59 protein-coding genes (2 of these 59 running past the window's edge) are annotated in these 55,789 nt (G+C 74.5%); 47 read left to right on the plus strand and 12 right to left on the minus strand.

The window, feature by feature from the left end:
- The 20 genes from ACZ6S5_RS14450 to ACZ6S5_RS14545 form a co-directional block, all read left to right on the plus strand.
- Positions 1–1,231 carry the 3' portion of a UDP-N-acetylmuramoyl-tripeptide--D-alanyl-D-alanine ligase gene (locus ACZ6S5_RS14450; protein WP_466000590.1) on the plus strand. It extends 167 nt beyond the left edge of the window, so 1,231 of the gene's 1,398 nt are visible here — the last part of the coding sequence; its start codon lies beyond the left edge, outside the window; it ends in the stop codon at positions 1,229–1,231.
- Positions 1,228–2,352: a phospho-N-acetylmuramoyl-pentapeptide-transferase gene (mraY, locus tag ACZ6S5_RS14455; protein WP_466000591.1), complete on the plus strand. Its 1,125-nt coding sequence runs from the start codon at positions 1,228–1,230 to the stop codon at positions 2,350–2,352. The genes ACZ6S5_RS14450 and mraY overlap by 4 nt, the downstream gene beginning before the upstream one ends.
- 240 nt (positions 2,353–2,592) lie before the next feature.
- On the plus strand, positions 2,593–4,008 hold the full coding sequence (locus ACZ6S5_RS14460; protein ID WP_466000675.1) for an FtsW/RodA/SpoVE family cell cycle protein: 1,416 nt from the start codon (positions 2,593–2,595) through the stop codon (positions 4,006–4,008).
- Entirely contained in the window at positions 4,008–5,114 is a 1,107-nt protein-coding gene (murG, locus tag ACZ6S5_RS14465) for an undecaprenyldiphospho-muramoylpentapeptide beta-N-acetylglucosaminyltransferase (RefSeq protein ID WP_466000592.1), read from the plus strand. Before ACZ6S5_RS14460 ends, murG begins: the two co-directional genes overlap by 1 nt.
- Before the next feature lie 31 nt (positions 5,115–5,145).
- Positions 5,146–6,636 carry a UDP-N-acetylmuramate--L-alanine ligase gene (gene murC, locus ACZ6S5_RS14470; protein ID WP_466000593.1) on the plus strand — a complete coding sequence of 497 codons (1,491 nt, stop codon included), beginning with the start codon at positions 5,146–5,148 and terminating at the stop codon, positions 6,634–6,636.
- Positions 6,633–7,451, plus strand: a complete 819-nt coding sequence (locus ACZ6S5_RS14475) for a cell division protein FtsQ/DivIB (protein WP_466000594.1) — start codon at positions 6,633–6,635, stop codon at positions 7,449–7,451. The genes murC and ACZ6S5_RS14475 overlap by 4 nt, the downstream gene beginning before the upstream one ends.
- A 240-nt stretch (positions 7,452–7,691) precedes the next feature.
- Positions 7,692–8,807: a cell division protein FtsZ gene (gene ftsZ, locus ACZ6S5_RS14480; protein ID WP_466000595.1), complete on the plus strand. Its 1,116-nt coding sequence runs from the start codon at positions 7,692–7,694 to the stop codon at positions 8,805–8,807.
- 9 nt (positions 8,808–8,816) lie between these two features.
- Entirely contained in the window at positions 8,817–9,563 is a 747-nt protein-coding gene (locus tag ACZ6S5_RS14485; RefSeq protein WP_466000596.1) for a YggS family pyridoxal phosphate-dependent enzyme, read from the plus strand.
- Between the two features lie 194 nt (positions 9,564–9,757).
- Positions 9,758–10,453 (plus strand): cell division protein SepF, encoded by a 696-nt coding sequence (locus tag ACZ6S5_RS14490; RefSeq protein WP_466000597.1) that lies wholly within the window; start codon positions 9,758–9,760, stop codon positions 10,451–10,453.
- 28 nt (positions 10,454–10,481) lie between these two features.
- Positions 10,482–10,787 (plus strand): YggT family protein, encoded by a 306-nt coding sequence (locus ACZ6S5_RS14495; RefSeq protein WP_393179016.1) that lies wholly within the window; start codon positions 10,482–10,484, stop codon positions 10,785–10,787.
- Between the two features lie 41 nt (positions 10,788–10,828).
- Positions 10,829–11,632 (plus strand): DivIVA domain-containing protein, encoded by an 804-nt coding sequence (locus ACZ6S5_RS14500; protein ID WP_466000598.1) that lies wholly within the window; start codon positions 10,829–10,831, stop codon positions 11,630–11,632.
- 71 nt (positions 11,633–11,703) lie between these two features.
- Positions 11,704–12,369 (plus strand): hypothetical protein, encoded by a 666-nt coding sequence (locus ACZ6S5_RS14505; protein ID WP_466000599.1) that lies wholly within the window; start codon positions 11,704–11,706, stop codon positions 12,367–12,369.
- On the plus strand, positions 12,363–12,671 hold the full coding sequence (locus tag ACZ6S5_RS14510) for a DUF167 domain-containing protein (protein ID WP_466000600.1): 309 nt from the start codon (positions 12,363–12,365) through the stop codon (positions 12,669–12,671). Before ACZ6S5_RS14505 ends, ACZ6S5_RS14510 begins: the two co-directional genes overlap by 7 nt.
- A 22-nt stretch (positions 12,672–12,693) precedes the next feature.
- Entirely contained in the window at positions 12,694–14,196 is a 1,503-nt protein-coding gene (locus ACZ6S5_RS14515; protein ID WP_466000601.1) for a potassium/proton antiporter, read from the plus strand.
- 223 nt (positions 14,197–14,419) lie between these two features.
- The gene (locus ACZ6S5_RS14520; RefSeq protein ID WP_018785248.1) at positions 14,420–14,839 is read left to right on the plus strand and encodes a TraR/DksA family transcriptional regulator; all 420 of its coding nucleotides are present in this window, start codon (positions 14,420–14,422) and stop codon (positions 14,837–14,839) included.
- A 66-nt stretch (positions 14,840–14,905) separates the two neighbouring features.
- A complete protein-coding gene (gene lspA / locus ACZ6S5_RS14525) occupies positions 14,906–15,508 on the plus strand; it encodes a signal peptidase II (protein ID WP_466000602.1) in 603 nt (200 codons plus the stop codon).
- Positions 15,505–16,449: an RluA family pseudouridine synthase gene (locus tag ACZ6S5_RS14530; protein ID WP_466000603.1), complete on the plus strand. Its 945-nt coding sequence runs from the start codon at positions 15,505–15,507 to the stop codon at positions 16,447–16,449. The genes lspA and ACZ6S5_RS14530 overlap by 4 nt, the downstream gene beginning before the upstream one ends.
- A 35-nt stretch (positions 16,450–16,484) precedes the next feature.
- Positions 16,485–17,345, plus strand: a complete 861-nt coding sequence (locus ACZ6S5_RS14535; protein ID WP_466000604.1) for a hypothetical protein — start codon at positions 16,485–16,487, stop codon at positions 17,343–17,345.
- Between the two features lie 140 nt (positions 17,346–17,485).
- The gene (locus ACZ6S5_RS14540) at positions 17,486–18,961 is read left to right on the plus strand and encodes a MinD/ParA family ATP-binding protein (RefSeq protein ID WP_466000605.1); all 1,476 of its coding nucleotides are present in this window, start codon (positions 17,486–17,488) and stop codon (positions 18,959–18,961) included.
- Between the two features lie 239 nt (positions 18,962–19,200).
- Positions 19,201–19,956, plus strand: coding sequence for a DUF2567 domain-containing protein (locus ACZ6S5_RS14545; protein ID WP_466000676.1), 756 nt, complete (start codon positions 19,201–19,203; stop codon positions 19,954–19,956).
- Here ACZ6S5_RS14545 and ACZ6S5_RS14550 read toward each other — a convergent pair.
- Positions 19,922–20,626, minus strand: coding sequence for an LON peptidase substrate-binding domain-containing protein (locus tag ACZ6S5_RS14550; RefSeq protein ID WP_466000606.1), 705 nt, complete (start codon positions 20,624–20,626; stop codon positions 19,922–19,924). The two genes, ACZ6S5_RS14545 and ACZ6S5_RS14550, sit on opposite strands and share 35 nt — an antisense overlap.
- 106 nt (positions 20,627–20,732) lie before the next feature.
- Between ACZ6S5_RS14550 and hisD the strand changes: the two genes are divergently transcribed.
- The 12 genes from hisD to hisF all read left to right on the plus strand — a co-directional run bounded on the left by hisD (position 20,733) and on the right by hisF (position 28,823).
- Complete coding sequence (gene hisD, locus ACZ6S5_RS14555; RefSeq protein ID WP_466000607.1) at positions 20,733–22,055, plus strand: histidinol dehydrogenase; 1,323 nt, start codon at positions 20,733–20,735, stop codon at positions 22,053–22,055.
- The gene (locus tag ACZ6S5_RS14560) at positions 22,052–23,125 is read left to right on the plus strand and encodes a histidinol-phosphate transaminase (RefSeq protein ID WP_466000608.1); all 1,074 of its coding nucleotides are present in this window, start codon (positions 22,052–22,054) and stop codon (positions 23,123–23,125) included. Before hisD ends, ACZ6S5_RS14560 begins: the two co-directional genes overlap by 4 nt.
- A complete protein-coding gene (gene hisB / locus ACZ6S5_RS14565) occupies positions 23,122–23,733 on the plus strand; it encodes an imidazoleglycerol-phosphate dehydratase HisB (protein ID WP_466000609.1) in 612 nt (203 codons plus the stop codon). The genes ACZ6S5_RS14560 and hisB overlap by 4 nt, the downstream gene beginning before the upstream one ends.
- Complete coding sequence (locus ACZ6S5_RS14570) at positions 23,733–23,903, plus strand: hypothetical protein (protein ID WP_466000610.1); 171 nt, start codon at positions 23,733–23,735, stop codon at positions 23,901–23,903. Before hisB ends, ACZ6S5_RS14570 begins: the two co-directional genes overlap by 1 nt.
- Entirely contained in the window at positions 23,903–24,529 is a 627-nt protein-coding gene (gene hisH / locus ACZ6S5_RS14575) for an imidazole glycerol phosphate synthase subunit HisH (protein WP_466000611.1), read from the plus strand. Before ACZ6S5_RS14570 ends, hisH begins: the two co-directional genes overlap by 1 nt.
- Positions 24,522–24,845, plus strand: a complete 324-nt coding sequence (locus ACZ6S5_RS14580; RefSeq protein WP_466000612.1) for a hypothetical protein — start codon at positions 24,522–24,524, stop codon at positions 24,843–24,845. Before hisH ends, ACZ6S5_RS14580 begins: the two co-directional genes overlap by 8 nt.
- Before the next feature lie 16 nt (positions 24,846–24,861).
- Positions 24,862–25,590, plus strand: a complete 729-nt coding sequence (gene priA, locus ACZ6S5_RS14585; protein WP_466000613.1) for a bifunctional 1-(5-phosphoribosyl)-5-((5-phosphoribosylamino)methylideneamino)imidazole-4-carboxamide isomerase/phosphoribosylanthranilate isomerase PriA — start codon at positions 24,862–24,864, stop codon at positions 25,588–25,590.
- The gene (locus ACZ6S5_RS14590; RefSeq protein ID WP_466000614.1) at positions 25,587–26,000 is read left to right on the plus strand and encodes a RidA family protein; all 414 of its coding nucleotides are present in this window, start codon (positions 25,587–25,589) and stop codon (positions 25,998–26,000) included. The genes priA and ACZ6S5_RS14590 overlap by 4 nt, the downstream gene beginning before the upstream one ends.
- Before the next feature lie 109 nt (positions 26,001–26,109).
- Complete coding sequence (locus ACZ6S5_RS14595; RefSeq protein WP_466000615.1) at positions 26,110–26,556, plus strand: MarR family winged helix-turn-helix transcriptional regulator; 447 nt, start codon at positions 26,110–26,112, stop codon at positions 26,554–26,556.
- 5 nt (positions 26,557–26,561) lie between these two features.
- On the plus strand, positions 26,562–26,987 hold the full coding sequence (locus tag ACZ6S5_RS14600; protein ID WP_466000677.1) for an organic hydroperoxide resistance protein: 426 nt from the start codon (positions 26,562–26,564) through the stop codon (positions 26,985–26,987).
- Entirely contained in the window at positions 26,984–27,982 is a 999-nt protein-coding gene (locus ACZ6S5_RS14605) for an NADP-dependent oxidoreductase (protein WP_466000616.1), read from the plus strand. The genes ACZ6S5_RS14600 and ACZ6S5_RS14605 overlap by 4 nt, the downstream gene beginning before the upstream one ends.
- A gap of 73 nt (positions 27,983–28,055) precedes the next feature.
- Positions 28,056–28,823: an imidazole glycerol phosphate synthase subunit HisF gene (gene hisF, locus ACZ6S5_RS14610; RefSeq protein ID WP_466000617.1), complete on the plus strand. Its 768-nt coding sequence runs from the start codon at positions 28,056–28,058 to the stop codon at positions 28,821–28,823.
- A gap of 12 nt (positions 28,824–28,835) precedes the next feature.
- On the opposite strand, the gene ACZ6S5_RS14615 is transcribed toward hisF, so the two are convergent.
- On the minus strand, positions 28,836–29,297 hold the full coding sequence (locus ACZ6S5_RS14615; protein ID WP_466000618.1) for a hypothetical protein: 462 nt from the start codon (positions 29,295–29,297) through the stop codon (positions 28,836–28,838).
- Positions 29,298–29,437: 140 nt separating this feature from the next.
- A complete protein-coding gene (gene yczE, locus ACZ6S5_RS14620; RefSeq protein ID WP_466000619.1) occupies positions 29,438–30,115 on the minus strand; it encodes a membrane protein YczE in 678 nt (225 codons plus the stop codon).
- A 58-nt stretch (positions 30,116–30,173) separates the two neighbouring features.
- On the opposite strand from yczE, the gene yczR reads away from it, so the two are divergent.
- Together yczR and ACZ6S5_RS14630 are read left to right on the plus strand one after the other, a co-directional pair.
- A complete protein-coding gene (yczR, locus tag ACZ6S5_RS14625) occupies positions 30,174–31,631 on the plus strand; it encodes a MocR-like transcription factor YczR (protein ID WP_466000620.1) in 1,458 nt (485 codons plus the stop codon).
- 86 nt (positions 31,632–31,717) lie between these two features.
- A complete protein-coding gene (locus ACZ6S5_RS14630; RefSeq protein WP_466000621.1) occupies positions 31,718–33,031 on the plus strand; it encodes a low temperature requirement protein A in 1,314 nt (437 codons plus the stop codon).
- A gap of 52 nt (positions 33,032–33,083) precedes the next feature.
- On the opposite strand, the gene ACZ6S5_RS14635 is transcribed toward ACZ6S5_RS14630, so the two are convergent.
- From ACZ6S5_RS14635 to ACZ6S5_RS14645, 3 genes are all read right to left on the minus strand, one after another.
- The gene (locus tag ACZ6S5_RS14635) at positions 33,084–34,910 is read right to left on the minus strand and encodes an AMP-dependent synthetase/ligase (protein WP_466000622.1); all 1,827 of its coding nucleotides are present in this window, start codon (positions 34,908–34,910) and stop codon (positions 33,084–33,086) included.
- Between the two features lie 121 nt (positions 34,911–35,031).
- A complete protein-coding gene (locus tag ACZ6S5_RS14640; RefSeq protein WP_466000623.1) occupies positions 35,032–35,982 on the minus strand; it encodes a terpene synthase family protein in 951 nt (316 codons plus the stop codon).
- A gap of 125 nt (positions 35,983–36,107) precedes the next feature.
- Positions 36,108–36,737, minus strand: coding sequence for a TIGR03085 family metal-binding protein (locus ACZ6S5_RS14645; RefSeq protein ID WP_466000624.1), 630 nt, complete (start codon positions 36,735–36,737; stop codon positions 36,108–36,110).
- A gap of 214 nt (positions 36,738–36,951) precedes the next feature.
- Between ACZ6S5_RS14645 and ACZ6S5_RS14650 the strand changes: the two genes are divergently transcribed.
- The gene (locus ACZ6S5_RS14650; RefSeq protein ID WP_466000625.1) at positions 36,952–38,826 is read left to right on the plus strand and encodes an ABC transporter ATP-binding protein; all 1,875 of its coding nucleotides are present in this window, start codon (positions 36,952–36,954) and stop codon (positions 38,824–38,826) included.
- On the plus strand, positions 38,823–40,610 hold the full coding sequence (locus ACZ6S5_RS14655; protein WP_466000626.1) for an ABC transporter ATP-binding protein: 1,788 nt from the start codon (positions 38,823–38,825) through the stop codon (positions 40,608–40,610). The genes ACZ6S5_RS14650 and ACZ6S5_RS14655 overlap by 4 nt, the downstream gene beginning before the upstream one ends.
- A gap of 32 nt (positions 40,611–40,642) precedes the next feature.
- On the opposite strand, the gene ACZ6S5_RS14660 is transcribed toward ACZ6S5_RS14655, so the two are convergent.
- Genes ACZ6S5_RS14660 through ACZ6S5_RS14670 form a run of 3 tightly spaced genes read right to left on the minus strand, consistent with a single transcriptional unit; the run spans position 40,643 to position 42,719 of the window.
- A complete protein-coding gene (locus ACZ6S5_RS14660) occupies positions 40,643–41,242 on the minus strand; it encodes a TetR/AcrR family transcriptional regulator (protein ID WP_466000627.1) in 600 nt (199 codons plus the stop codon).
- On the minus strand, positions 41,242–41,997 hold the full coding sequence (locus ACZ6S5_RS14665; RefSeq protein ID WP_466000628.1) for an ABC transporter permease: 756 nt from the start codon (positions 41,995–41,997) through the stop codon (positions 41,242–41,244). The genes ACZ6S5_RS14660 and ACZ6S5_RS14665 overlap by 1 nt, the downstream gene beginning before the upstream one ends.
- A complete protein-coding gene (locus ACZ6S5_RS14670; protein ID WP_466000629.1) occupies positions 41,994–42,719 on the minus strand; it encodes an ABC transporter ATP-binding protein in 726 nt (241 codons plus the stop codon). The genes ACZ6S5_RS14665 and ACZ6S5_RS14670 overlap by 4 nt, the downstream gene beginning before the upstream one ends.
- A 108-nt stretch (positions 42,720–42,827) precedes the next feature.
- Between ACZ6S5_RS14670 and ACZ6S5_RS14675 the strand changes: the two genes are divergently transcribed.
- From ACZ6S5_RS14675 to ACZ6S5_RS14695, 5 genes are all read left to right on the plus strand, one after another.
- Entirely contained in the window at positions 42,828–43,217 is a 390-nt protein-coding gene (locus ACZ6S5_RS14675) for a MerR family transcriptional regulator (protein ID WP_466000630.1), read from the plus strand.
- Complete coding sequence (locus tag ACZ6S5_RS14680) at positions 43,214–44,218, plus strand: aldo/keto reductase (RefSeq protein ID WP_466000631.1); 1,005 nt, start codon at positions 43,214–43,216, stop codon at positions 44,216–44,218. Before ACZ6S5_RS14675 ends, ACZ6S5_RS14680 begins: the two co-directional genes overlap by 4 nt.
- Positions 44,219–44,363: 145 nt before the next feature.
- On the plus strand, positions 44,364–44,798 hold the full coding sequence (hisI, locus tag ACZ6S5_RS14685) for a phosphoribosyl-AMP cyclohydrolase (protein ID WP_466000632.1): 435 nt from the start codon (positions 44,364–44,366) through the stop codon (positions 44,796–44,798).
- Positions 44,795–46,348: an anthranilate synthase component I gene (locus tag ACZ6S5_RS14690; RefSeq protein ID WP_466000633.1), complete on the plus strand. Its 1,554-nt coding sequence runs from the start codon at positions 44,795–44,797 to the stop codon at positions 46,346–46,348. Before hisI ends, ACZ6S5_RS14690 begins: the two co-directional genes overlap by 4 nt.
- The gene (locus ACZ6S5_RS14695) at positions 46,345–46,956 is read left to right on the plus strand and encodes a Trp biosynthesis-associated membrane protein (RefSeq protein WP_466000634.1); all 612 of its coding nucleotides are present in this window, start codon (positions 46,345–46,347) and stop codon (positions 46,954–46,956) included. The genes ACZ6S5_RS14690 and ACZ6S5_RS14695 overlap by 4 nt, the downstream gene beginning before the upstream one ends.
- On the opposite strand, the gene ACZ6S5_RS14700 is transcribed toward ACZ6S5_RS14695, so the two are convergent.
- The gene (locus tag ACZ6S5_RS14700) at positions 46,949–47,236 is read right to left on the minus strand and encodes a hypothetical protein (RefSeq protein ID WP_466000635.1); all 288 of its coding nucleotides are present in this window, start codon (positions 47,234–47,236) and stop codon (positions 46,949–46,951) included. The genes ACZ6S5_RS14695 and ACZ6S5_RS14700 overlap by 8 nt on opposite strands.
- Positions 47,237–47,679: 443 nt before the next feature.
- On the opposite strand from ACZ6S5_RS14700, the gene trpC reads away from it, so the two are divergent.
- The 3 genes from trpC to trpA are packed head-to-tail and all read left to right on the plus strand — an operon-like array spanning position 47,680 to position 50,567.
- Complete coding sequence (gene trpC, locus ACZ6S5_RS14705) at positions 47,680–48,483, plus strand: indole-3-glycerol phosphate synthase TrpC (RefSeq protein ID WP_466000678.1); 804 nt, start codon at positions 47,680–47,682, stop codon at positions 48,481–48,483.
- A 40-nt stretch (positions 48,484–48,523) separates the two neighbouring features.
- A complete protein-coding gene (gene trpB / locus ACZ6S5_RS14710; RefSeq protein WP_466000636.1) occupies positions 48,524–49,759 on the plus strand; it encodes a tryptophan synthase subunit beta in 1,236 nt (411 codons plus the stop codon).
- Positions 49,760–49,763: 4 nt separating this feature from the next.
- Positions 49,764–50,567, plus strand: a complete 804-nt coding sequence (gene trpA / locus ACZ6S5_RS14715) for a tryptophan synthase subunit alpha (RefSeq protein WP_466000637.1) — start codon at positions 49,764–49,766, stop codon at positions 50,565–50,567.
- A 133-nt stretch (positions 50,568–50,700) separates the two neighbouring features.
- On the opposite strand, the gene ACZ6S5_RS14720 is transcribed toward trpA, so the two are convergent.
- Positions 50,701–51,225, minus strand: a complete 525-nt coding sequence (locus ACZ6S5_RS14720; RefSeq protein WP_466000638.1) for an NUDIX hydrolase — start codon at positions 51,223–51,225, stop codon at positions 50,701–50,703.
- Between the two features lie 103 nt (positions 51,226–51,328).
- On the opposite strand from ACZ6S5_RS14720, the gene lgt reads away from it, so the two are divergent.
- Both lgt and ACZ6S5_RS14730 read left to right on the plus strand, forming a co-directional pair.
- The gene (gene lgt / locus ACZ6S5_RS14725) at positions 51,329–52,570 is read left to right on the plus strand and encodes a prolipoprotein diacylglyceryl transferase (protein ID WP_466000639.1); all 1,242 of its coding nucleotides are present in this window, start codon (positions 51,329–51,331) and stop codon (positions 52,568–52,570) included.
- Positions 52,571–52,581: 11 nt separating this feature from the next.
- Positions 52,582–53,769, plus strand: coding sequence for an FAD-dependent oxidoreductase (locus ACZ6S5_RS14730; RefSeq protein WP_466000640.1), 1,188 nt, complete (start codon positions 52,582–52,584; stop codon positions 53,767–53,769).
- 15 nt (positions 53,770–53,784) lie between these two features.
- Here ACZ6S5_RS14730 and ACZ6S5_RS14735 read toward each other — a convergent pair whose 3' ends face one another.
- Positions 53,785–54,627, minus strand: coding sequence for a GNAT family N-acetyltransferase (locus ACZ6S5_RS14735; protein ID WP_466000641.1), 843 nt, complete (start codon positions 54,625–54,627; stop codon positions 53,785–53,787).
- Positions 54,628–54,773: 146 nt separating this feature from the next.
- Between ACZ6S5_RS14735 and gltB the strand changes: the two genes are divergently transcribed.
- On the plus strand, positions 54,774–55,789 hold the 5' portion of the coding sequence (gltB, locus tag ACZ6S5_RS14740; protein WP_466000642.1) for a glutamate synthase large subunit. 3,652 nt of this gene lie beyond the right edge of the window; the window shows 1,016 of its 4,668 coding nt (coding positions 1–1,016); its start codon is at positions 54,774–54,776; its stop codon lies off the right edge, out of view.

The following is a 55,789-nucleotide window of genomic DNA, read 5'->3' on the forward strand; positions in this document are numbered from 1 at the left end:
CGCCGCCAGCACGGTCGAGTCGGGCGCGGTGGCCGTGCTCGGCACCCGCGAGGTGCCCGGCGTGCCGATGGTGCTGGTCGGCGACGCGCTCGACGCGATGGGCCGGCTGGCCCGCGCGGTGGTCGACCGGCTGCCCGGGCTGACCGTGATCGGGCTGACCGGGTCCTCGGGCAAGACCACCACCAAGGACCTGATCGCCCAGCTCGCCGTCCGGCTCGGCCCGACCGTGGCCCCGCCCGGTTCGTTCAACAACGAGCTGGGCCACCCGTACACCGCGCTGCAGGCCGGTCCGGAGACCCGCTACCTGGTGATGGAGAAGGGCGCCCGCGGGGTGGGCCACGTCCGCTACCTGTGCGACGTGGTGCCGCCGCGGATCTCCGTGGTGCTCAACGTCGGGGTGGCGCACATCGGCGAGTTCGGCTCGGTGGAGACCATCGCCCTGGCCAAGGGGGAGCTGGTCGAGGCGCTGCCCGCCGACGGGCTGGCCGTGTTGAACGCCGACGATCCGCTGGTCGACGCGATGGCGGCGCGGACGCAGGCCCGGGTGGTCCGGTACGGCGAGTCGACGCGGGCCGACGTGCGGGCGGTGGACGTGACGGTCGACGGGCGGGGGCGCCCGTCGTACACCCTGGTGACCCCGGAGGGGACCGCGCCGGTGCGGCTCGGGCTGACCGGGCGGCACCAGGTCTCCAACTCGCTCGCCGCCGCGGCGGTCGCCCGCGAGCTGGGGATGCCGCTGGCCGAGCTGGCCGTCGCGCTGGGCGAGCTGGGCCTGGTCTCCACCCGCCGGATGGACGTCTTCGAACGCGCCGACGGGGTCACCGTGATCGACGACTCGTACAACGCCAACCCGGCCTCGACGGCGGTCGCGCTGCGGGCGCTGGCGAGCATGCGCGGGACGGGGCGTACCGTCGCGGTGCTCGGCTACATGGCCGAGTTGGGCGACTTCGAGACGGAGGGACACCAGCAGGTCGGCCGGCTCGCGGCCGAGCTGGCGGTCGACCGGCTGCTCGTGGTGGGCGAGCCGGCGGCGCCGATCCACGAAGGCGCGACAGCGGTAGGTAACTGGGGAGGAGAGTCGGTGCTGCTCACCGATCAGGCGGCGGCCGTCGAGGTGCTGCGGAGCGAGCTACGTCCGGGTGACGTGGTGCTGGTGAAGGGCTCCCGGTACCGCACCTGGGAGGTGGCCGACGCGCTGCGCGAGGCCACCGGGGAGAAGGTCAATCCATGAGGGCGGTCATCGTCGCCATCGGGGTCGCCTTCCTGATCTCACTGTTCTGCACCCCGATCGCGATCAAGGTGTTCACCCGGCTCAAGGCCGGCCAGCCGATCCGGGCCGAGGGCCCGGCCATGCACCAGGGCAAGAAGGGCACGCCGACGATGGGCGGCGTGGTCTTCATCCTGGCCACGGTGATCGCGTACGTCGCCGGTCACCTGGCGCTGACCACCCTGCCGGAGGCGCAGATCGCCCAGGTCGAGCCGACCATCACGGCGCTGGTGCTGCTGGGGCTGATGGTGTTCTCCGGCGCGGTCGGCTTCATCGACGACTTCCTCAAGGTCCGCAAGCGGCACAGCGGCGGCCTGAACAAGCGGGGCAAGCTCGCCGGCCAGATCCTGGTCGGCGCGATCTTCGGGGTCATCGCGCTGTACTTCCCGAGCAGCATGACCGACGTCAGTGGCAACAAGACCAACATCGAGACGGTGGGCAGCACCACGCTGAGCTTCATCCGGGACATCCCGGCGCTGGAGATCGGCAAGGTCGGCGCGATCATCGTGATCATCATGGTGGTGATGGCGGCGACCAACGGGGTGAACCTCACCGACGGCCTGGACGGCCTGGCCACCGGCGCCTCGGTGATGGTGCTCAGCGCGTACGGGCTGATCGCCTTCTGGCAGTACCGGCACTGGTGCGCCGACCCGAACTACACCGAGGCGTACTGCTACGCGGTCCGGGACCCGCTGGAGATCGCGCTGATCGCCGGGGCCGCGGCCGGGGCCTGCGTGGGCTTCCTCTGGTGGAACACCTCGCCGGCCCGGATCTTCATGGGCGACACCGGCGCGCTGGGCCTGGGCGGCCTGATCGCCGGCATGGCGATGTCCACCCGGACCATCCTGCTGCTGCCGATCCTGGGCGGGCTCTTCGTGATCATCACGATGTCGGTGGTGATCCAGATCATCTCGTTCCGGACCACCGGCAAACGGGTGTTCCGGATGTCGCCGTTGCAGCACCACTTCGAGCTGGCCGGCTGGAGCGAGGTCAACATCGTGGTCCGGTTCTGGATCATCGCCGGCATCGGCGTGGCCATCGGGCTCGGCCTGTTCTACAGCGAGTTCCTCGCCGCGGTCACCTGAGCGGACCCCGGTTCGTGATGGAGGGGTTCCCCGGTGTCACCGGGGGGCCCCTCTTCGCGTTCCGACACGCCGACCCGGGCGGTTGCGCCACGGGCGGGCGGGCGCAGCCAGCATGATGGGCACGTGGGGGAGGGACGAGACACCGAGGGCACGACCGACACGCCGGCCCGGCGGCCGCCCGCCGCGACCCGGCCGGCCGACCCGCCGGCGCCGCTGCTCGGGCTGGACGCGGCGGGCGGGCTGGCCGCGCTGCGCGGGCTGCTGGCCCGGCCGTTGGCCTCCTACTACCTGCTGCTCTCCAGCGCGGGCCTGCTGCTGCTGATCGGCCTGACCATGGTCTTCTCGGCGACCAGCGTCCGGGACTTCGCGCAGGACGGCGACGCCTCCGCGTCGCTGACCAAGCAGACCGTCTTCGCGGTGATCGGCATCGGGGCGTTCTGGGCCTGCCAGCGGCTGCCCGCCCGCACCTTCCGCGCGGTGAGCCGGCCCTTCCTGGGCGTGGCCGTGGTGCTGCTGCTGGTCCTCAACCTGCTGGTCGCGCTGGAGGCGCTGTTCCGGGTCGAGTCGATCGGCCCGCTCAAGGCCCAGCTGCTCTGGCTCTACCTCGGGCCGATCTCGGTGCAGCCGGTCGAGGTGGCCAAGTTCGCGCTGGTGCTGTGGGGCGCGCACGTGCTGGCCCGCAAGGGCGCCGCGCTGGGCTGGTGGAAGGAGCTGGCCACCCCGCTCTTCCCGGTGGTCGGCCTGCTCTTCGTCCTGGTCGGCTACAACGACCTGGGCAGCATGCTCTGCCTGCTGGCACTGGTGGTCGGGATGCTCTGGGCGGCCGGGGTCCGGTTGCAGGTGTTCGCCGCGCTCTCCGCGGTCGGCCTGGCCGGCGTCGGCCTGCTGGTGGCCGCCGCCTCCCTGGGCGCGGGCTCCGGCTCCCGGGACGCCAGCAACTACCGGCTGACCCGGCTCACCTCGTTCCTCGACCCGCCCGACCCGAAGACCTGCTTCCAGGAGCAGTTGGAGGGCTGCTACCAGCTCGTCCAGGCCCGGTACGCGGTGCAGCACGGCGGGTGGTTCGGCGTCGGGCTGGGCAAGAGCACCCTGAAGTGGAACTGGCTGCCCGAGGCGCACAACGACTTCATCTTCGCGATCATCGCCGAGGAGCTGGGCGTGGTCGGCTGCACCGTGGTGCTCGTCCTCTTCGCCGTGCTGGCGTACAGCGGGCTGCGGATCGCCCGGCGGGTGGAGGACCCGTTCCGCCGGCTCGCCGCCGCCGGGGTCACCGCCTGGCTGGTCGGCCAGGCCGTGATCAACATCGGCGGGGTGACCGGGCTGCTGCCGCTGACCGGCGTGCCGCTGCCGTTCATCTCCGACGGCGGCAGCGCCCTGGTGGTGACCCTGGCCGCGGTCGGGATGCTCGCCTCCTTCGCCCGCGCCGAGCCGGACGCGGCCCGAGCCCTGCATGCCCGTCCGCCGGCCCGATGGGTCCGACTAGTCTGGGCCCCGTTGCCGCCGCTTCCCGGCCGGCGCCGCCGACCGGCGTCGTCCGGGGCGGACCGTGGGTCCGTACCCCGGTCCCGGACGCGGCGGGAGGACGACCAGGCCGCGACCCGCGGCGCCCGGCCCGGCCGGACGCGCGTCGGCGCGGCGAGCGAGAGGAGGCGCTGATGGGTCCGCTGCGTTCGGTGGTGCTCTGCGGAGGAGGTACGGGTGGGCACATCTACCCGTTGCTCGCTTTCGCCGACTGCCTGCGCCGACACGACCCCAGCGTCCGGATCACCTGCCTGGGCACACCCAAGGGCCTGGAGAACGAGCTGATCCCGCCGGCCGGCTACGACCTGCGCCAGATCCCCGCCTACCAGCTGCCCCGCTCGGTCAACATGAGCCTGGTCCGCACCCCGGACCGGATGTGGAAGGCGGCCCGCGCGGCGGGCAAGGTGATCGACGAGGTGCGGGCCGACGTGGTGGTCGGCTTCGGCGGGTACGTCTCCGTCCCCGGTTACCTGGCCGCCTGGCGGCGGGAGCTGCCGATCGTCATCCACGAGGTGAACGTGCCGCCGGGCGTGGCCAACCGGCTCGGGATGAAGTTCACCAAGCACGTCGCGGTGGGCTTCCCGCATCAGCCGGCGCAGGCCGAGTCGCTGCGCGACGCCCGGGTGGTCGGCGTGCCGCTGCGCCGGGGCATCGCCGGCCTGGACCGGCCCGCCGTGCGCAACGCCGCCCGGGCCCACTTCGGACTCCGCCCCGACCTGCCGGTGCTCTTCGTCGCCGGCGGCTCGCAGGGCGCCCGCTCGATCAACCTGGCCGTCTCCGGGGCGGCCAAGGAGTTGGCCCGCAACGGCGTGCAGGTGCTGCACGTGATCGGCGCCCGCAACGAGCCGGTCTCCGTCCCCACCGACCTGCCGGTGCCGTACGTGACCCTGCCCTACCTGTCCGAGATGGAGCTGGGGTACGCGGCCGCCGACCTGATGCTGGGCCGGGGCGGGGCGATGACCTGCGCCGAGGTGGCCGCCATCGGCCTGCCCACCATCTACGTGCCGTATCCGCACAGCAACCAGGAGCAGAAGCGCAACGCGCTGCCCGTGGTCGAGGCCGGTGGCGGGCTGCTCGTCGACGACGCCGAGGTCACCCCGGACTGGCTGGAGCGCACGGTGATCCCGCTGATCCGGGATCCGCAGCGGCTCGCCGCGATGGGTGCCGCCGCGGCTGCCTACGGCCGGCGGGACGGTGACGTCGCCCTGCTGAACTTCGTCTACGAGGCGGTGAGCCGGTGATGCCGGCCGCCGCGACGGGAAGGTACCGCTCATGAACACCGCGCAGTTCACCCCCGCCGGCACGATGACCGCGGAGGACCTGGGCCGGATCCACCTGATCGGGGTGGGCGGCGTCGGCATGAGCGGCCTGGCCCGGCTCTTCCTCACCCGGGGCCTGCCCGTCTCCGGCAGCGAGCTGCGGGAGTGGCCGTCGCTGGCCGGCCTGCGGGCGCTGGGCGGCACCATCCACATGAGCCACGAGGCGTCGAACCTCGACGGGGTCGACACGGTCGTCTACTCCTCGGCCATCCCGCAGGACCACCTGGAGATGGTCGAGGCGCGCCGGCGCGGCCTGCGGCTGCTGCACCGCTCCGAGGCCCTGGCCGCCGCGATGACCGGCCGGCGGACGGTGGCGGTGGCCGGCACCCACGGCAAGACCACCACCACCTCGATGGTCACCATGGTGCTCCAGCAGGCCGGCACCGACCCGTCCTTCGTGATCGGCGGGGAGATCTCCGAGGTCGGCTCCGGCGCGCACCACGGCACCGGCGAGCACTTCGTGGTCGAGGCGGACGAGAGTGACCGCTCGTTCCTCATCTACCGCCCGTTCGTGTCGGTCATCACGAACATCGAGGCGGACCACCTCAACACCTACGGCGACCTGGCCAACCTGGAGGCCACCTTCGCCGACTTCGCCCGGCTCACCGACCCCGAGGGGTTCGTCATCACCTGCGCCGACGACGCGGGCGGGCGGCGGCTGGCCGAGACGCTGCGCGCCGAGGGGCGCCGGGTCTGGACGTACGGCGAGTCGCCGGACGCCGACCTGAGGCTGAGCGAGATGGCCTCCTCGGCCCAGGGGGTGCGCTACCTGGCCGCGATCGAGGGCCGGTCGCTGGGCGAGATCCGGATGCCCGTTCCGGGGCGGCACATGGCGCTCAACAGCGCCGCCGCGGTGCTCACCGCGTACCTGCTGGGGCTGCCGGTCACGGCGGCCGAGGCGGCGCTCGGCGCGTTCCCCGGGGTGCGGCGGCGCTTCGAGCGCAAGGGCGTGGCCGACGGCGTGCTGGTCTACGACGAGTACGCGTACCACCCGACCTCGATGACCCTGGCCCTGCAGACGCTGCGCGAGGTGGCCGGCGAGGGCCGGCTGATCGTGGTCTTCCAGCCCTACCGGCTTTACCGCACCCGTGACCTCCAGGCGGAGATCGCCGCCGCCCTGGCCATCGCCGACGAGCTGGTGCTGCTGGAGGTCTTCGGGCCGGGCGAGCTGCGCCAGCCCGGTGAGGGCGCGGCGGCGCTGATCGAGGCGGTGCCGCTGCCCGCCGAGCGGAAGGTCTTCGTCGAGGCGTGGGACGACGTGCCGGCCGAGGTGGCCCGCCGGGCCCGGCCGGGCGACGTGGTGGTGACGATGGGTGCGCCGCCGATCTCGCTGATGGGCGACCAGCTGCTCGACGCCCTGCTGGCCCGGACCGGCGAGGCGGGCGGCGCGGCGGCCATCGGCACCGGTGTCGGCCCGGACGGCGCGGCGACCCCGGCCGGATGAGTCCCGGCCCGGCCCGTGGCCGGACCCGTGGCCAGGACGGCGGGGCCGGCCGGCGCAACCCGGTACGGCAGTGGCAGCTGGTCCGGGCGGGCGCGGACGCCGTTCCCCCGTCCACCCGGCGGTTCATGGCCCGGGCCCGGCAGCGCCGGATGCGCGCGGCGCTGCCCTGGGCGGTGGCCGCCGGCGTGCTGGCGCTCGCCGGGCTGGTCGCCTGGACCGTGCTCGGCACCGGCCTGTTCGGCGTCCGGGAGGTGCGGGTGGTCGGCGCGAAGCTGGTCACCCCGGTCGAGGTCCGCGAGGCCGCGGCGGTGCCGGACGACGCGCCGCTCGCCCGGGTGGACCTCACCGCCACCGCCCGCCGGGTCGGCACGCTCGCCCCGGTGGAGCGGGCCACCGTGGCGCGGGACTGGCCGGGGACGCTGGTGATCCGGGTGGTGGAGCGGACCCCGGTGGCCGTCGTGCCGCAGGGGGACCGGTTCGCCGTGATCGACCGCGCCGGCGTGGTCTTCCAGAACCTGCCCAGCGCTCCCGGCGGGTTGCCGGTGATCCGGGTGGGCCGGCCCGCGCCGGACGACCCGGGCACCCGGGCGGGCCTGGCGGTGCTCGCCGCGCTCAGCCCCCGGTTGCGGGCCGAGCTGGTCGCCGTGGACGTGGCCGGGCTGGCCCGGATCACCCTGCGGCTGCGCGGCGACCGGACGGTGTTCTGGGGCGATGCGACCCAGGGGCCGAAGAAGTCCGAAGTGGCCACCGCACTGCTCGGTCGGAAGGCCGACACGATCGACGTGAGCGCCCCGGACGTGGTCACGTACCAGTGATCCGCCGGGTCAGCGAACGTGACCCGGCCCGCTCCGCCCGGCGACACGCCGGAAGGGTCCTTGGCTCATCGCGCGGCGGCGCATACGTTGCCCCGAAGAGATCAGTGGTTGACATAGCTCTAAGCCTCTAGTAGAGGGTGAGGGTTTCAGCCGTAGGACCCGTTGGGAAATGCTCCGCCGCTGGTCTGGCCAAGCCGTGTGGGGTCGGCCCATGCCAATCTCGAAGGGAAAGGACCGGAGATGACACCTCCGCACAACTACCTGGCGGTCATCAAGGTCGTCGGCATCGGGGGCGGCGGCGTCAACGCCGTCAACCGGATGATCGAGGTTGGGCTCAAGGGCGTCGAGTTCATCGCGATCAACACCGACGCGCAGGCGCTGCTGATGAGCGACGCCGACGTCAAGCTCGACGTCGGCCGGGAGCTGACCCGGGGGCTGGGTGCGGGGGCCAACCCGGACGTCGGCAAGAACGCGGCCGAGGACCACCGCGACGAGATCGAGGAGGTGCTCAAGGGCGCCGACATGGTCTTCGTGACCTGCGGCGAGGGCGGCGGCACCGGCACCGGCGGCGCGCCGGTGGTGGCGAACATCGCCCGCAAGCTCGGCGCGCTCACCATCGGTGTGGTCACCCGGCCGTTCTCGTTCGAGGGCAAGCGCCGCCAGGTGCAGGCCGAGGCCGGCATCGAGGAGCTGCGCAACCAGTGCGACACGCTCATCGTGATCCCCAACGACCGGCTGCTCGCGCTCGGCGACCGCAACATCTCCATGATGGACGCCTTCCGGACCGCCGACCAGGTGCTCCTCTCCGGTGTCCAGGGCATCACCGACCTGATCACCACGCCGGGTCTGATCAACCTGGACTTCGCCGACGTCAAGAGCGTGATGAGCGGTGCCGGCAGCGCGCTGATGGGCATCGGTAGCGCCCGGGGCGAGAACCGGGCGGTCGAGGCGGCCGAGGCGGCCATCTCCAGCCCACTGCTGGAGCAGAGCATGGACGGCGCGCGCGGCGTGCTGCTCTCCATCGCCGGCGGCTCCGACCTGGGCCTGTTCGAGATCAACGACGCCGCGCAGCTGGTCACCGACGCGGCCCACCCGGACGCCAACATCATCTTCGGCGCGGTCATCGACGACGCGCTCGGGGACGAGGTGCGGGTGACCGTGATCGCCGCCGGGTTCGACGGGGGCATGCCGGCGTACAAGGCGGCCGATGCGCCCCGCAAGAGCAACCAGAACCAGCCGGCGCAGCCGAATCCGCCGGTCGCGCCGCCGGCCACCATGCCGCCGCCGCAGCAGGCGCCGCGTCGGGTGCTCTTCGACGACGTCGACGTGCCCGACTTCCTCAAGAACGGGTCCTGAGCCGCGCCGATGACCGACATTTCCGCCACGGTGCGACCTGATCGACGCGCCGAGCTCGCGGCCGGGCTCGCCCGGGTACGCGCCCGGATCGCCGACGCCTGCGCCGCGGCCGGACGGGACCGCGGTGAGGTCACCCTGGTCGCGGTGACCAAGACGTACCCGGCCGGCGACGTGGTCGCGCTCGCCGGTCTCGGAGTGACCGACGTGGGGGAGAACCGCGACCAGGAGGCGGCGCCGAAGGCCGCCGAGGTGGCGGCGGCCGGGGCCACGCCGCGCTGGCACTTCATCGGCCAGCTGCAGCGCAACAAGGCCCGCTCGGTGGTCCGGTACGCCGACGTGGTCCAGTCGGTCGACAGCGTCCGGCTGGTCGGGGCGCTGGACACCGCGGCGGCCGCCGCCCGGGACCGGCCGCTGGAGGTGCTGGTGCAGGTCAGCATCGACGGCGACCCGGCGCGCGGTGGCGCGCTGCCGGACTCGGCGGACCCGGACCGCGGCCTGGACCCGGTGGCCGAGGCGGTGGCCGGGGCCGGGGCGCTGCGGCTGGGCGGCCTGATGGCGGTGGCGCCGCTGGGCTGGGAGCCGGAACGGGCGTTCGCCCGGCTGGCCGAGGTGGCGCAGCAGTTCCGCGACCGGTTCCCGGACGCGACCGTGCTCTCCGCCGGAATGAGCGGGGATCTGGAAATTGCGATCGGGTACGGCGCGACACATGTCCGCGTCGGCAGCGCGTTGCTCGGAATGCGCCCCACGCTGCGGTAGCCTGACCGCGAAAGAAGCAAATTACATCAGTGTTGTTAGGAACGGCGTTCCCGTAGCCGGGGGCCGTGGCGGGCGGACCGCGAATCGCTCGCCAGGGGATTGCCGATCCGGTCCGATGGGCATTCGTTGTCCACTCGTGATCAAGCGACACGGCACGGGGGCGCGTGCCGCACGGCGGACGGAAGGGCGCGGGGATGGGTGCACTGCGCAAGGCGGGGGTCTGGCTCGGACTCGTCGAGGAGGATGACGAGCGGGCGTACGAGGACGGTGGCTACGACAAGGGTGGCTACCGGGACTCGCGCTACCGGTCGAGCCGGTACGCGGAGGAGTTCGCCGACGAGGAGGACGAGGAGTCCGAGGAGCCGCCGGCGAGCCGTACCCGGGTCGGTGACCGGGGTCGGCTGACCGAGCGCGCGTCGAGCCGGCTCGCCGAGAGCGAGCGGGCCGAGGTGGAGCGCCCGGAGCGGGCCGAGCGGTCCAGCGTCCGGTCGATCACCCGGTCCGGGGGCGGTGAGAACTCCGGTGCGCTGACCTATCACACCCGGGACAACCTCGCCCTCGCTCCACAGGCGCAGCCGCGGGAGCGGGCGGTGGCCGCCGAGGACGAGCAGCGCTACCAGATCACCACCCTGCACCCGACGACCTACCGCGAGGCGCGCACCATCGGTGAGCACTTCCGCGACGGGGTGCCGGTGATCATCAACCTCACCGAGATGGACGAGGCGGACGCCCGCCGGCTGGTCGACTTCGCCGCCGGGCTCGCGTTCGGTCTGCGCGGTACGATCGAGCGCGTGACCAACCGGGTGTTCCTGCTCTCACCGGCCAACGTCCAGGTCACCGCGGAGGACAAGGCCAAGATCGCTGAGGGCGGCTTTTTCAGCCTGAGCTAGCCCGCCCGACCGAGGGACGTCGCCTGCCGTGTTGTCGATCCTGTTCCAGGTGCTCTACCTGCTCTGCTACCTGTTTCTTCTGGTGCTGCTTGCCCGATTTGTCCTTGGTGCGGTTCTGGCCTATGGTCGCCGCTGGCAACCGGGACGGGGAGCATCGGCCGGATTGGAAGTGGTGTGGAGCGTCACTGATCCGCCCCTGCGCGCGTTGAGGCGTGTGATCCCACCACTGCGAATTGGTAGCGTGAGCGTCGACCTGGCCTCTCTTGTGCTCCTGGTTATCCTGTTCGTGCTGATGGAGTTCGTGTTAGGGCAGCTGATCACGGCATTCGCCTGATCAGCCTGCTTTCGCGGCCGCAACTGACCCGAGGAGTTTCGATGCCGCTGACCCCGGCCGACGTCCACAACGTCGCCTTCAAAAAGCCGCCGATCGGTAAGCGGGGGTATGACGAGGAGGAGGTCGACGCCTTCCTGGACGAGGTCGAGCGCGAGCTTGCCCGTCTGATCGAGGAGAACAACGAGCTGCGCGCCCAGGTGGAGCGGGGTGGCCGTGGGGGCGCCCCCGCCGGCCCCGGCGGCGACGCCCGTCTCGCGGCGGAGCTCAACGACGTCAAGGCCCAGCTCGACCGGGTGCAGCGCGACAAGGCGGCCGCCGAGCAGGCGGCCCGGGCGATGCAGGGCGAGCTGGAGCAGGTCCGCGCCCAGGGCGGCCCGGTCGCCGGCCCCGACGGCGAGCAGCAGGCGCTGCGGGTGCTGATGATGGCCCAGCGCACGGCCGACGACCACGTGTCGGACGCCCGCCGCGAGGCCGACCAGCTGCTCTCCGAGGCCCGGTCCAAGGCCGAGGAGGTCACCCGCGAGGCCCGCGCCAAGGCCGACGCCCTCGAGCGGGACGCCCGCCAGCGGCACCAGGAGGCCATGGGCGGCCTGGACGCCAAGCGCACCGCGCTGCAGAAGCACATCGAGGAGCTCAAGCAGTTCGAGCGCGAGTACCGCACCCGCCTCAAGGCCTACCTGGAGAGCCAGCTGCGCGACCTCGACGGCCGGGGCCAGGGCCTGGAGGCCGAGATGACCCGCGTCGAGGGCAACCGCTCCGGCGGGGGTAGCAACGGTCTCGCCGCCGCCGGCCTCGCCGGCTCGTACGGCGGTGGCCGCTCGAACTCGCTCGAGTCCGGTCGCTGATCCCGCCGCCGGCGGTCGTCCCCGGACGGCCGCCGGCGACGCAGGCCCACACGACGCGGCGGGGGTGAGCCGTGATAGTCGCCAGCATCCTGCTCATCCTCGTCGCGGTCGTGCTCCTGGTGGCCGGGCTGGCCGGTGGGTCCAGCCCGCTGCTGATCACCTCCATCGCGGCCAGTCTGCTGGCCGCCGTGGCCCTCGTCGCGGGCGCCCGCCAGGCGGCCTCGACCCGGGCCACCGCGGGCCAGGGCGACCGGCCGCGGAACCGCACCGCACCGGGTGGCCCGCCGTACGGGCCGCCGCCCGGTGAGCCGGAGATCCCGGTCCAGCACATCCCGACGACGGACGACGGCACCGGCGTACCCGGGTGGCGGCAACCGCCCGGTCCGCCGGTGACCGACCCGTCGTTTCTGCCCTTCGAGTCGTTTCCCGACGAGGCCGACCCGCGGGCGGACGCCCCGGCGCCCACCTCGCCGGCCGCCGACGGTCCGTTCGACGGCGACCTGCCCGCCCAGCCGCTGTCGGCGGCGGAGCTGGCCCGGCTGACCGGGCTGGACGACGAGGTGCGGGTGGTCGACGGTCAGCCGCGCTTCCACCTGTCCGACTGCCCCCACCTGGTGGGCCGGGCCGACGAGCCGCTGCCCGTGGCCGAGGCGGTCGACCTTGGCTTCACCCCGTGCGCCCGCTGCGCGCCGGCCACCGCCCTGCTCGCCGACCCGCCCCTGGGGCGATCATGGTGACCATGGACGACACGCTCACCGTCGCCGTGCGGGTGAAGCCCGGCGTCTCGCGGGCCCGGGTCGGTGGCCGCTTCGACGGCCCGCACGGCCCCGCCCTGGTGATCGCCGTGACCGCGCCCGCGGTGGACGGGCGGGCCACCGAGGCGGCCCGGCGCGCGCTGGCCGACGCCCTCGGCGTCCGGCAAGCGGCGGTCTCGTTGCGCACCGGCGCGGCCAGCCGGGACAAGCTCTTCCTGGTCGAGCGCCCGGTCGCCGGGCTGGCCGACGTGCTGCGTCGGCTGCGTGACGGATCGGCCGAGTGAGGACCGCCCAGGCCGGTAGCGGATGACGCCTGGGCTGGATCTCGCGCTGCTGCTCGGCGCGGCCGTCCTGCTCGTGGCGGTGGGCGCGGTGCGCTTCTCCACCCGGCTGGGCGTGCCGAGTCTCCTGGTCTACCTCGCGCTCGGGGTGGCGATCGGCGAGGCGGGGCTGGGCATCCGCTTCGACGACGTCGAGCTGACCCGGATGCTCGGGTTCTGCGCGCTCATCGTGATCATCGCCGAGGGCGGGTTGAGCGCGCGGTGGAGCACGCTGCGCCCGGTGCTCGGGATGGCCACCGCGCTCTCCACGGTCGGCGTGGTGGTCAGCATCGCGGTGGTCGGGCTGGTGGTGCACCTGGTGCTCGGCCTCGACTGGCGGCTGGCCCTGCTCTACGGCGCGGTGCTCTCCTCCACCGACGCGGCGGCCGTCTTCGCCACCCTCCGCCGGCTGCGCCTGCCCCCGCGCCTGGTGGCCACCCTGGAGGCGGAGTCCGGCATCAACGACGCCCCGGTGGTGATCGTGGTGGTGCTGCTCTCCCGGGACGCCGCGACCGCCCATCCCTGGTGGTTCGAGGTCCTGCTGGCCGGCTACGAGCTGGGGGTCGGGGCGGCCGTCGGGGTGGCCGCCGGCATCACCGGCCGGTACGCCCTGCGCCGGGCCGCGCTGCCCTCCGCCGGCCTCTACCCGATTGCGGTGGTCGGTTTCACGGTGCTGGCGTACGCGGCCGGCTCGGTGCTGCACGCCTCCGGCTTCCTCGCCGTCTACGTCGCCGGGGTGCTGCTGGGCAATGCCCGGCTGCCGCACCGGCAGGCGATCCTCGGGTTCGCCGACGGCCTGGCCTGGCTGGCCCAGATCGGCCTGTTCGTCCTGCTGGGCCTGCTGGTGTCGCCGGGCCGGCTGCCCGGCGCGGTGCTCCCGGCCGTGGTCACCGGGCTGGCCCTGCTCCTGCTCGCCCGGCCGCTGTCGGTGGCGGTCTCCGCGCTGCCGTTCCGTTTCCCCCGCCGGGAGCAGCTCTTCCTCTCCTGGGCGGGGCTGCGCGGGGCGGTGCCGATCGTGCTGGCCACGATCCCGCTCTCGCTCCGGGTGCCCGGCGCGGACCGGCTCTTCGACGCGGTCTTCGTGCTGGTGGTGATCTTCACCCTGCTCCAGGCCGGGACCCTCGCCCCGGCGGCTCGGCGGCTCCGGGTGACCGCCCCGGCCGAGGCGGCCGAGGTGCGGGTCGAGACGGCCCCGCTGGAACGGATGCGGGCCGACCTCCTCCAGTTGGAGGTGCCGCCCGGGTCCCGGCTCGGCGGCGTGCACGTGGACGAGCTGCGGTTGCCGGTGGGGGCCTCGGTGACCCTCGTGCTGCGCGACGGCGCGGGCTTCGTGCCCGGCCCGGACACCCGGCTCAAGGTCGGCGACAGCCTGCTCATCGTCGCCACCGCCGAGGCGCGGGACGAGGCGGAGCGGCGGCTGCGCGCGGTCAGCCGCCGGGGTCGCCTGGCCCGGTGGTTTGGCGAGTACGGCGAGGACCCGGACGCATGATCTGCTAGCGTTCCTTTTGCCCCGATTGGTGGCTGTTCGGGGTTGAATCACGGCGCGACGGTGCGGCACGTTGTCGGACGCCTGTACGTTCCGTATTCTTGCCACCCTCCGGAGTGCGCGGTCCCTGCTGGCCGCGCGCCCGTTTCGTACCTGGGGTACCGATACCGGTGGCCCCTGCCCAGGCACCGCCGACCGCCGCGGTACGCGGCTGAGGGAGCTGACGATGGCGAAGCCAGCCGACACCAGGACCGCCGGCCGCAAGCCGGTGGCGAAGGCCACCCGCAGCGCGGCGGAGACCGAGAAGATCCGGGCCGCCCTGGCGGCGCGGCGGGACGAGCTGAATGCCGAGTACGATCAGACGCTGAGCGAGATCACCGAGCTGCAGCGCGACCGGCTGACCGACTCGGCCGGGGACGACCAGGCCGACACCGGCACCAAGACGTTCGAGCGCGAGCAGGAGATCTCCCTCGCCAACAGCATCAAAGAGCGGATCACGCAGGTCGAGCGCGCGCTGGAGCGGCTCGACGAGGGCGGCTACGGCTGGTGCGAGCGGTGCGGCAACCCGATCCCGGTGGAGCGGCTCGCCGCGTTCCCGTCGGCCACCCTCTGCGTGACCTGCAAGCAGCTGGAGGAGCGGCGCTGAGGCCGCTCCCCGGCGGCCTTGGGTGGACGGCGCGCCAGCGCCGTCGAGAGCGTCGATGGGGAGCAGATGACCGCAGCACCGCCCGCCGGGTCCGGCACCGCTGAGTCGGCCGGCGGCACGCGCCGCCGCCGGGCGGTCGGGGTCCTCCTCGGCGTCGCCGTGGCCGCCCTCGTCGCCGATCTGGTGACCAAGCAGCTGGCCCTCTCGTCGCTCACCGGTCGGGGACCGGTGTCGCTGTTCGGCGGCGCCGTCTACCTCACCCTGACCCGCAACAGCGGCGCGGCCTGGAGCATCGGCTCCGACCACACCTGGGTCTTCCCGCTGATCACCATCGGCGTGATCGCCTGGATCGCCTGGATGGCGCTGCGACTGCGGTCGCTGCCGTGGGCCGTCTCGCTCGGCCTGGTGCTCGGCGGCGCCCTGGGCAACCTGACCGACCGGATCTTCCGGGCGCCCGGGCACTTCGTCGGCCATGTGGTCGACATGGTCAGCCTCTTCGACCCGTACGGGCAGGTCTGGCCGGTGTTCAACCTGGCCGACAGCTCGCTGGTCTGCGGCGTGGTGCTGGCGGTCTTCCTGGAGCTCACCGGTCGGCAGCGGGACGGCTCCCGGGCCACCGTCGAGCGGTCCGGCGACGCGGCCCCCGCCGACCAGCGGGAGCGGGCGTGACCTCCGTCTTCGCCGCCGGCGGCGACCACCGGTCCCTGCCCGTCCCGGACGGGCTCGACGGCATGCGCCTCGACCAGGCCGTGTCCCGGCTCTTCGGGCTCTCCCGGACCACCGCCGCGGCGCTGGTCGACGCCGGGGACGCGCTGGTCGACGGCGCGGTCCGACCCAACTCGCACAAGGTCAAGGCGGGCTCCTGGCTGGAGGTCACGCTGCCCGCGCCGGCCGCCCCGCCGACCGTGGTGCCGCAGGCGGTACCGGGCCTGACCGTGGTCTACGCCGACGACGACATCGTGGTGGTGGACAAACCGGTCGGCGTGGCCGCCCACCCCAGCCCCGGCTGGACCGGCCCGACCGTGATCGGCGGGCTGGCCGGGATCGGCCACCGGATCTCCACCAGCGGCGCCGCCGAGCGCCAGGGCGTGGTGCACCGGCTCGACGTGGGCACCACCGGCATCATGGCGGTGGCCAAGAGCGAGCAGGCGTACACCGCGTTGAAGCGGGCGTTCAAGTACCGCGAGGTGGAGAAGCGCTACCACGCCGTGGTGCAGGGCCACCCGGACCCGCTGCGCGGCACCATCGACGCGCCGATCGACCGGCACCCGCACCACGACTACCGCTGGGCGGTGGTCTCCGGCGGCAAGCCGAGCGTCACCCACTACGACACCCTCGAGGCGTTCCCGGCTGCCAGCCTGCTCGACGTGCGGCTGGAGACCGGGCGTACCCACCAGATCCGGGTGCACTTCTCCACGCTGCGCCACCCCTGCGTGGGTGACCTGACCTATGGCGCCGACCCGACCCTCTCGGCCCGGCTGGGGCTGGCCCGGCAGTGGCTGCACGCCCGGTCGTTGAGCTTCCTGCACCCGCGCACGGGCGAGGAGGTCACCTTCGTCAGCGACTACCCGGACGACCTGGCCCGGGCGCTGGACATCCTCCGCGACTGAACCGCCCCACCGACCGTCCGACGAGGGATCACAACGTGCCCGCCGACGTACCGCCGCGCCCGTCGCGGTCCGGCAAGCTCACCTGGCTCGCGCTCGCCTGCGCGCTGGTGGTGCTGGTCGTCGCCGCTGCGCAGCGGCGGGACGAGCCGGTGGGGGACCGGACGGTGGGGGAGGTCACCCGGGTCGGCGTGGCCGACGGCGACGCCATTCCGGCCTACCTGCGTACCGCCGCCGACGAGCTGACCCGGCTCGCCGCCCCCGGCAGCTATGCGCTGGTCTCCTTCGCCGACTACCTGACCCCCGCGCAGGCGGCCACCGCGCTCGGCGGCACGCCGGTCTCGGCGGTGGTCGCCCGGGTGCCACTGCCCGGGCGGCAGACCGAGATCGTCCGGCTCGCCGCGCTGCGGCTGCCCGACGACGTGGTCGCCGGGATGGCCGAGGTGGCCGCCCGCAAGGACCGGGAGGCCGCCGACTACCGGGCGCGCGCCGCCGCCCCGGCGGCCACCGCCGATCCCGAGCTGCGTCGGGTGTACGACACCGGCGCGTCGATCTCGGCCCGGGAGGCGGCCGCCTACCGGGCGGCCTGCGCCTGCGTGTACGCCGCGGTGGTGCGGGACACCCCGGACGCCCTGCGGGCGCTGGCCACCCGCCCCGGCGTACGCGGGGTGGACCCCGCGCCAGAGGTGCGGCGGCTGGACCGGACGGTGTTCACCCCACCGCTGCCCGAGCAGCGGGACGTGGCCCGGCCGCCGGCCGACAGCGGGTTGGCCGGCCGGGCGCCGGGCCCCGGAATGGGCGATTCGTCGGAAGCCGCACCGACGGTGAGCGGATCATCACCGGCCGGCGGCGGGCCCCCGGCGGCCGCCCGATCGCCCAATCCCGCTCCCACCTCCTGAGACGTGCCCGGCCGCGGCCCCCGGTCCGACCCGCCGGTGAGGAGAGCCACCGGGGGATGTGCGAACCCGGGTGTGGTCCGAATAGGGTTTCGTTCGTAGCCTGTCAGGCGGAGATCGATGGGCTGGGGGAGGGCGAAGCCTTGGACGGCAGCGAGACCGGCTGGGGTCGGCAGGCTGAGCCGGCACCGCGGTGGCGGGCGCTGCTCGACCGGGCCCGGCTCAGCGGACGCGGCGCGGAGCAGGCCGAGACGGACCACCGGGCGGAGGAACACCCTCCGCCGTCCGCCGAGCCGTTGCCCCGGCGCGCCGCCGGCACCGGCTGGACCGGTCGGGCGCAGCTCCCGGGGCAGCCGGCCGAGCCGGCGTACGGCGACGAGCAGTCCTACCGGGTCGAGGCGACCTACCGGGTGGAGCCGGCCTACCGGCTCGAACCCGGATACGGCGAACCCGCCTACCGGGCGGAGCCGGCGTACCGCACCGAGCCGGACCCGCGCGCCGAGCCGTCGTGGCGGGCCGAGCCGGCCTACCGGCAGGACCACCCGGAGCCCGAGGTGCGTGGCCGGGGCACCGCCTCCGTCGACTCCCGCTACGCGCTGCTCGACAACGGCTACCAGCCCGAGCCGCCCCCGGTGGAGTCCCGGTACGCGCTGCTGGAGCGGGGCCGCTACCGGCCGGAGACCCTCCCGGCGCCCGAGCCGACCTACCCGGAGCCGGTCGCGCCCGGCCCGGCGTATCCGGCGGCGGCCGAGGGCTATCCGGCCCGGGTGGAGGCGGCCCGGGTCGAGTGGCGCGCCCCGCAGCCGGAGAGCGAGCCGGAACGGGCCGCCGGGGTGCTCCGGCGCGAGCTGGGCAGCCCCCGGGTGCTCGCCTTCGCCAACCCGAAGGGCGGGGTGCACAAGACCACCGCCACCGTGCTCGCCGCGGCCACCGTCGGCAGCGTCCGCGGCCGCGGCGTGCTCGCCTGGGACGACAACGAGCTGCGCGGCACCCTCGGCCTGCGCGCCGGCAGCGCCCGGCACGCCCGCACCATCCGGCATCTGGTGCACGACCTCGCGCAGATCGAGATCCTGGAGGGCGACACCCTGCTGGCGCACCTCGACGACTACCTGCGGCACGCCTCGGACGGCTCGTACGACGTGCTCGCCGGCGAGGAGAGCCCGCGGTTCGCCCAGCGGCTGGACCAGTTCACCGTCAAGCGGGTGCTGGAGCTGCTGCGGCGGACCCACGACGTGGTCTGCGTGGACACCGGCAACAACGTGGAGAGCCCGAACTGGCGGACCGTGATGCAGGCCGCCGACCAGCTCGTGGTGACCACCGTGCCGCGCGAGGACGCCGCGTTCAGCGCGGACTGGATGCTCGACCTGCTGCACGAGGTCGGGATGGGCGAGCTGGCCGACAACGCGGTCACCCTGATCTCCTGCCCGACGCCGGGGCGCAGCTCGCTCCAGGACGACCTGGAGCGGCACTTCGCCACCCGCACCCGGGCGGTGGCCGTGGTGCCCTACGACCCGGCCCTGGAGACCGGCTCCTCGATCGAGTACCACCAGCTCCAGGCGGAGACCCGGCAGGCGTGGCTCAAGGCCGCCGCGGTGATGCTGGAACCGTTCGCCCGCTGACCGCCACCGCCGCCCCGGGGCGGCCCGTCGCCTGAGAGGATCACCGGGTGAGTCCGGACACCCCTGATCCCGAGCGGGCCGCCGACCGTTTCGGCGTGCCTGACGCCGACCGCCCGTCCGGCGGGCCCGAGACCTCCGCGCGCCCCCCGTCCGGTCCCGACCGGCCGGCCGGCGACGGCGCGGCCGAGGGCTTCGCGCCGCCCGACCCCGGGCCTCCCGTCGGCGCGGCCGGGCCCGAGGTGCCCGGCTGGCCGTCCGGCCTGCCGGTGCCCGCCGGCACCCCGGTCACCGCCCCCGGCGCGGACCCGCTCGCCGGCTACCCGGGCCTGGTCGCCGGGGTTCCCGCCGCCGACCGGCCCACCGGCCGGCTCCGCACGGCCGGGATCACGCTGGGTGTGGCGTTGCTGGTGAGCGTGCTGGGCGCGCCGTTGGGCCTGCTCTGGGCGGCCGTGGCGCCGGGCATCCCGGTGCGGAAGACCGCCGAGGGTGCGATCTACGCCACGCCGCAGCCGGAGCAGCCGATCGCCGCCGACGGGTGGTTCAGCCTGCTCGGGCTCGGCTTCGGGGTGCTCGTCGCGATCGCGCTCTGGGTGCTGCTGCGCCGCCGGCGCGGGCCGGCCGGCCTGGCCGCCGGGGTCCTCGGCGGGATCGGCGCGGCGGTGGTGGCCTGGCAGCTGGGCCGCCGGATCGGGCTCGGCACGTACCACCGGCTGCTGGCCACCGCGCCGGACGGGGCGGCCTTCAGCAAACCGGCCGACCTGCGGGCCGGCGGGATCGACTGGTACGCGCTGCTGCCCGTGCCGCACGGCAACCTGCTGCTGCCCGCGTTCGGCGTGGCGGTGACGTACACCCTGCTGGCCGGCTGGTCGCGGTGGCCGTCGCTGCGCCCCGAGCCGGACCTCGACGCCGGCTGGCCCGGCCCGGGCCTCGACGACGGCTGGCCGCCGGCCGGGCCGGGGATCAGTTCGGGGCCGGAGGACCGGCCAGCTCGTTGAGCGGCACCGGGACGGCCCGGACCTGGCGCAGCAGCGCCGCTTCCCGGTTGAGCAGCCGCAGCTCGGCGCGGAGCCGGGCGGCGGTGTCGTCGATGGCGAGCAGCCGCTGCCGGTCGGCGACGGTCAGCGCGGCGGTGGCGGCGACCAGGTGCGACAGCACGGTCGGGTCCTCCGGCAGCTGCTCGGAGATCTCCTGCGGGTCGGGCCGGATCAGGCCCAGGTACTGCCGGAACACCGAGATCACCCGGGCCGCCAGCAGGTCGGCGACCTCGTCCGTGCCGGTTGGCTCGGGCAGCCACTCCACGTCGGCGGTCAGATACGGCGCGGCGCCGGAGTCCACCTCGGCGATGCGGAAGCGGCGCCGACCGACGGTGACGATGTCGAACCCGCCGTCGGCCAGCTCGGTGACCTGCCGCAGCTCGGCGGTGCAGCCCACCTCGTGCAGCGTGACCTCCCCGCCGCCCGGCGTCGGCCGGCTCGGCGGCCTGGCCGGGGCGACCTCCCAGCCCGCCTGGATCGCCACCACCCCGAACTCGCGGGGCGCCCCCTCGGGCAGCCCGACCAGGTGGCGCACCAGCGCCCGGTAGCGCTCCTCGAAGATGTGCAGCGGGAGGACCAGCCCGGGGAAGAGGACCGTCCCCAGCGGGAACACCGGCAGCCGTGCGGTCACGGGTCCGAGCGTATCCCGATCTCGCACGGCCGGCGTGTCCCGGCTCACCGTCCCGGCGTACGGGCGGCGCGGGCCGGCCCCCGGACCGCCGCCTAGACTCGCAAGGGTGCTGAATCGGATCGACCTGCGCGGCGGGGTACCCGACCCGCGCCGCCTGCTGCCCCGTGCCCAGCTCGACGTCTCCGTGGCCGTCGAGCGGATCCGCCCCCTGGTGGAGGCGGTCCGGGCGCATGGGTACCCGGCGATCCGGGAGGCGAGCGAACGGTTCGACGGCGTCTCGCCGGAGTACCTGCGGGTGCCGGTGGAGGTCATCCGGGCGGCCGAGGGGACGCTCGATCCGCAGGTCCGGGCCGCGCTGCTGGAGTCGATCACCCGGGCCCGCAAGGTCCACGCCGACCAGCGCCGCACCGACCACACCACGCAGGTGGTGCCCGGCGGCACGGTCACCGAGCGCTGGGTGCCGGTCGACCGGGTGGGCCTGTACGTCCCCGGCGGCCTGGCCATGTACCCGTCGACCGTGGTGATGAACGTGGTCCCCGCCCAGGCGGCCGGGGTGCGCTCGCTGGTGGTGGTCAGCCCGCCGCAGCAGGAGAACGGCGGCCTGCCCGACCAGCGGGTCCTCGCGGCCTGCGCGCTGCTCGGCGTCGACGAGGTCTACGCGGTCGGCGGCGCCCAGGCGGTCGCCATGCTGGCGTACGGGTCGACCGTCGACCCGGCCGGCGCCGAGCGCTGCGAGCCGGTCGACATGATCACCGGCCCGGGCAACATCTGGGTCACCGCCGCCAAGCGGCTGCTGCGCGGCGTGGTCGGCATCGACGCCGAGGCCGGACCCACCGAGATCGCCATCCTCGCCGACGACACCGCCGACCCGGCGCACGTCGCCGCCGACCTGATCAGCCAGGCCGAGCACGACCCGCTCGCCGCCAGCGTGCTGGTCACCCCGTCGCTGGTGCTCGCCGACGCGGTCGACGCGGAGCTGGCCCGGCAGGTGCCGGCCGCCAAGCACACCGAGCGGATCGCTGCCGCGCTGCGGGGCGAGCAGAGCGGCGTGGTGCTGGTCGACGACCTCGAGGCGGGGCTGCGGGTGGTCGACGCGTACGCGGCTGAGCACCTGGAGATCCAGACCGAGGACGCCCGTGCGTGGGCGCTGCGGGTGCGCAACGCCGGGGCGATCTTCGTGGGCGCCTGGTCGCCGGTGTCGCTCGGCGACTACTGCGCCGGCTCCAACCACGTGCTGCCCACCGGCGGCTGTGCCCGGCACTCCTCGGGGCTGTCCGTGCAGTCCTTCCTGCGCGGCATCCACCTGGTCGAATACAGCCAGGGCGCGCTGCGCGAGGTGGCCCCGCACGTGGTCACCCTGGCCGGCGTGGAGGACCTGCCGGCGCACGGCCAGGCGGTCAGCGTGCGCTTCCCCGGAGGGACGGCGTGACCACCCTCGACGACCTGCCCATCCGGGACGACCTGCGGGGCCTGACGCCCTACGGGGCGCCGCAGCTGGACGTGCCGGTCCGGCTGAACACCAACGAGAACTCCTACCCGGTGCCCGACGCGGTGGTGGACGCCATCGGCAAGGCCCTCGCGGCCGAGCTGCGCGACCTCAACCGCTACCCGGACCGGGACGCGGTGGCGCTCCGCGCCGACCTGGCGGCCTACCTCGGCCACGGGCTCACCGTCGACCAGGTCTGGGCCGCCAACGGCTCCAACGAGATCCAGCAGCAGCTGCTCCAGGCGTTCGGCGGTCCGGGACGCACCGCGCTCGGCTTCACCCCGGCCTACTCGATGCACCCGCTGCTGGCGCTCGGCACCGGCACCGGGTGGATCCCGGCCGCCCGGGGGGCCGACTTCGGGCTGACCGCCGACGAGGCGGTCGCCCAGGTCCGAGCGCACCGGCCCGACGTGGTCTTCCTCTGCTCGCCGAACAATCCGACCGGCACCGCGCTCGACCCGACCGTGGTCGCCGCGGTGCTCGACGAGGCGCCCGGCATGGTGATCGTGGACGAGGCGTACGCCGAGTTCGCCCGGCCCGGCACGGTCAGCGCGCTCGCCGTGCTGCCCGACCACCCCCGGCTGGTGGTCACCAGGACGATGAGCAAGGCGTTCGGCTTCGCCGGCGGGCGGCTCGGCTACCTGGCCGCCGACCCGGCGGTGGTGCAGGCGGTGCAACTCGTCCGGCTGCCGTACCACCTCTCGGCGCTCACCCAGGCCGCCGCCCGCGCGGCGCTCGCCCACCGCGACGCCCTGCTCGGCACGGTCGCCGCGATCATGGTCCAGCGCGACCGGATCGTGGCCGAGCTGCGCGCCCGGGGCCACCGGGTCGCCGACAGCGACGCCAACTTCGTGCTCTTCGAGGTCGGGGGCGACCAGACCGCGGCCTGGCGCACCCTGCTCGAGGCCGGCGTGCTGGTCCGTGACGTCGGCCTGGCCGGCTGGCTGCGGGTCACCGCCGGCACCCCCGCCGAGACCGACGCCTTCCTCACCGCCATGGAGAAGCTCTCATGAGTCGCACCGCCCGGGTCGAGCGGATCACCAAGGAGACCAAGGTTCTCGTGGAGATCGACCTCGACGGCACCGGCAAGGCCGACATCGAGACCGGGGTCGGCTTCTACGACCACATGCTCAACCAGATCGCCCGGCACGGCGGCTTCGACCTGACCGTGCACACCGTCGGCGACCTGGAGATCGACGCCCACCACACGATGGAGGACACCGCGCTCGCCCTGGGCGCCGCGTTCGACCAGGCGCTGGGGGACAAGGCCGGCATCCGCCGGTACGGCTCGGCCACCGTCCCGATGGACGAGGTTCTGGTCCGGGCCGCCGTCGACCTCTCCGGCCGGCCGTACGTGGTGCACGACGAGCCGCCGCTCGCGCCGTACATCGGGCCGGTCTATCCGACCAGCATGACCCGGCACATCTGGGAGTCCTTCGGCCAGGCGGCCCGCATCACGCTGCACGTCGACGTGCTGCGCGCGGCCCGCCCGGGCGGCCACCCGGACGCCCACCACGTGGTCGAGGCGCAGTTCAAGGCGGTCTCCCGCGCGCTGCGCGAGGCCGTCGGCATCGACCCGCGCAGCGCCGGCGTGGTCCCGAGCACCAAGGGCGCGCTCTGATGGGGCGGCCGCTGCCGACCCTGCTGCTGATCCTGGCCGGCCTGCTGGTCGGCGGGACGTGGTCGCTGTACAAGCAGGGCGCGTCGCGTTGGGCGGTGCTGACCACCGGGTTGCTCGCCGCGTTGGCCACCGCCGGCGGGCTGCTCTGGCTGCTACCCGGGGAGGGATGATGGGCAAGCGGGTGGTGGTGCTCGACTACGGTTCGGGCAACCTGCGGTCGGCCGAGCGTGCCCTGGAGCGGGCCGGCGCCGAGGTCACGGTGACCGACGACCTGGCCGCCGCCGCCGAGGCTGACGGCCTGGTGGTGCCGGGGGTCGGCGCGTTCGCCGCCTGCATGGCCGGGATCGAGGCGCTCGGCGCCGGCCCGGTCATCGCCGAGCGGGTCGCCGCGGGCCGCCCGGTGCTCGGCATCTGCGTCGGCATGCAGGTGCTCTTCGAGCACGGCGACGAGCACGGCGTGGTGACCAAGGGGCTGGGGCTGCTGCCCGGCGGGGTGACGAAGCTGCCCGCGCGGCGGCTGCCGCACATGGGGTGGAACACCGTGCACGCCCCGGCGGGCTCGGTGCTCTTCGCCGGCCTGCCGGCGGACGCCCGGTTCTACTTCGTCCACTCCTACGGGGTGACCGACCTGGCCGGGCTGGCCGCCGCGGGTGCGGCGGTGACGACCGCCGAGCACGGGACGGACTTCGTCGCCGCGGTGGAGCGGGGCCCGCTCGCCGCGGCCCAGTTCCACCCGGAGAAGTCGGCCGACACCGGCGCCGCCCTGCTGCGCAACTGGCTGGGCACGCTTGAGTAAGGAACGGGCCCGTCGCCGGGAGGCCCGTGAGGCCCGGCTGGCGGCCGAGCGCGCCGTCCGGCTGCGGCGGGCGGCCCGCCGGGAGCGGCGCCGCGCCTTGGTACGCCGGCTGACCCCGACGCTGCGCCGGGGCCGGACCGGCCGGCTGAACCGGCACACCCGGGGCGAGCGGGCGGCGATCGTACTGCTCACCGGGGCGGCGCTGGCCGGCATCTGGAATTTCGTCGACGACCTGGCGCTGCGGCTGGCGCTGGTCGTGCTGTTGCTGCTGGTCCTCCCGGCGATCGTGGTGATCGCCCTGGACCGTCGGACCTGAACCGAGGAGAAGAGCCTTGAGCCTCACCCTGTTGCCCGCCGTGGACGTCGCCGACGGCCGGGCCGTCCGGCTCGTGCAGGGCGCCGCCGGCAGCGAGACCGCGTACGGCGACCCGCTGGAGGCGGCCCTCGCCTGGCAGTCCGACGGCGCGGAGTGGATCCACCTGGTCGACCTGGACGCCGCCTTCGGTCGGGGCTCCAACGCGCACCTGCTCGCCGAGGTGGTCCGGCAGCTCGACGTGAAGGTCGAGCTCTCCGGCGGGATCCGCGACGACGAGTCGTTGCAGGCCGCGCTGGGCACCGGCGCGGCCCGGGTCAACATCGGCACCGCCGCGCTGGAGGACCCGGAGTGGTGCGACCGGATCTGCGGCGAGTTCGGCGACCGGGTGGCGATCGGGCTGGACGTGCGGGGCCGTACCCTCGCCGCACGCGGCTGGACCCGCGACGGCGGCGACCTGTACGAGGTGCTGGAGCGGCTGGACAAGGCCGGCGCCTCCCGGTACGTCGTCACCGACATCACCAAGGACGGCACCATGCGCGGGCCGAACCTGGACCTGCTCCGCGAGGTCTGTGCCCGCACCGACGCGCCGGTGATCGCCTCGGGTGGCGTCTCGACCCTGGACGACCTGCGCGCCCTGGCCACCCTGGAGCCGCTCGGCGTGGAGGGCGTGATCGCCGGCAAGGCGCTGTACGCCGGCGCGTTCACCGTCGCCGAGGCGCTCGCCACCCTGCGGGCCGCGGCGTGACCACGGTCGCGGGCGACGGCCGCGCCGTCACCCGCCTCGGCTCGGGCGGCCCCTGGGAGGCCCTGTACGGCTACTCGCGGGTGGTCCGGGTGGGGAACCTGGCGATCACCGCCGGGTGCACCTCGACGGTCGACGGTCGGGTGGCGCACGTCGGGGACGCCGCCGCGCAGACCGCCCAGGCGCTGCGGATCGGCCTCGACGCGCTCGCCGAGGTGGGGGCGGAGCCGGCCGACGTGATCCGGACCCGGATGTACGTGACCGACCGGATGTACGCCGACGAGGTGGGCCGGGCGCACAACGCGGTGTTCGGCGCGGTCCGCCCGGTGGCGACCATGGTGGTGGTGGCCGGCCTGATCGACCCGGACCACCTGGTCGAGGTCGAGCTGGAGGCGTGGCTCCCCGAAGGCTGAACCCCGTGGTTCCGGCCGGGGGCCGGTCTTCGCCGCGGCCGTGGTGGCCGTGCTCACCGTGCGGCCGAATGAGTTGTGCGCAATTTGATTGCGCGCTACGGTTCGGGATGTGACCGATGACCTGGTGCTGCGCCGGCAGGTGTGCTTCGCCCTCTACGCGGCCTCGCGCGCCCTCACCGACGTCTACCGGCCCATCCTCGACGAGCACGGGCTGACCTACCCGCAGTACCTGGTGCTGCTGGTGCTCTGGGAGCGCGGCGACGACCCGCCCACGGTCTCCGAGCTCGGCGCCCAGCTCCGGCTCGACTCCGGCACGCTCTCTCCGCTGCTCAAGCGGCTGGAAGCGGCCGGCCTGGTGCGGCGTACCCGCGCCGCGCGGGATGAGCGTCGGGTCGAGGTGGGCCTCACCGCGCAGGGTCGGGCCCTGCGGGAGCGGATGGACGAGGTGCCGCTGCGGGTGGCCCGCGCCACCGGCCTCACCGAGGCCGAGCTGATCGCCCTCCGCGACACCCTCACCCGGGTCACCGAGACGATCCATCGACAGAAGGAGCAGTGACCCCCATGCAGGTGCTCTACACCGCGTCCGCGCGGGCCACCGGGGACGGCCGGGACGGCCACGTCCGTACCTCGGACGGCACCCTCGACCTGGACCTGGCCATCCCGAAGGAGATGGGCGGCGCCGGCGGCGCGGCCAACCCGGAGCAGCTCTTCGCCGCCGGATACGCGGCCTGCTTCCACTCCGCGCTGCGGCTCGTCGCCCGCCGGGCGAAGGTGGACGTCTCCGGCTCGGTGGTCGAGGCCGAGGTGGGCATCGGCCCGAACGGCAGCGGCGGCTTCGGCCTGACCGTCACCCTGGTCGTGGACCTGCCCGCCGTCGAGCGGGCCGCCGCCGAGCAGCTCGTCGAGGCCGCCCACCAGGTCTGCCCCTACTCCAACGCGACCCGGGGAAACATCGAGGTCGCCCGTACCGTCCGGGAGGCGCTGTGAGCACCAACCGTGAGATCCACCTGGCCTCGCGCCCGCAGGGCTGGCCGACCGCGGACAACTTCCGCCTGGTCACCACCGAGGTGCCCACCCCGGGGCCGGGCCAGCTCGTGGTCCGCAACCGGTTCATCTCGGTCGACCCGTACATGCGGGGCCGGATGAACGACGTGAAGTCGTACGTGCCGCCGTTCCAGCTCGACGCCCCGCTCGACGGCGGCGCGATCGGCGAGGTGGTGGCGAGCGAGGCCGACGGAGTCAAGCCCGGCGACACGGTCCTGCACGGTCTCGGCTGGCGCGAGTACGCGCTGGTCGACGCCAGGGCCGCCCGGACGGTCGACCCGAGCCTGGCGCCGGTGAGCGCGTACCTGGGCGTGCTCGGCATGACCGGGCTCACGGCGTACGCCGGCCTGCTCGACGTGGCCGCCATGAAGCCCGGCGAGACGGTCTTCGTCTCCGGCGCGGCCGGCGCGGTGGGCAGCATGGTCGGCCAGATCGCCAAGCTGCGGGGCGCGGCCCGGGTGGTGGGCAGCGCCGGCTCCCCGGCCAAGGTCGAGCGGCTCCGGGCGCTCGGCTTCGACGCCGCCTTCGACTACCACGACGGCCCGGTCAGGGACGCGCTGAAGGCCGCCGCCCCGGACGGCATCGACGTGTACTTCGACAACGTCGGCGGCGAGCACCTGGAGGCCGCCATCGGCGCCATGAAGCTGCACGGCCGGGCCGCCGTCTGCGGCATGATCGCGCAGTACAACGCCACCGAGCCGCCCGCCGCGCCGCGCAACCTGGCGCTGCTGATCGGCAAGCGGCTCACCCTGCGCGGCTTCCTGGTGGGTGACCACGGCCACCTGCGCGAGCAGTTCGTCCAGGAGATGGCCGGCTGGCTGCGCGACGGGAAGATCTCGTACGACGAGACGGTGGTCGACGGCATCGAGAACGCCCCGGAGGCGTTCCTCGGCATGCTGCGCGGCGAGAACCTGGGCAAGATGCTCGTCCGGGTGTGACCCCGGACTCGTTCCCGGCGGCCGGCCCCCTCGGGCCGGCCGCCGTGCCCTACCCGTTGGATAGGCTCGCGGCATGACGGTGGCGGTACGGGTGATCCCGTGTCTGGACGTGGACGCCGGGCGGGTGGTCAAGGGGGTCAACTTCCTCGACCTGCGCGATGCCGGTGACCCGGTCGAGCTGGCCGCGGCGTACGACCGGGCCGGCGCGGACGAGCTGACCTTCCTCGACGTCACCGCCTCCGCCAGCGACCGGGGGACGATGCTCGACGTGGTCCGCCGCACCGCCGAGTCGGTCTTCATCCCGCTGACCGTCGGTGGCGGCGTCCGCCAGGTGGCCGACGTCGACACGCTGCTGCGGGCCGGCGCGGACAAGGTCGGGGTGAACACGGCCGCCATCGCCCGCCCCGAGCTGATCGCCGAGATCGCCGACCGGTTCGGCCGGCAGGTGCTGGTGCTCTCCCTGGACGTGCGGCGGGCCCCCGGCGACACCACGCCCAGCGGCTTCGAGGTGACCACCCACGGCGGGCGCCGGGGCACCGGCCTCGACGCGGTGGAGTGGGCGGCGCGTGGCGCCGAGCTGGGCGCGGGGGAGATCCTGCTCAACTCCATGGACGCCGACGGCACCAAGACCGGCTTCGACCTGCCGCTGATCCAGGCCGTCCGGCAGGTCGTCGACGTGCCGGTGATCGCCAGCGGCGGCGCCGGCGAGGTGGCGCACTTCCCGCCGGCCATCGGCGCGGGCGCCGACGCGGTGCTCGCGGCCAGCGTCTTCCACTTCGGCGAGCTGACCGTCGGCGAGGTCAAGGACGCCCTGCGCGGCGCCGGCCACCCGGTCCGCTGATCCGTCGGGCGGTCAGGCGCGGCCGGAGTGGCCCTCGGGGGAGCGGCGCGGCATCGGGATCGAGCGGACCGCATACTCCTGCACCGCGGCGGCGTGATCGTCCTCGGCCAGGCTCCAGTCGGACTCACCCGGGGTGTGCTGCCGGCTGAGCGCGCCCTGCACGGTGTCCACCATGGTCCCGACCCCGGCGCTGGGCCGGCTACGCCAGAGCCGCTCGCCGTCGGGGGTGAGCCGGAACCAGCCGTCGGAGACGCTGACCAGGCCGGCGCCGACCAGCCGACGGACCGCGGTCTCCAGCTCGTGCCGCTCGGGGATGGACCGGTTGAGGTGGTCGGCGGTGGAGAGGACGTCGGCCAGGCGTACGCCCTCGGGCCGGCGCGTGGAGGCCGACCGGCGGTGCCGGCCGGCACCGCTGGCGATCACCAGCGAGACGAAGATCCAGGCGTCGGTCCAGCGCCATCCGTTCTCCCCCATGCAGGAATGATGCCCGGCGTCGACCGCGGAGAAAACACCCGGTTTCGCCCCCGGCCGTCGTCGCAGCTCAGCGCGGTGCCGTCCGTCCCAGCCCGTGGCGGTCGGCTGCAACCGCGGTGACGCTGCGTGCCCGGCGGGTGTCAGGCCACCTCGCCGGCCGGGCGAGGAGCGCCCGCCACGGTCGGCTCGACGGCTGCCGGCGCGGTCGGCTGCGGCGGCACCGCGAAGAGCGGAATGAACAGCTGCGCGAGAGGTCCGATGGCCAGCGCGTACGCGACGGTGCCGACGCCGACCGTGCCGCCGAGCAGCCAGCCGAGGGCCAGCACCGTGACCTCGATGGCGGTCCGGACCAGGCGGATCGAGCGGCCGGGGCGGCGGGCGACGTACCCGGTCATCAGGCCGTCGCGCGGGCCGGGGCCGAGCGCCGCGCCCAGGTAGAGGCCGGTGGCGGCGCCGTTGGCGACGATCCCGACGACCAGCAGGCCGACCCGGACCGGCAGCCCGCCGCCGTCCGGCAGCAGGGCCAGGGTGGCGTCCACCACCAGGCCGATCACCACGACGTTGCTCACCGTGCCGAGGCCGGGCCGCTGGCGCAGCGGGATCCAGAGCAGCAGGACCAGGGCGCCCACGGCGATGGTGACGGTGCCGATGGTGAGCCCGGTCTGCCGGGCCACGCCCTGGTGGAAGACGTCCCACGGGTCGAGGCCGAGCCCGGACCGGACCATCAGCGCCATGCTGACGCCGTAGAGGGTGAGCCCGACGTAGAGCTGGATCAGCCGCCGGGCGGGCCGGTACCGGAGATTGCCAATCTGTGCCATGCATGCCACCCTAGGGGCCAATCTCGACGACGACAGAGCCAATTTGGGAGGGGTGGCCATGACGAGTCAGGTCCGTGGCGTCCAATTGGCCCGGCTGCTCGGTCAGTGGCACGCCCTCCCCGGCCGGCGGCGCAGCCCCGACTACGCCGCGCTCGCCGCCGCCGTCCGCGGCCTGCTCGCCGACGGGCGGCTCCCGCTCGGGGTGCGCCTGCCCGCCGAGCGGGAGCTGGCCGAGGCGCTGCGGATCAGCCGGACCACGGTCACCGCCGCCTACCGGGAGCTGCGCGAGACCGGTCACCTGGCCAGCCGGCGGGGCGCTGGCAGCTGGACCATGCTCCCGGGCACCCACCGGATGGCCAGCACCGGCCTCTGGACCCCGCTCGACGACCGGGACATGATCGACCTCGGGGTGGCCGCGCTCGCCGCGCCGCCGCAGCTGGTGCCGGCGGCCCGGGCGGCCGCCGAGGACCTGCCGCGCTACCTGGGCGGGGCCGGGTACCACCCGACCGGCATCATCGAGCTGCGCGAGGCGGTGGCCCGGTCGTACACCGCGCGCGGGCTCCCGACCAGCCCGGAACAGATCATGGTCACCAGCGGCACCCAGCACGCGCTGGACCTGGTGCTGCGGCTGGCCCTGTCGCCGGGCGGCGGAGTGCTGGTCGAGTCGCCCACGTACCCCAACGCGCTCGCCGCGCTGTCCGCCCGCCGGGCCCGGATCACCACCCACGGCCTCGCCGCCGACGGTGTGGGCTGGGACGCCGACCTGCTGCTGGGCAGCATCCGGCAGGGCCGGCCCAAGCTGGCGTACCTGATCCCGGAGTTCCAGAACCCCACCGGCCACCTGATGGCGGCCGAGCTGCGCGAGCGGCTGGTCGGCGCCGCCCACGCGGCCGGGACCGATCTGGTCATCGACGAGTCCTTCGTGGACCTGCCGCTGGACGGCACCGAGCTGCCCCCGCCGGTCGCGACCTTCGACCGGCACTCCCGGGTGATCAGCATCGGCGGGATGAGCAAGCCGTACTGGGGCGGCCTGCGGATCGGCTGGGTCCGCGCGTCCGCGCCGCAGGTGCAGCGGCTGGCTGCCGCTCGGGTGGGCGTCGACATGGCCAGCCCGGTGCTGGACCAGCTCGTCGCCGTGCACCTCCTCGCCGACGCGCCGGCCATCGTGGCCGCCCGCCGCGCGCAGCTCGCCACCCAGCGGGACGCCCTGGTCGGCGCGCTGGCCGAGCGGCTGCCGGACTGGCGGGTCACCGCGCCGCGTGGCGGCGTCACGCTCTGGGCGGAGCTGGACGGCCCGGTCTCCAGCGCGCTGGCCCGGGCCGCCGAGGAGGTCGGCGTACGCCTGGCGCCCGGTCCCCGGTTCGGCCTGGACGGCACCCTGGAGCGGTTCCTGCGGTTGCCCTTCACCCTGCCGGCCGCGGACCTGGTGGAGGCGGTCGGGCGGCTCGCCGCGGTCCGCTACGACCTGGACCGGGCCGGTCGCCAGCAGTGGCGGGAGCCGTCGGTCATCGCCTGACCGGCAGCGCTCGCCGCCCCGCCGCCCGGCACGTGGGCTGCGCCGATCCCGCTCGGGACCGGCCCTACGGCTGACAGACTGCCCGGGTGGGGAACGGTGCCGAGAGCCGCTGGGCGAACGTCGTCCGGCGCGGCGCGCCGGGCTCGCGGACCACCCGGCTGGAGCTCTTCTTCGACCTGGTGTTCGTGCTGGCGTTCCTCAGCGACACTAGCCTGACCGCCACCCACCCCAGTCCGCTCAACCTGTACCGCTGCCTGCTGGTGCTGGTGCTGCTGTGGTGGTGCTGGACCGGCTTCGCCGCGCTGGGCAACGTGGTCCGGGCCGACCAGGGGGTGCTGCCGCTGGTCGGCTTCGTCACGGTCGCCGCGACCTTCCTGCTGGTCCTGAGCATGCCCGGCGCGTTCGTCGACATCCCGGGCGGACTCCACGGGCCGGTCGTCTTCGCCACCTGCTACCTCGTGATCCGCGCCGCCCAGCTCGCAGTCCTCGGCTGGGTCGCCCGCGCCGACCCCGAGCGCCGCAGGAGACTGTTGCTGCTCGCGCCCCTGCCGGTGGTGGCCGCCGCGCTCCTGATCGCCGCCGGCACCGTGCCGCAGCGGCTGGCCGGCGGGTCGTCGGCGCTCGCGGTGCAACTCGCGCTCTGGACCCTGGCGCTGCTGATCGAATACGTGGGCGGGGTGCTCCTGGGCCGGCCGTGGTGGCTGGTGCTCTCCGCCGGGCACTGGTCGGAGCGGCACGCCCTCATGGTGCTGATCGCGCTCGGCGAGTCGATCATCGCGTTGGGGCTGGGGCCGAAGTTCATCAGCGGCCTGCCGCTGACCGGGCCGGTCGTGCTGGGCGCTGTGCTGGGCATCGCGATCGCGGCGGTGCTCTGGTGGGCGTACTTCGACACCCTGGCGTTCGCGCTCGAGCAGGCGCTGCACCAGGCGCGGGACCCGGACGCCCGGGTTCGGCTGGCCCGGGACGCGTACACCTTCCTCCACCTGCCGATGATCGCCGGGATCATCTTCTTCGCCCTCGCGCTCAAGGATCTGCTTGCCGAGGCGGCCCAGCCGGGCACCCCGTCGTGGGGCCCACCGCTGGGCGGTTTCTGGATCAGCGTGCTCTACGGCGGGGTCGCGCTCTACCTGCTCAGCCTCGCCGGCTGCGCGCTGTTGGCGCTGCGTACCGTGCGCTGGCCGGTGCTGGTGGGGGTGGTGGCGATCGTCGGGGTGGCGCCGCTGGCCGCCGTGCTTCCTGAGCTGGTCGCCCTCGCCCTGCTGGCGGTTCTCACCGTCGTCGCCATCGGGGTGGAGACGCTGAGCGAGGACGGTCGGCGGCGGCAGGTGCGGCAGCTCGCGCTGGAGGAGCAGCTCGCCGCCGAGGAGGAGCAGAGCCGCTGGCGCCAGCGTCACCTGTGAGGCACCGACGGCCGTGCCCCGGGACGGTGGGGCACGGCCGTCGGGCGGACCGCTACAGCTCGGCGAGGGTGCCCGCGTACATCTTCTCGATCTCGGTGGCGAAGTTGCTCTCCACACCCCGCCGCTTGATCTTCAGTGAGGGGGTGATCTCCCCGTCCTCGATGGTGAGGTCGCGGGGGAGGATGGCCACCTTCTTGATCGTCTCCCAGCGGTTGAGCTTGGCGTTGAGCTCCGCCACGTAGCCCTCCACCATCTCCCGCGCCTCCGCCGAGGTGACGATGTCGGCGTAGTCCCGGCCGTCCAGCGGGCCGCCGGCGACCCAACCCTTGATCGCGTCCGGGTCGAGGGTGACCAGCATGGTGCAGTAGTTGCGGGCCTGCCCGATCACCACCGCCTGCGAGGTGTACGGGCAGATGGCCTTGAACATGCCCTCGATGTGCGACGGCGCGATGTACTTGCCGCCCGAGGTCTTGACCAGGTCCTTCTTCCGGTCGGTGATGCGCAGGTAGCCGTCGTCGTCGAGGCTGCCGATGTCCCCGGTCCGGAAGAAGCCGTCCTCGGTGAACGCGGCGGCGGTCTCCTCGGGCAGGTTGTGGTAGCCGCGCATGACCGGGCGGCCGCGGACCAGGATCTCGCCGTCGCTGTCGATCCGGCACTCCAGGTCGCCCATCGCCCTGCCCACCGTGCCGATGCGCAGTCCGTCGGGCGGGTTGACGAAGTTGCCCGCGCTGGTCTCGGTGAGGCCGTACCCCTCGGAGATGGGCAGGTTCGCGGCGGCGAAGAAGGTGGCGATCTCCTTGCTCAGCGGGGCCGCACCGGAGACCAGCACCCGGATCCGGCCGCCGAGCCGGGCCTGGAGCTTGCTGAAGACCAGCTTCTCGGCCAGCGCGTACTTCAGCCGCAGCCCGGTCGGCACCGGCTTGCCGGCCTGTTCCAGGGCGACCTTCTCCTTGCCCACCGCGACCCCCCAGGCGAAGATCTTCGCCTTCGCGCCGCCGGCGCCCTGGGCCGTGGTGACCGCCTTGTTGTAGACCTTCTCGAAGACCCGGGGCGCGCCGCACATCAGCGTCGGCCGGACCACCCCGAGCAGGTCGACCAGCTTGTCCACCCGGCCGTCGACGTACGTGGGCAGCCCGACGTGGGTGGCGCCGCAGAGCAGCGTCTTGCCGAACGAGTGGGACAGCGGCAGCCAGAGGTACTGCAGGTCGTCGGCGTGCAGCAGGCCCAGCTCGGCCTGCGCCACCCCCTCCCAGCACCAGCCGCCGTGCAGCAGCTCGACGCCCTTGGGCCGCCCGGTGGTGCCCGAGGTGTAGATCAGGGTGGCCAGGTGGTCCGGGCCGATGCCGGCGACCAGCATGTCGATCAGGTCGGGCTCGTTCGCCAGCGCCCGGGTGCCACGCTCTTCCAGCTCGGCCAGGGTGAGCTGCGGGACGGCGGCGGCCGGGTCGGGCTCGCCGTCGAAGAGCACCACATGGGTCAGCGCCGGTAGCGTGGCACCGACGATCTTCGCCGCCTGGGTCGGGTTCTCGGCGAAGAGCACCTTCGACCCGGAGTCGGCGATGATGTACGTCGCGTCCTCCGGCTCGGTGGTCGGGTAGACGGTGGTGGTGGCCCCGCCGGCGCACATGATGGCGAAGTCCGCGATCACCCAGTCCAGCCGGGTGTTCGCCAGGATCGCGACGGGGTCCTCCAGGCCGACGCCGAGGCCGTGCAGCCCGGCCGCGACCGCCTTGGCGCGCTGTCCGACCTGCTCCCAGCTCAGCCAGACCGGTCCCGAGTCGTCCGGGGCGGGGTGGGCGAACGCGGGCCGGTCGGGGGTGTCCGCCACGCGCTTGAGGAACATGTCGGGGATGGAACGGTATGGTACATCGATAGCCATCGTTGCAGCCGCCTTCAACGGTGGGGGAACGTGACGGGGGTCACGGCATTTTGCGGTTACCGAAGAGTATTGCCTGTACCCGGGGAGCGGCTAGCCCTTCCCAGTGCCGGTCTCGCGCAGGTCAGGCGTATCTGGTTGCCTCGAGCGACCAGTCGTAGGTGGCCCGGATCCAGTTGCGCCGGGTGGTCAGGAAGGCCCGGACCCCCTCGTCGCCCGTCGCGGCGAACTCCGCCTCCCGCTCCGCGTACGCGGCCAGGCCGTCGTTGAACCGGGCGGCGGCCGCCCGCAGCGCGGCCTCCTCGTCCGGGCCGCCCTCGCCCATGATCGTGGCGACCAGGTTGTGCGCGTCCGGCGCGCCGTCCCGCTCCTTGCCGTAGGAGAAGAGGTCGTTGCACCAGCAGACCAGGTCGGCTGCGAGGGCGTCCAGCGCGGCCAGCGCCGGTTCCGCCCGCCGGCCCGCCCCCGGCAACCCGTCGTGCGCCAGGTCGGTCAGGGTGAAGCTGGGCCGGACCCCGCCGGTGTGCCGGCGCATCTGCACGTACTCGGCCACCCCGGGCACCCGGCCGTGCTCGCGGTTGGCCGCCTCCCAGAGCAGCGCCATCAGGTACTCCCGCAACTGGCTGACCAGGCGCAGCAGCAGGCTCGGCCGCTGCCGGGCGCGGACCCGCCGGCACAGGTCGTCCAGGGCGACGCCGAGCGGTCCGGCGTCGGCCGGCGCCGGGACGTCCGGGTCGCCGTGCCGGTCGAGCACGTCCAGCAGGCCCGCCACGGTGGGCGCGAGCCGGGTCGGGCTGGCGCCCAGCCCGTCCTCGTCGCAGGCGTCGTCCATCACGAACAGCCAGGAGATCAGGTCGGTGAGCAGGCGCAGCCGCTCCACCGGCGCGTCGGGGCAGGCCCGGGCGGCGAGTTCGGCCGGGTTGGCGCCGGTCAGCCGGCGCACTCCGGCCGAACTCTCGAGCAGGCCCAGCGCGCGTACCCATCCGGCGCTCTCGGTGGCGACCATGTCGACGGCGGTGTGCCGGCGTGCCGGGAAGGGGGGTTCGCGCAGTGCCGAGACGGCGAAGCTCCGCATCGTGCTCCCTTGTCCCGCCGCCCGGGGTGTGGCGGCGGGCAGGAGCGTACGGCACCAGCGATCGGCTGCCGTCGTTGGGTGAACGAGGTTTCACATCGACGGCGTGACCGATTCCGCACACCCGGTCAGAAGCCCAGGTCGGCCGCGCGGAGCCGCTCGGCCGGCGCGGCCGCCCCGTCCACCTGCACCCGGGCCACCCGCTGCCGGCCGGAGAGGAAGAGGATCAGCTCACCGGGCGGGCCGACCAGGCGCAGCCGCTCGCCGCCCCGCCCCACGGCGAGTTCACCGAACCCGGGGGCCTGCACCAGCAGGGCGGCCGGGAAGCGGCGCAGCGCCAGCCGGGCCAGCAGCGCGGTCCGCTTCCACAGCGCCGCCTGCAGTCCCGCCGGCAGGTCGCGCGGCAGCCACCCGGGCCGGGCGCGGCGTACGTCCTCGTGGTGGACGAAGAACTCCACCGTGTTGACCAGTTCGTCGGTGAGCGGGTTGCTCAGCGGGCTCCACACCGGCGGGCGGCGGACCCGGGCCACCAGCTCCGCGTACGGCCCGGCGGCCACCCGGCGGCGGACCGTCTCGGCGTAGCGGCGCAGCGGCGGCAGCAGGATGCCGCCCGCCGCGTCCGGCCGGCGCTCCCGGACCAGCAGGTGCGCCGCCAGGTCGCGGGTGGTCCACCCCTCGTTGACCGTCGGCGCGTCCGGTCCCAGTTCCAGCAGCAGATCGGCGAGCGCCTCGCGCTCCGATCGGGCGTACCGCGGCATCCCCCGATCGTAGGCGTGTCGCGGCTGTTCGGGGGGTTCGGCGCGGCGTGGTCGCGCGGCCCCGGCGCGGGTCCGGTTCGCCGCGCGGCGAACCGCCCAGGTCGGGCGGTCGGCGGGGAGACGTGACGGTGGACATATCCGGGCCGGGTCGGCAGAGCTGGCGTCGAGCGGTAAGGATGAGGGAGGAAATTGTGGCTTACGGCGGGGGAGTGCGTTGGCGAGCGGGACAAGTCGGGACGTCCTCGGCAGGGGACTGCGGGTGCTCGGCCGGGCCATCCGGGAACAGCCGAGGATCTTCGCGGTCGCGGTGGCCGGCAGCGTGCTGTTCGGCCTCATGGTCATCGCCAGCGCGTACGTCGTCGGCGGGGTGGTCGGCAAGGTGGTGGTTCCCGCCGTCGCCCGTGGCTCGGTGGCCGCCGGCGCGCTCGCGCTCGCCGCCGCCGCGCTGTTCGGGATCAGCGTGCTGCGGGTCATCGGCATCTTCGGCCGCCGGCTCGGCGCCGGCTACATGCAGTACCGGCTCCAGGCCGCCTACCGCCGCCGGGTCACCCGCCGCTACCTCGACCTGCCGTTGGCCTGGCACCACCGCAACGCCACCGGCACCCTGCTCTCCAACGCCAACTCGGACGTGGAGGCCGCCTGGTACCCGATCGCCCCGCTGCCGTTCGCGGTCGGCACCCTGGTGATGCTGGTCGGCGCGGTGGTCTCGCTCTTCCTCACCGACTGGGCGCTCGCCCTGGTCGGCCTGGCGGTCTTCCCGGCGCTCTTCGCGCTCAACGTGGTCTACTCCCGGCGGATGGCCCCCCGCCAGGCCCGCGCCCAGCGGCTGCGGGCCGAGGTCAGCGGCATCGCCCACGAGAGCTTCGACGGCGCGCTGGTGGTCAAGACGATGGGCCGCGAGGCGCAGGAGACCGTGCGCTTCGCCGCCCGCGCCGGCGAGCTGCGCGACGCGCTGATCGCCGTCGGCAAGCTGCGCGGCGTCTTCGACCCCATGCTGGAGACCCTGCCCAGTCTGGGCACCCTGGCCGTGCTGGTGGTCGGCGCGGTCCGGCTGCGCCAGGGCGCGATCGACGTGACCGAGCTGGTCAGCGTCGCCTTCCTCTTCACCGTGCTGGCCTTCCCGGTCCGGGCGATCGGCTGGGTGCTGGCCGAGCTGCCGCGCAGCGTCGCCGGCTGGGACCGGGTGCGCCGGGTCCTCGACGCCACCGGGGAGATGCCGTACGGGGAGACGACCCTCGAGCCGGCCACACCGATGCCGGCCACCCTCGCCTTCCACGACGTCCACTTCGGCTACGAGCCGGCCGAGGCGCACCTGCCCGGCACCGAGGTGCTCGGCGAGGTGACCTTCACGGTGCCGGCCGGGAAGACGGTCGCCCTGGTCGGGCCGACCGGGGCCGGCAAGTCCACCATCACCTCCCTGGCCGTACGCCTCGTCGACCCGCGGGCCGGCACGGTCACCCTGGACGGCGTCGACGTCCGGGAGCTGACCGCCGCCTCGCTCGCCTCGACCGTGGCGCTGGTCGCCCAGGTGCCGTTCGTCTTCGACGACACCGTCCGGGCCAACATCAGCCTGGACCGTCCCGGCATCGGCGACGAGGAGGTGTGGGCGGCGCTGCGGCTGGCCGAGGCGGACGGCTTCGTCGCCGCCCTCCCCGACGGGCTGGACACCATGGTCGGCGAGCGGGGCACCTCGCTCTCCGGCGGGCAGCGGCAGCGGCTCACCCTGGCCCGGGCGCTCGCCGGCCGGCCCCGGCTGCTGGTGCTCGACGACGCCACCAGCGCCGTCGACCCACGCGTCGAGGCCGCCATCCTGGCCGGGCTGCGCGCCCCGGCCGATGGCGGCGCGCCCGCGTCGATCCTGGTGGTCGCGTACCGGCGGGCCACCATCGCGCTCGCCGACGAGGTGATCTACGTCGAGCACGGGCAGGTGGTCGCCCGCGGCACCCACGCCGAGCTGCTCGCCACCGTGTCCGGCTACGCCGACCTGGTCACCGCGTACGAGCAGGCCGAGCAGGAACGCGAGCAGAACCACACGTACGACGAGGTCACCCCGCTGACCTCCGGCCTGGAAGTCGAGGTTGACCGGTGAGCACGACTGTGGAGGCCGCCCGGCCGGCCGAGGCGACCGAGTCGACCTGGCGGACGCTGCGGCGCGGGCTGGCGCTCTCCCCGGAGCTCAAGACCGGGCTGGCCGGCACGCTGGCGCTGGCGCTGGTCTACATGATCGGCCGGGTCGCCGTGCCGGTGGCCGTGCAGCGCGGCATCGACCACGGCATCGTCGGCGGCCTCGACCTGGACGTGGTCTCGCTGACCGTGGTGGTCACCGCCGCCGTGCTGGTGGTCACCACCACCTGCGGCTACCTGATGATGCGCCGGCTCTTCACGGTCAGCGAGACCGCTCTCGCCGGGGTGCGCACCCGGGCGTTCCGGCACGTGCACGACCTGTCGATGCTGCACCAGCAGTCCGAGCGGCGCGGCTCGCTGGTCTCCCGGGTCACCAGCGACGTCGACCAGATCACCCAGTTCCTCCAGTGGGGCGGCGTGATCCTCATCGTCAACCTCGGCCAGCTGGTGGTCACCACCGCGGTGATGCTCGCGTACTCCTGGCAGCTCACCCTGGTGGTGCTCGCCGCGTTCGCCCCGGCGGTGCTGGTCATCCGGCTGCTGCAGCGCCGCCTCGCTGGCGCGTACGGACTGGTCCGGCAGCGGATGGGCACCCTGCTCGGCACCATCGGTGAGAGCGTGGTGGGCGCGCCGGTGATCCGGGCGTACGGGATCGCCGGGCGGACCGCCCGGCGGCTGGACGCGGCGATCGAGGGGCAGCGGCAGGCCCAGCAGAAGGCCATCCGGATCAGCATCATCGGCAGTTCGGTGGGGGAGCTGGCCGCCGGCCTGGCCCTGGCCGGCGTGGTGGTGGTCGGGGTCAACCTCGGCGTGGACCGCACCCTCTCCATCGGCCAGCTCACCGCGTTCCTGTTCCTGGTGACGCTCTTCATCCAGCCGGTGCAGATCGCCACCGAGGTGCTGAACGAGGCGCAGAACGCGATCGCCGGCTGGCGCCGGGTGCTGGACGTGCTGGACGTCGCGCCGGACGTGGCCGACCCGGGGGAGCAGGGGCGGGAGCTGCCGCCCGGCCCGCTGGACATCCGGTTCGCCGGGGTGACCTTCGCCTACCCGGGCGGGCCGCCGGTGCTGCACGGGGTGACCCTGGAGATCCCGGCGAAGAGCCGGGTGGCGGTGGTCGGCGAGACCGGCAGCGGCAAGACCACCTTCGCCAAGCTGCTCACCCGGCTGATGGACCCGACCGAGGGCGAGGTGCTGCTCTCCGGGGTGTCCCTGCGCCAGGTGCGGTTCGACTCGCTGCGCTCGCGGGTGGTGATGGTGCCGCAGGACGGCTTCCTCTTCGACACCACCGTGGGGGAGAACGTGCGCTTCGCCCGGCCGGAGCTGACCGACGCGCAGCTCACCGCCGCCTTCACCGAGCTGGGCCTGGCCGACTGGCTGGACGGGCTGCCGGCCGGGCTGGACACCCCGGTCGGGGAGCGCGGCGAGGCGCTCAGCGTCGGCGAGCGGCAGCTCGTGGCGCTGGCCCGGGCGTACGTCGCCGACCCGGACCTGCTGGTGCTCGACGAGGCGACCAGCGCCGTCGACCCGGCCACCGAGGTACGCCTCCAGCGCACCCTGGACGCGGTGACCCGCGGCCGGACCACCCTCGCCATCGCCCACCGGCTCTCCACCGCCCAGGCGGCCGACGAGGTGATCGTGGTGGACCGGGGCCGGATCGTGCAGCGTGGCCCGCACGACGAGCTGCTCCGGGATCCGGACTCGGTCTACGCCCTGCTCTACGCCTCCTGGCTGGAGCAGACCCGCTAGCGCCTCCCACGGGCCGCCCGCCTGCCGCTGCCTCAGCCCAGGTCCAGCGGGCCGGTGAGGTAGCGCTGGAGGGTGGGGCCGATCGTGGCGGCCAGGGTGTCCGGGGGCGCGGAGGCGACCGGCTCGAGGCGGATCACGTACCGCATCATGGCCAGGCCGGCGATCTGGGTGGCCACCAGCGCGCCCCGCAGCGGCACCTCGGCCGGGTCGAGGTCGAGCTGGTCGACGACCCGGCGCAGGACCTGGGTGACCAGGAACTCACGCAGCAGGCGGGCGGTCCACTGGTTGCTCACCGCCGAGCGGAGCAGGGCCACCGCGGCGGTGCCGACCGGGGAGTCCCACACGGACAGGAAGGTGCGGACCAGCCGCTCCCCGACCTCGTCCCGACCCCCGGCCAGCACCCGCGGCACCAGTTCGCCCGGGTCGACGGGGATCGCCACGGTGGCCCGGAACAGCTCCTCCTTGGTGCCGAAGTAGTGGTGCACCAGCGCCGGGTCCACCCCGGCGGCGGTGGCGATCGCCCGGATCGAGGCGGCGTCGAAGCCGCGCTCGGCGAACGTCGTCCGCGCCGCGTCGAGGATCGCCTCGCGCGTGTCCGGGTTGCCGGGCCGCCGGCCGGTGCGCCGCGCCATCACCCGCTGCGCCGGCGCAGCGTCGCGGCGGCGAGCACCAGCGCCGCCACCGCCGCCCCGGCGACGATCGCCACGTCCCGCCACATCGTCCCGGTCGGGTCGGCGTGCGCGCCGACCTCCTGGAGCGCCTCGACGGCGTACGACAGGGGCAGTACGTCGCTGATCGCCTGGAGCCAGCCGGCCATCTCGCCCCGCGGCACGAACAGCCCGCAGAGCAGCAGCTGCGGCAGCACCACCACGGGCATGAACTGCACGGCCTGGAACTCGGTCCGGGCGAACGCGGAGCAGAACAGCCCGAGCGCCACCGCCAGCACCGCGTTCACCCCGGCGATCATGACGACCAGCCAGAGGCTGCCGGCGGTGTCCAGCCCGAACACCTGGTACGCCACCAGCGACGCGATGGTGGACTGGAGCATGCCGGCCAGGCCGAAGGCGATGCCGTAGCCGAAGAGCAGGTCGAGCTTGCCCAGCGGGGTGGTGAGCAGCCGTTCCAGGGTGCCGGTGGTGCGCTCGCGCAGCATGGCGATGCTGGTCACCAGGAACATGATGATGAACGGGAAGAAGCCCAGCATGATCAGGGCCACCTGGTCGAAGACGGTCGGCTGGCCCGGCGGGGTGGGCTGGTCGACGTACATGAAGTAGACCAGGGTGAGCAGCACGGTGGGGACCACGACGAGCAGCGCCACGGTCCGCTTGTCGTGCCGGAGCTGGCGCAGGATCCGCCCGGTGGTGGCGGCCAGGATGCGGGGGTTCACGACCGGTCCTCCTGCTCGCTCGCCCTGATCAGCCGGAGGAAGGCCTCCTCCAGGTCGTCGACGCCGGTGGTGGCGCGGACCGCGTCGGGGGTGTCGTCGGCGATCAGCCGGCCGTTCCGGATCAGCAGCAGCCGGTCGCAGCGGGCCGCCTCGTCCATCACGTGGCTGGACACCAGCAGCGTGGTGCCGGCGTCGGCCATGGCGTGGAACCGGGCCCACAGGTCGGCGCGGAGCACCGGGTCCTGGCCGACGGTGGGTTCGTCGAGGATGACCAGCTCGGGGTCGCCGACGAGGGCGCAGGCCAGCGAGGCCCGGCTGCGCTGCCCGCCGGAGAGGGTGCCGACCAGCTGGTCGGCGGCCTTGGCCAGGCCGACGTCGGCCACCGCGCGGTCCGCGTCGGCCCGGCCGCGCCCCTGGAGCACCGCGAAGTAGCGCGCGTTCTCCCGCACGGTCAGGTCGGCGTAGACGCTGGGCGCCTGGGTGAGGTAGCCCACCCGGTGACGCAGCTCGGTGGCGCCGGCCGGCCGGCCGAGCACGGTGACCGTGCCCGAGGAGACCGTCTGCACCCCGACGACGGCCCGCATCAGCGTGGTCTTTCCGCTGCCGCTGGGCCCGAGCAGCCCGGTGACCGTACCGCGGGGCACGGCGCAGGAGATGCCCTGGAGCACCCGCTGCCGGCCCCGGTCGACCACCAGGTCACGGACCGACACCGCGTCGTCCATGCCCGCCTCCCGAAAACTCATCAACTGTTGAACTCAACGCTAGTTGAGTTACCGCCCGCCGCGCAACGGGTTGACTTCGAGTGCGCTCGAACTGGAAGCCTTGGGGGCGTGGACATCAGCACGCGGGAGATGAGCCTCACCGTCGGTGAGGCGGCGGAACGGGTCGGCCTCACCACCTACACGCTGCGCTGGTATGAGCAGGAGGGCCTGGTCGCCCCGGTCGGGCGGGACTCCTCGGGTCGCCGGCGCTACACCGAGTCCGACGTCAACTGGCTGTTCCTGCTCACCCGGCTGCGCCGCACCGGCATGCCGGTGCGGGACATGCGCCGCTACGCCGAACTGGCCCGGCAGGGCGACCGGACGCTCGGCGCGCGGCGGGCGCTCTTCGAGGCGCACCGCGCCCGGGTGCTGGCCCGGATGGCCGAGCTGGAGGAGGACCTCAAGGTGCTCGACCACAAGATCGACGCATACCGCAGGGCGGAGGAGGAGCTTCAATGATCAAGCGACGCGTGGGCGCGACCGGCCCGGAGGTCTCGGCGATCGGCCTGGGCTGCATGGGCATGAGCTTCGCGTACGGCGGCGCCGACGACGCCGAGTCGACGCGGACCCTGCACCGGGCCCTCGACCTCGGGGTCAACCATCTCGACACCGCCGACATGTACGGCTTCGGCGCGAACGAGCGGCTGCTCGCCCCCGTGGTGCGGGCCCGGCGGGACGAGGTCTTCCTCGCCACCAAGTTCGGCAACCGCACGCGGGGCGACAGCTTCGGCGGCACGGGCACCCCGGGCGCGTACGTGGACAGCAGCGCGGCCTGGGCCCGCGAGGCCTGCGACGCCTCGCTGGGCCGGCTCGGGGTGGAGACCATCGACCTGTACTACCTGCACCGGCGCAACCCGGAGACGCCGATCGAGGAGACCGTCGGCGCCCTGGCCGACCTGGTCAAGGCCGGCAAGGTACGCCTGCTCGGGCTCTCCGAGGTCAGCCCCGAGACCCTGCGCGCGGCGCACGCGGTGCACCCGATCTCGGCCGTGCAGATGGAATACTCCCTGTTCAGCCGGGACGTCGAGGGCGAGATGCTGGCCACCTGCCGGGAGCTGGGGGTGTCGCTGGTGGCGTACTCGCCGATCGGGCGGGGGTTGCTCACCGGCGCGATCACCAGCCGGGAGCAGCTCGCCGACGACGACTGGCGGCGCAACGTGCCGCGCTTCGCCGACGGCAACTTCGACGCCAACCTCAAGCTGGTCGAGGCGGTCCGGGAGGTGGCCGCGGAGATCGGCTGCACCCCGGCCCAGGCGGCGCTGGCCTGGGTGCTCGCCCAGGGTGAGGACGTGCTGGCCATCCCCGGCACGAAGCGGGTCCGCTACCTGGCGGAGAACCTGGCGGCGGCCGACGTCCGGCTGGCCCCCGAGCAGCAGCGCCGGCTGCGCGAGGCGGTGCCGGCCGGGGCGGTGGCCGGGGAAAGGTATACCGAGGCAGGAATGCGTACCGTCGGGCACTAGACGGACATGGGGTCCGGCAACGGTCAGGGTGGACGGCCGCCTGGACCGCTACCTGGGGCGACTGGGCCGGGCCCTGGACCGTCCGGCGCCCGCCTCCCGGGACGCGGCGGCGGTGCCGGTCCCGCGTGCGGGAGAATGGTCAACCGTGCCCGCCTCTGACGCGCCGGTGACCGGCGCCTCCACCAGCCCCGGCGGCGCCGCGGCCCCCGGCCCGGCCCGCTCCTCCCGCCTCGACCCCGAGATCGCGGCCCGGCTGCGCCGTACCCCCGACGGTCTGGTCGCCGCGGTGGTCCGCCAGCACGACTCGGGCGAGGTGCTGATGGTCGCCTGGATGAACGACGAGGCGCTGCACCGCACGCTGACCACCGGCCGGGCCACCTACTGGTCGCGCAGCCGGCAGGAATACTGGGTCAAGGGCGCCACCTCCGGCCACCACCAGCACGTCCGCTCGGTCGCGCTCGACTGCGACGGCGACGCGCTGCTGGTCAGCGTCGACCAGGTCGGCGCGGCCTGCCACACGGGGCACCGCACCTGCTTCTTCACCGAGCTGCCGGTCAGCTCCCCGGAGGCCACCTCATGACGGACGGCACGGTCAGCCCGGACCAGGGCACCTTCGCCGACCTGGCGGCCCGCTGGCGGGTCGTGCCGGTCACCCGCCGGCTGCTCGCCGACGCGGAGACCCCGGTCGGCGTCTACCGCAAGCTCGCCGGCGGCCCCGGCACCTTCCTGCTGGAATCCGCCGAGCAGGGCGTCGGCTCGGCCGGGATGGCCTGGTCCCGCTACTCGTTCATCGGCGTCCGCAGCGCCGCCACGCTCACCGAGCGGGACGGCACGGCGGTCTGGGCCGGCGCGCCGCCGGCCGGCGTACCGGCCTCCGGCGACCCGGTGGCGGTGCTGCGGGAGACCGTCGCCGCGCTGGCCGGCCCGGCCTGGGACCCGGCCAGCGGGATGCCACCGCTCACCGGAGGCATGGTCGGCTACCTGGGATACGACCTGGTCCGCCGCTTCGAGCGGCTGCCCGAGCTGACCGAGGACGAGCTGGACGTGCCCGAGCTGGGCATGATGCTCGCCACCGACCTGGTGGTGCTCGACCATTACGACGGCTCGGCGATCCTGGTCGCCAACGCGGTCCTGCCTCCGCTCGACGCGCCCGACCGGGCCGCGCTCGTCGCGGCGGCGTACCACCACGCGGTGGGGCGGCTGGACGCGATGACCACCGCCCTGTCCCGACCGATTCCGCCCATGATCTCGACGGTCGCCCGGCCCCCCGTCGGCGACGTGGTCAGCCGGACGCCGGACGGCGGCTACCCGAAGGCGGTGGAGGCGGCCAAGGAGGCGATCCGGGCCGGCGAGTGCTTCCAGATCGTGCTCAGCCAGCGCTTCGAGCGGGCCACCCACGCCGACCCGCTCGACGTCTACCGGGTGCTGCGCACCACCAACCCCAGCCCGTACATGTACCTGCTGCGGTTCGACGGGTTCGACATCGTCGGCTCGTCGCCCGAGGCGCACCTCAAGGTGAGCACCGGCGCGGACGGACGGCGGCGGGCGCTGCTGCACCCGATCGCCGGCACCCGGCCGCGCGGCGGCTCCCCGGAGGCCGACGCCCGGCTCGCCGCCGAGCTGCTCGCCGACCCGAAGGAGCGCTCCGAGCACGTGATGCTGGTCGACCTGGGCCGCAACGACCTGGGCCGGGTCTGCCGGCCGGGCACGGTCGAGGTGCCGGAGTTCGCCACCATCGAGCGGTACAGCCACGTCATGCACATCGTCTCCACGGTGGTCGGGGAGCTGCGCGAGGACCGCAGCGCCTTCGACGCGCTGGCCGCGACCTTCCCCGCCGGCACCCTCTCCGGGGCGCCCAAGGTGCGGGCCATGGAGATCATCGAGGAGCTGGAGCCGGCCCGGCGCGGCCTCTACGGCGGCACCGTCGGCTACTTCGGCTTCGGCGGTGACCTGGACATGGCGATCGCCATCCGGACCGCGCTGATCCGCGACGGCCGGGCCTACGTCCAGGCCGGGGCGGGGGTGGTGGCCGATTCCGATCCTGCCGCCGAGGACCAGGAGACCCGGAACAAGGCCGCCGCCGTGCTCGCCGCCATCGCGGCCGCCGAGACCCTGAGGCCGGCCCGATGAGCGCGGACCAGGGCGGTCGTGACGGGCTGGCACCGCAGGCGACCGGCGGGACCTCGGACGCCGGCGGGTCGCCCACCGCGCGGGGCCGGCGCGAGCTGACGTACGCGGTGCTGCTCTGCCTGGCCGGCGCGGGCCTGGCCTTCTGGGCGGTGACCCGGACCTGGTCGGTCGAGCTGACCGCGCGGGGATCGCTGCCGCCGACCCGGCACTCCCGCACCGGTGCCGACCTGCTCCCGTGGGTCTCCGCGCTGGCACTGGTCGGGCTGGCCGGCGGGGGCGCGGTGCTGGCCACCCGGGGTCGGGTCCGGCGGCTGCTCGGCGGCCTGCTGACCCTGGCCGGCCTGGCCGTGGCGGCCGGCGGCGGCTACGGCCTGACCGAGGCCGGGGTGAGCCGGCAGTGGCCAGCGCTGGTGCTGGTCGGCGGGCTGGTCGCGGCGGCCGGCGGGGCGTTCACCGCGCAGCGCGGCGGCGGCTGGCCGGCGATGGGCGCCCGGTACGAGCGGGCGACCCGCCCGACGCCGGCCGGTCCGGCCCGGCCGGCGGTCGAGCGGGGCACCCGGGACGCCTGGGAGGCGCTCGACCGGGGTGAGGACCCGACGGTCAGCTGACCGGCTGCGCGGCCCGCGTGTCGCGGCGCTCCCGGACCGCGGTCCCGGCCGCGGCGCGGGCGGCGGCGAGCTCGGCCACCAGGCGGTCCAGCTCGCGGCGCTGCGCGGCGCGGGCCCGGTCGGCGCAGACCGCCTCCCAGGCGTTGCCCCGGGCGGTCGGCATCCGGCCGTCTCCGGCCATGGCGCGTTCGAGGGTGTGCACCACGCCGACGGCGAGCGACGCGACGGTACGGGAGATGGTGGTCAGTCCGATGGTCTGGTGCGGCCCGTTGGTGCTCATGGTCACCCCGTACGAGATCGTTGGCGACGGTTGGCAGGCGCCTCGTCGAGTCTGCCCGAGGAAGATGCTGGCCGACTCGCGTTTCGCCGCCGTGACGTACGGGTCAACTGTGCGGCAGCGGGCCCGACCTGGGCAGGGCCGTTCGTCCTTGAGCTTGGTCACACATCGAGGGACACCGGCGTCCTGCGCGCCCGGGGCGGCCGTGCTGAGATAGGGCATGGGCGGCTGTCGATGGGTACCGTGGCGCTGCGTGACACCGCGTTCACCGGAGGTCCGTCATGATGCCACAGCCCATTTCGTGAGGAGCGCCATACCCCCGGGACTTGTCGCCAGGTGGCGCCACCTAGCATCGGCCCATGACACCCGGAGAGGGGAGTCCGTTGGTGACTGCTGAGCATGCGCACGCGGAGGGGGACGACGCCGGGTCGGCGGCGTCCGCAAGCGTGCTCGACGAGATCCTGGCCGGCGTCCGCGAGGACGTGGCGCGGCGACAGGAGCAGGTTCCGCTGGAGCGGATCCGGGAGTTGGCCGCGGCCGCGCCGCCGCCGATGGACGCGTACGCGGCCCTGCGCCGGCCGGGCGTGGCCGTGATCGCCGAGGTCAAGCGCTCCTCGCCATCCAAGGGGCGGCTGGCGGAGATCGCCGACCCGGCCGACCTGGCCGGTGAGTACGCCGCCGGGGGTGCCCGGGCGATCAGCGTGCTCACCGAGGGGCGCTGGTTCGGCGGATCGCTGGACGACCTGGCCGCCGTGCGGGCCGCGGTGCGGATCCCGGTGCTCCGGAAGGACTTCGTGGTCTCCAGCTACCAGGTGCACGAGGCGCGGGCCCACGGCGCCGACCTGGTGCTGCTGATCGTCGCCGCGCTGGAGCAGAACGCCCTCGTCGGGCTGCTGGAGCGGATCGAGTCGCTCGGCATGACCGCGCTGGTCGAGGTGCACACCGAGGAGGAGGCCGACCGGGCCCTGGAGGCCGGCGCGCAGGTGATCGGGGTCAACGCCCGTGACCTGCGTACCCTGGAGGTCGACCGCTCGGTGTTCGAGCGGATCGCGCCCGGCCTGCCGAGCAGCGTCGTCAAGATCGCCGAGTCCGGTGTGCGCGGCCCGCACGACCTCATCCGGTACGCCTCGGCGGGCGCCGACGCGGTCCTGGTCGGCGAGGGCCTGGTCACCAAGAAGAGCCCCCGCGAGGCGGTCGCCGAGCTGGTCAACGCCGGCAACCACCCGGCCACGCCCCGCCCGGTGCGCTGACCCGCGCCGGGTCCCGAGACGCAGCGAGAGGACACCCGCGATGAGCGCAGACGCCGCGGCCCCCGCCGGCCAACTCCCCGACGCCGCCGGTCACTTCGGCCGGTTCGGCGGCCGGTTCGTCCCCGAGGCGCTGGTCGCGGCGCTGGACGAGCTCGACGCGGCCTACCGCAAGGCGATGACCGACGAGGCCTTCCTCGCCGAGTTCGACGCCCTGCTGCGCGACTACGCCGGCACCCCCTCGCTGCTCTACGAGGCCCGGCGGTTCTCCGCGCGGGCCGGGGCGCGGATCCTGCTGAAGCGGGAGGACCTCAACCACACCGGCGCGCACAAGGTGCGCAACGTGCTCGGCCAGGCGCTGCTCACCAAGCGGATGGGCAAGCGGCGGGTGATCGCCGAGACCGGCGCCGGCCAGCACGGTGTCGCCACCGCCACCGCCGCCGCCCTGTTCGACCTCGAGTGCGTGGTCTACATGGGCGAGGTGGACACCGAGCGGCAGGCGCTCAACGTGGCCCGGATGCGGATGCTCGGCGCCACCGTCGTCCCGGTCACCACCGGCTCGCGGACCCTCAAGGACGCGATGAACGAGGCGATGCGGGACTGGGTGGCCAACGTCGACACCACCCACTACCTGATCGGCACCGCCGCCGGCCCGCACCCGTTCCCGGAGATGGTCCGGGACTTCGTGCGCGGCATCGGCGAGGAGGCCCGCGGGCAGTGCCTCGACCTGACCGGCGCGCTGCCGGACGCGGTCGCGGCCTGCGTGGGGGGTGGCTCCAACGCGCTCGGCATCTTTCACGCCTTCGTCCCGGACGCCGGGGTACGGCTGTACGGCTTCGAGGCCGGCGGCGAGGGCGTCGAGACCGGCCGGCACGCGGCCAGCATCACCGGCGGCTCCTCGGGCGTGCTGCACGGCACCCGTACGTACGTGCTGCAGAACGAGGACGGTCAGACGATCGAGTCGCACTCGATCTCGGCCGGCCTCGACTATCCCGGGGTCGGGCCGGAGCACGCCTGGTTGCACGACAGCGGGCGGGCGACGTACCTGCCGGTGAACGACGACGAGGCGATGGCCGCGTTCGAGCTGCTCTGCCGCACCGAGGGGATCATCCCGGCGATCGAGAGCTCGCACGCCCTCGCCGGCGTCCTCAAGATCGCCCCGCGGCTCGCCGCCGAGCTGGGCCGGGAGCCGGTCATCGTGGTCAACCTCTCCGGTCGGGGTGACAAGGACGTGCACACCGCCGGCGGGTACTTCGGCATCCTCGACAAGGAGCAGTGAGATCGTGAGCCGGATCGGGGTCGCCTTCGACAAGGCCCGCGCCGACGGGCGGGCCGTGCTGGTCGGCTGCATGCCGGCCGGGTTCCCGACCGTCGAGGGCAGCATCGCCGCGATGACGGCGATGGTCGAGGCGGGCGTGGACGTCATCGAGGTGGAGATCCCGTACTCCGACCCGGTGATGGACGGCCCGGTCATCCAGAAGGCCAGCGACATCGCCCTGGCCGGCGGCGTACGGACCGCGGACACGCTGCGCATCATCGAGGCGGTCGCGGCGACCGGCGCACAGGTCGTCACCATGACCTACTGGAACCCGATCGAGCAGTACGGCGTGGACGCCTTCGCCCGCGACCTGGCCGCCGCCGGGGGCACCGGCCTGATCACCCCGGACCTGATCCCCGACGAGGCCGACGAGTGGCTGGCCGCCTCCGACGCGTACGGCCTGGACCGGACGTTCCTGGTCTCCCCGTCGTCCACCGACGCGCGGCTGCGGATGACCGTCGAGCACTGCCGCGGCTTCGTCTACGCCACCGCGATCATGGGCGTCACCGGGGCCCGGGCGCAGACCTCCGCGGCGGCCCCGATCCTGGTCTCCCGGCTGCGGGAGGTGACCGACCTGCCGGTCGGCGTCGGCCTCGGCGTGGGCACCGGCATGCAGGCCGGCACCGTCGCCGGGTACGCCGACGGCGTCATCGTCGGCAGCGCCCTCGTCCGCTGCGTGTTGGACGCCCCGGACCAGGCCGCCGGCCTGTCCGCCCTGCGCACGCTGAGCGCCGAACTCGCCGAGGGCGTCCGCAACCCGGTCCGCTGAGGCCGGTTCGCCGTTGGTCGCCCGCCGTCCGCCCGTGGGCCGGGATCCGGCTGTCCTCGGCCGTGGGCCGGGCTGTCCTCGGCGATGGGCCGGCGTCCGGCCGCCGGGCGGAGGCGGTTCGGGAGGCACGCCCTCAGTGCCGGGCGAGCGGACTGCCGTCCGGTTCACCCCGAGGCCCGGGTGCCACCGGTCCGGCATGGTCTGGCCCCGGCGGAGCCTCGCGTAGCACGCCGGAGCGGCCCGCGAGGGCGTCGGCGAGGGCGGCCCGGGTGGTCGGGGTCAGCGCCTCCGGGAGCGCGTCCGGCGGGTGCCAGTCGAGGTGGCAGCCCGCCGCCGGGGTGGCGACCGGACCGTCGGCGCGTACCCGGGCGCGGAAGACGTGGACCAGCACGCCCGGCAGCACGCCGCAGCGGCCGGCCGGGGGCGGCGGAGCGTCCGGGACGCCGAGCCGGTAGAGCCCGACCAGGTCGATGAGGTCGACCTCCCGGCCGGTCTCCGCGCGGATCTCGCGGACGGCGGCCTGCGGCGGGCTCTCGTCGTGGCGCAGCCGCCCGCCGGGCAGTGCCCACCGCCGGCCGGCGCCGGCCTGCCGGCAGAGCAGCACCCGGCCGGCCTGGTCGACGACGACCGCGGCGACCGCCCAGCGGAGCGCGCTCATGGACAAAGAGCGTACGACGGTGCAAACCAGAAGTCATCCCGTCGGCGAACCCGACCGGACCGGGGTGCCGCCAGCACGGTCCGCACAGGTACCGTGTGCACCCGTGACCCTCGCCCCGATGACCCCACTGGCGGCCCTGCCCAGCCCCAGCACCGCCGTCTGGCAGCTCGGACCGGTTCCGATCCGGGCGTACGCGCTCTGCATCATCCTCGGCATCGTGCTGTCCTGCGTGGTGACCGAGTACCGGCTCCGGCAGCGCGGCGTCGCCCCCGGCGCGGTGCTCGACCTCGCGGTCTGGGCGGTGCCGGCCGGCATCGTCGGCGCGCGGATCTACCACGTGATCACATCGCCGGAGAAGTACTTCGGTGCGCACGGCGACTGGATCAAGGTGTTCTACATCTGGGAGGGCGGCCTCGGCATCTGGGGAGCCGTCGCCGGCGGCGCGGTCGGCGCCTGGTTCGGGGCCCGGCAGCTCGGCATCCCGCTCACCGTGGTGGCCGAGGCGCTGGCCCCCGGCCTGCCGCTGGGCCAGGCGGTGGGTCGCCTCGGCAACTGGTTCAACAACGAGCTCTACGGCGGCCCCACCAGCCTGCCGTGGGGCCTGCAGGTGCACGTGATGGACCCGGACAACCCCGGGCACGCGTTGCGCGACGACGCGGGCAACCCGGTCCTGCAGCCCGGGCTCTACCACCCGACCTTCCTCTACGAGGCGCTCTGGGACGTCGGCGTCGCCGTCCTGGTCTACCTTCTCGACCGCAAGCTGCGCTTCGGCCGTGGCCGCGCCTTCGCGCTCTACGTGATGGGCTACACCGCCGGCCGGTTCTGGATCGAGCTGATGCGCACCGACGAGGCCAACCACATCCTGGGCCTGCGGGTCAACGTGTGGACCTCGCTGCTGGTCTTCCTCGGCGCCCTGGCCTACTTCGTGCGGGTCCGCGGGCCCCGGGAGTACCTGGTCCCGGTAGGGCTCCCGGCCGCCCCGGTCCCGCCCGCCGGCGGCGACCTGTCCCAGGTCGACCTCGCCGCCCGGGAGGCCGGCCCGCAGGCGGTCGCCCCCGAGGGCTACCGGGTGGTGACCGAGGAGCAGTTCCGCGCGTACCGGGAGACCGGAGTGGTCCCCGACGAGGAGCCGGCGCCCACCGACGCCGCCGGTGCGCCGACGGAGGCGGCCGGGACGCCGAACGGGGTGGACGCCGAAGCGGGCGCGGAGGGTGCGGCCGACGGCGGCCGCGCGCCGGCCGGCGACCGGGACGCCGGGGCCGCGGCCGACGAGGACGCCGCGACGCCGCGCGACGCGGACCGGGCCGGCGCCACGGGCGCCCGCCCCGCCGACCGGGACAGCTGAGCGGGGGAACCATGCGTACCGCGGTGGTGGTCGGCGCCGGCCTCGGCGGGCTGGCGGTGGCCGGCGTGCTGGCCCGCTCCGGCTGGCGGGTCACCCTCCTGGAACGGGCCGACCGGGTCCGCCCGGAGCCGACCGCCGTCGTGCTCTGGCCCAACGGGGTACGCGCGCTGCGCGCCCTGGGGCTCGGCGCCGGCCTGGACGCCATCGCCACCCCGCTGCCCGACGGCGGGGTACGCCGCCCGGACGGGCACTGGCTGGTGCAGCCCCGCCCCACCCCGGCCGAGCGGATGCCGGTCGTGGTGCACCGGGAGGACCTGCACGACGCGCTCATCGCCGGGCTGGGTGACCAGGTCGAGCTGCGTACCGGGGTGACCGTGCGGACCGTACGCGCGGTCGCCGGGGAGCGCCCGGCGGTGGGCCACGGCCGGCACACGGTCGAGGCCGACCTGGTGGTCGCCGCCGACGGCATCGACAGCGAGATCCGCCGACAGCTCGCCCCCGAGGCCCAGGTGGTCAGCTCCGGGTGCGCCGCCTGGCGGGCGGTGATCCCCTGGTACCGGGTGCCCCGGCTCGCCGCCGAGCAGCAGGTGGGTGGCGAGATCCTCGGCGCCGGCTACCGCTTCGTGGCCGCCTCGCTCGGCGAGCGGGGCGCGGCCGGCGGGTCCAGCCGGGGCGGCGTCTACTGGGTGGCCACCGCGGCCGGCGCGCCCCGCCCGGAGCCGCCGGAGACCCAGCTCGCCCTGCTCAAGCGCTGGTACGCGGACTGGCCCGCGCCGATCGCCGAGCTGCTCGACGCCACCGACCCGACGGACCTGGTGCAGCAGGAGATCCGCGAGCTGCGGCCGCTGCCCCGGTCGTACGGCTTCCCGGCCGGCCCCGGTGGGGTGGTGCTCCTCGGTGACGCCGCGCACGCCATGCCGCCGCACCTCGGCCAGGGGGCCTGCCTCGCCTTCGAGGACGCGGCCACCCTCGCCGCGCTGCTGCGCGAGTCCCGCCTCCCCGACGCGGTGGCCGCGTACGACCGGCTGCGTCGGCCCCGCGCGGCGACGATGGTGCGGCAGACCCGCCGGATGTCGGCGGTGCTGCAGACCCGGGGCCGGCTGGCGCTGCGCGCCCGCGACGCCGCGCTCGGCACGATCAGCCCCCGGCTGCGCAGCACCGCGGCGGCGGCCGCCGCGTCCTGGCAGCCGCCCGCCTGACCCGACAGGTACGAGTCAGATGACGGCGGCGGGCTCGGCGATGCAGGCGGTGCCGACCCGGCGGAACCCGACCCGCAGGTAGACCCGGGCGATCTCCTCGCTGCCGGCGGAGAGGAAGATCAGGTCGGTGCCGGCGGCACGCAGTTCGCGGGCGAGGGCGGCGGTCACCGCCGCGCCGAGGCCCCGGCGGCGGGAAGCCGGCAGGGTGGCGACCCCGGCGACCTCCGCGACGTCGTCGACCCGCATCGCCATCCCGCTGGCCAGCGCCCCGTCCACCGGCGTGTCGGCGAGCACCGAGATGCGCCGGCCGTCGGCGATCCGGGCGGCCTCCTCCTCCAGCGCCGCCACGTCCAGCCGGGCGACCGCGGCGTCCCGCTCGGCCGGGCCGGCGTCGCCCCGCGCGGTGCCGCCGTTCGAGAAACCGACCGAGGCGACGGCCCGGCGGACCGCCACGTCGGCCGCGAAGCCGGGATCCGCCGGGTCGAGGACCCGCACCGGTACGTCGCTGAGCGTCGCCGGTTCGGGCAACCGCTCCGGGTCCAGCACCATCAGCGGCGCCTCCAGCACGGACAGCCCCGCCGAGCGGGCCACCGCGAGCAGGTCCGGGGTCAGCTCGTGCACCCACTCGAACGCCTCCGGCAGCCCCAGCTCCCGTTGCCGGGCCCGGACCGCGGTCACGTCCGCCAGCGAGGCCGGCTCGGTGGCGCCCGGCCGGGGCCGGGCGTAGAACGGCCAACCGGCACCGTCCCGGACGAACAGCACCAGCGAACCGTATTCCTCCGCACGGGCCGCATCCCGGGGCACCGCGTCGTAGAACCGCTCCAACCGGTCGAGCACGTCAGCGCGTACGACATCCACCGCGCGAGACTACACGTCCCAGATTCTGGAAGTGTGATCAATCTGAACTGGCCTTGCGCCCGACGCCCTAACGTAGACTCAATAAAACCCAGTAGGGCCGACGTCGTCCCGACCATGATCCAACCTGAGTGACGACAGGAGGCCCGGTGGCCTTTCCGTACCCTCTCAGCCCGCAACCGGCCCCGCAGGCGACGGGGCTGTACGACCCCGCGCACGAGCACGACGCGTGCGGCGTGGCGTTCGTGGCCGACCTGCACGGGCGCCGATCGCACGAGGTCGTCGCGAACGGCCTCGCGGCGCTCTGCCGGCTGGACCACCGCGGTGCCCGGGGCGCGGAGCACAACACCGGCGACGGCGCCGGCATCATGATCCAGGTGCCGGACGCGTTCCTCCGGGAGGTCGTCGACTTCCCGCTGCCGCCCGCCGGCCAGTACGCCACCGGCCTGGTCTTCCTCCCCGACGACGACGCGGCCGAGTCCCGCGCCCGTCAGGTGGTGGAGAAGTACGCGCTGGTCGAGGGCGCGGACGTGCTCGGCTGGCGGGACGTCCGCACCGACCCGAGCGGCCTCGGCGAGACCGCCCTCGCGGCGATGCCCCGGGTCCGGCAGCTCTTCCTCGCCGCGCACCGGCTCACCGACTCGCCGGCCGGCCCGGCCGGCTCCCCGCTGACCGGGCTCGACCTGGACCGGGTGGCGTTCTGCCTGCGCAAGCAGGTCGAGCGGGAGACGGCCGAGCGGGGCGTGCCGGCCTACTTCCCGTCGCTGTCCGGCCGGACGATGGTCTGGAAGGGCATGCTCACCCCGGACCAGCTCCCGGCGTTCTACCCGGAGCTGACCGACGACCGGGTGGTCAGCGCGATCGCCCTGGTGCACTCCCGCTTCTCGACCAACACCTTCCCCTCCTGGCCGCTGGCCCACCCCTACCGCTTCATCGCGCACAACGGTGAGATCAACACGATCCGCGGCAACCGCAACTGGATGCAGGCCCGCGAGGCGCTCCTGCGCAGCCCGAACGTGCCCGGCAACATCCGCCGGGTCTTCCCGGTCTGCACCCCCGCCGCCTCCGACTCGGCCAACTTCGACGAGGTCCTCGAACTGCTGCACCTGGCCGGGCGGAGCCTGCCGCACGCGGTGCTCATGATGATCCCCGAGGCCTGGGAGAA

Source organism: Micromonospora sp. NPDC051924 (genome assembly GCF_055586005.1).

Coding starts and splice junctions, on each gene's coding strand:
- mraY (WP_466000591.1), top strand. CDS start 1,228: ATGAGGGCGGTCATCGTCGCCATCGGGGTCGCCTTCCTGATCTCACTG.
- murG (WP_466000592.1), top strand. CDS start 4,008: ATGGGTCCGCTGCGTTCGGTGGTGCTCTGCGGAGGAGGTACGGGTGGG.
- murC (WP_466000593.1), top strand. CDS start 5,146: ATGAACACCGCGCAGTTCACCCCCGCCGGCACGATGACCGCGGAGGAC.
- ACZ6S5_RS14475 (WP_466000594.1), top strand. CDS start 6,633: ATGAGTCCCGGCCCGGCCCGTGGCCGGACCCGTGGCCAGGACGGCGGG.
- ftsZ (WP_466000595.1), top strand. CDS start 7,692: ATGACACCTCCGCACAACTACCTGGCGGTCATCAAGGTCGTCGGCATC.
- ACZ6S5_RS14485 (WP_466000596.1), top strand. CDS start 8,817: ATGACCGACATTTCCGCCACGGTGCGACCTGATCGACGCGCCGAGCTC.
- ACZ6S5_RS14490 (WP_466000597.1), top strand. CDS start 9,758: ATGGGTGCACTGCGCAAGGCGGGGGTCTGGCTCGGACTCGTCGAGGAG.
- ACZ6S5_RS14500 (WP_466000598.1), top strand. CDS start 10,829: ATGCCGCTGACCCCGGCCGACGTCCACAACGTCGCCTTCAAAAAGCCG.
- ACZ6S5_RS14510 (WP_466000600.1), top strand. CDS start 12,363: ATGGTGACCATGGACGACACGCTCACCGTCGCCGTGCGGGTGAAGCCC.
- ACZ6S5_RS14515 (WP_466000601.1), top strand. CDS start 12,694: ATGACGCCTGGGCTGGATCTCGCGCTGCTGCTCGGCGCGGCCGTCCTG.
- ACZ6S5_RS14520 (WP_018785248.1), top strand. CDS start 14,420: ATGGCGAAGCCAGCCGACACCAGGACCGCCGGCCGCAAGCCGGTGGCG.
- lspA (WP_466000602.1), top strand. CDS start 14,906: ATGACCGCAGCACCGCCCGCCGGGTCCGGCACCGCTGAGTCGGCCGGC.
- hisB (WP_466000609.1), top strand. CDS start 23,122: ATGAGTCGCACCGCCCGGGTCGAGCGGATCACCAAGGAGACCAAGGTT.
- ACZ6S5_RS14570 (WP_466000610.1), top strand. CDS start 23,733: ATGGGGCGGCCGCTGCCGACCCTGCTGCTGATCCTGGCCGGCCTGCTG.
- hisH (WP_466000611.1), top strand. CDS start 23,903: ATGGGCAAGCGGGTGGTGGTGCTCGACTACGGTTCGGGCAACCTGCGG.
- ACZ6S5_RS14600 (WP_466000677.1), top strand. CDS start 26,562: ATGCAGGTGCTCTACACCGCGTCCGCGCGGGCCACCGGGGACGGCCGG.
- hisF (WP_466000617.1), top strand. CDS start 28,056: ATGACGGTGGCGGTACGGGTGATCCCGTGTCTGGACGTGGACGCCGGG.
- ACZ6S5_RS14615 (WP_466000618.1), bottom strand. CDS start 29,297: ATGGGGGAGAACGGATGGCGCTGGACCGACGCCTGGATCTTCGTCTCG.
- yczE (WP_466000619.1), bottom strand. CDS start 30,115: ATGGCACAGATTGGCAATCTCCGGTACCGGCCCGCCCGGCGGCTGATC.
- yczR (WP_466000620.1), top strand. CDS start 30,174: ATGACGAGTCAGGTCCGTGGCGTCCAATTGGCCCGGCTGCTCGGTCAG.
- ACZ6S5_RS14635 (WP_466000622.1), bottom strand. CDS start 34,910: ATGGCTATCGATGTACCATACCGTTCCATCCCCGACATGTTCCTCAAG.
- ACZ6S5_RS14640 (WP_466000623.1), bottom strand. CDS start 35,982: ATGCGGAGCTTCGCCGTCTCGGCACTGCGCGAACCCCCCTTCCCGGCA.
- ACZ6S5_RS14645 (WP_466000624.1), bottom strand. CDS start 36,737: ATGCCGCGGTACGCCCGATCGGAGCGCGAGGCGCTCGCCGATCTGCTG.
- ACZ6S5_RS14660 (WP_466000627.1), bottom strand. CDS start 41,242: ATGGCGCGGCGCACCGGCCGGCGGCCCGGCAACCCGGACACGCGCGAG.
- ACZ6S5_RS14670 (WP_466000629.1), bottom strand. CDS start 42,719: ATGGACGACGCGGTGTCGGTCCGTGACCTGGTGGTCGACCGGGGCCGG.
- ACZ6S5_RS14680 (WP_466000631.1), top strand. CDS start 43,214: ATGATCAAGCGACGCGTGGGCGCGACCGGCCCGGAGGTCTCGGCGATC.
- ACZ6S5_RS14690 (WP_466000633.1), top strand. CDS start 44,795: ATGACGGACGGCACGGTCAGCCCGGACCAGGGCACCTTCGCCGACCTG.
- ACZ6S5_RS14695 (WP_466000634.1), top strand. CDS start 46,345: ATGAGCGCGGACCAGGGCGGTCGTGACGGGCTGGCACCGCAGGCGACC.
- ACZ6S5_RS14700 (WP_466000635.1), bottom strand. CDS start 47,236: ATGAGCACCAACGGGCCGCACCAGACCATCGGACTGACCACCATCTCC.
- trpB (WP_466000636.1), top strand. CDS start 48,524: ATGAGCGCAGACGCCGCGGCCCCCGCCGGCCAACTCCCCGACGCCGCC.
- ACZ6S5_RS14720 (WP_466000638.1), bottom strand. CDS start 51,225: ATGAGCGCGCTCCGCTGGGCGGTCGCCGCGGTCGTCGTCGACCAGGCC.
- ACZ6S5_RS14730 (WP_466000640.1), top strand. CDS start 52,582: ATGCGTACCGCGGTGGTGGTCGGCGCCGGCCTCGGCGGGCTGGCGGTG.